The sequence below is a fragment of the Dyella sp. OK004 genome, from assembly GCF_900114495.1.
In the GTDB taxonomy this organism is placed as follows: Bacteria; Pseudomonadota; Gammaproteobacteria; order Xanthomonadales; family Rhodanobacteraceae; genus Dyella_D.
In genome coordinates this window covers 1,234,352-1,291,822 of sequence record NZ_FOZI01000001.1, presented here as the reverse complement: position 1 = coordinate 1,291,822, position 57,471 = coordinate 1,234,352, and the positions used below count along the sequence as shown (strand labels likewise).

Here is a 57,471-nt window from a genome sequence, read left to right as displayed (position 1 = left end):
ATGCTGGCGGGCGCGGCGAGGTGCAGGCTGCCGGTGTAGTGCTCCTGCACCAGCCGGTCGACCACTGCGAGATTGCCGATATACGCGTCGGCCTGCCCGCTGCTGACCAGCGACAGGCCCTCATAAACGTTGTGCGCCAGAACGAATCTTGCGCTGGGCGCCTGGGCTAGTACCAAGGGACCCAATCGGTCGGGGTCGGACAACGCAATGCGACCTTCGCCGAGATCGTGGATGTCCCGCACCGAATAGCTACCCTCACGTGTAACGATGACATCGGCCACGGTCAGGAAGGGTTTGCTGAAAATCCAGCTGTCGCTCGGAGTCGGCGTGCCCAGAGGCATACCTATTACGGCGTCGATTTCGCCCTTGCGTAACTTGTCCTTGATATCCCCCAGGTCTTTCGCTTTTACCAACTCGAACTTCGCGCCAGCATCGCGAAACCGTCGCAGATACTCCGCGGCGAGTCCGGTCGGCTCACCTTTCGGATCCGTAAACGATAAGGGTGGAAAGTTCGTTACGAAGCCAAGCTTGAGGGTGTGCTCGAGCGCGGCCGCTTCGGAAGGCGTCAGCGATGGCTGCTCGCCAGCTGTCCACGGCAGTACGGGAAGCCAGCGCTGCTTGATCGCCTGCGACTGCGCATCGGGCATGGCCGCCATAGCGGCGTCAATGGCTCCGGCTAACGGTTCCTTCGAATTCGGCACGCCATAGTGAAGTTTGGCCAGTGGTATCTCGTTCTGTTGGATCAGCCCCAATCCGTGAATGTCATGCTTACGCAGAAGGGCGTTGATGAGATACGGGTTGCCGAGATAGACATCGGCCCGTCCGCGGGACACCATGCGCAGAGCGTCGAGCGTGTTTTTGGCCTCCAGCGGAATGGCATTAGGGTAGCGCTCGCGCACTCCCTCATTGGTGTAGAAGTCGCGTTCCACGGCTACGCGCAAGCCGGTCAGATGGGCGTTGGCAGTCGGTCGTTCGTCATCAATGCGCGCAGTCAGTGCTGCGGGAGTCTGTATATAGGCCTGAGTGAAGGCCAGGCACTTCGTGCGCTCCGCCGTGATCATCAGATTCATGATGACGTCGATCTCGCCGCGGCAGGCGGCATCCAGCTCCTCGGCAAGGCTATTGTATTTGCGGGCCTCTACACGCAGACCCAGATTCGTAGCGATAGCCACGAGATAGTCGTAACTGAAACCGTCCGGTTTTCCGTTGCGGAATATTTCGAGAGGCGGCGTATCGTCGCTATACAGACCCACCCTGATTACAGGGTTCTCCCGCACCCATTGCGCCTGTTTCGGGCTGAGCGATACGTCCTTGGCCAAGGGGCTGCTCATCGCGATGAGCAGCACGAGGGCGGTAAGAAAATGACGAAAAACAGAGCGACGGGATATACGAATCGGATAGCTGAAATATCCTAAGGCCTTCCAGCCATCGTTCTTTATTCCCTTACATCTTGAGTCACTATTCATGTCTATACGTATCATTCTCGCCGACGATCATCCCGTAGTCCGCATTGGCACGCGGGCTGTCATCGAAGCCAGTGGAGTTGGGGGCATCGTGGCCGAAGCCAGCAATGTGGACGAGTTGCTCGGTCATTTGGGGCGGCATCCGTGCGACGTCCTGGTGACGGATCTATCGATGCCGGGAAGCAAGCATTCCGATGGCTATACGATGATGGAACGAATCCGACGGAGCCATCCGACTCTTCCTATTTTGATGCTCAGCGTCTCCAACAATGTCGGAATACTCCGAATGGTGTCGTCCTTGGGCGTGCTTGGCCTGATTGACAAAGGCTCTTCCATGAACGAGCTGCCTGTCGCCATTCAGACAGTGCACAAGGGCAATACCTACATCAGCACGACGCTTAAACGCCTTGCTGGGGAAGCGGGCGACGCAAACATGTCGGGCGACGGAAAAAAATCGCTTTCGCCCCGTGAAATGGAAGTGCTCAGGCTGATTGCCTCAGGTCTGAAAGTTAAGCAGATCGCTGATCAGCTCAATCGCGGTGTCACAACCATCAGCAAGCAGAAGAGCGACGCCATGCGCAAGCTCGGCATTCGCAACGACGCAGAGCTATTCGATTACTTGAGAAGGCAAGGCTTCTCCAACTGACGTCGGTCTGCATGATGTAAGGACGTTCTGATGGGTGTCGCTGGCGATGGATGGCGCCAGCGTATTGACGGATATGGGTCAGCACACTTCGACGCAGCAAGCGTCCCGGCAGTATCAGCCGGGACAGTTCATGAGGCCCGTTCGCACGGGCTGTCACAGCCGGTGCGAACGGGTTGTCACTCATCTCACATCACGGCATGTGTATGCATCTGCTCATGCGGCAACACCAGGTTGGCGTTGAGCGTGGAGGCACCTTGGGTGAGGACATCCATCCCGTCTGTCACCGCATCTTGTGTCGACATGTCGTTCACCGCAGAAGCTAAGACGTCATGCACGCTCAGCTTGGCGTTATCGCAGTGATGGTCCGCCGTGAACAGCTCGCCCTCACCCGCGCCGAGCACGTCGTTCAACGCCAAGTTGGTGGCATGATCCTGTGCGTCAGCCACGTGACCGATGGTGAGATCGAACGCGGCACTCGTTTCGCCGGTCAGATAGTTTTGCACTGTGTAGTGATGCATGCCGTCGCTCGTGGCCTGGCCGTCCGGAACACGCAGATCCCAGGTGCCCGAGGCATCCGTCAGGTAGCTGCCAAGTTTGGTGCTTCCGTCCCAGATGGTAACCAGGGTGTTAGCGGGCGCGGTGCCGTGCAAAATCAGGTACGACGGGTGATCGATGGTGCCGGGCTCGCCGGTGTAGCCATCCGGTGTCTCATAGCCGGAAATGCCAAGCACTAGTGCAGGCGGCGCATGGTTGTCGATGTTGACCACGAATGGTGCACTGATCTGGCCGTTCGCCTCGATGGTCAGGCTGTTCTGGCCTTCGCCCAACGTAATGGTTTGCTGTGACGACCAGTTGCCATGCTGATCGGCCCAGGTCGTACCGATGAGTTCACCGTTGTCGTAGATCTTCACCATGCTGCCGGCCGTTGCTGTGCCCTGCAACAGCGGATGTGTGCTGTCGGTGATATCACCCGACTCCAGATAACCGGGCTGATGGCCGTAACCGTAGACGGCGCTGATGGCCGGTACCGGCACATGCGTGTCGACGTTGAGTACGAACGGTGCACTGGTCTGGTCACCCACCGAGGCGATCAGACTGTGCATACCATCGCTCAATACGGCGACGGCATTCGGCGTGAACGTCCAGTGCCCCCCAAGGTCGCTCTGGGTTGTGCCAATGATGATGCCGTTGTCATAGATCGTCACCAGGTTGCCGGGCGCGGCCGTGCCCTGCAGCTGCGGATGGTTGTCGTCGGTAGTCGCATCCGAGGACAAGTAGCCCTGTTTGCTGCCGACATCGTCGTAGGCATAGCTGATGACCGGCGCCGGCGCATGGGTGCCGATGTTGAGCGCGAACGGTGCGCTGTTTTGCCCATCCACGTTGGCGATCAAATTATGCGGACCATCACCCAATATCACATCCAGCGTGACCGTCCAGGCACCCTGCTCATCGGCTTTTGCCATACCCACGGCAATACCGTGGTCGTAAATCGTTACCAGGCTGCCGGCTTCCGCCGTGCCATGCAATTGAGGGTGGTTGTTGGCGGTAGTCGCACCCGAGGACAAGTGATCTTGCTGGCCACCAGCATCGCCGTAGGCAAATTCGATGATCGGCGCCTCCGGCACATGGGTGTCGACATTGATCACGTACGGCGCGCTGTTCTGGCCACCCGCGCTGGCGATCAGCTGGTGAGAACCATCGATCAGTGCTGCCTGCGGCACAAACTGCCAATGCCCGTACTGATCGGCCGGCACGGTGCCAATGGGCTGACCGTTGTCGTAGATCGTGACCAGACTGCCGGCTGCTGCCATACCTTCCAATTTCGGATGGCTGTCGTCGGTAGTCGTACCCGGTTGCACATAGCCCGGATTACCCACGTCGTCGTAGACAGAGTCGATGGTCAATGCCGGTACGTCGGTATGATTGGCAACGTTGATCACGAACGATGTGCCGGACGACTGGCCGTTCACCTCGGCGCTCAGATGATGCGTGCCATCGTTCAGCGGCGTGTCCGGCGTGAACGACCATGCGCCCTGCCGGTTGGCCTGCACCGTGCCAATGGGCACGCCATTGTCATAGATCGTGACCAGACTGTAGGTCTCGGCTGTACCCTGAATGGTTGGATTCGTGTCGTCCGTGGTGGAGCCACTGGTGAGGTAGCCCTGTTCGTCGACGTCGTCGAAGACATAAGTGACTTGCGGTGCCGGAACCGACTCGATGTTGAGATCGAACGACGCACTGCTCTGGCCGTCCACCACGGCATGCAGACTATGCGGGCCATTCTCCAATGCCTGCGAAGGCGTGAATGACCAGTTGCCCCACTGGTCAGTTTGTGCCGTGCCGAGCACGGTGTCGCCATCCTTGATCGTTACAAGGCTATTGGCCTTGGCAGTGCCTTCGATAGTCGGGCGATTGTCGTGAACGACCCGGCTGTCGAAATCGTACATATAGCCGACCCGTGTACCGCCGTTTTCAAAGGCGGAGTTGATGACCAGCTGTTCCGGTTGAACGTCTGAGGTGTCGATGCTCAACGGGAAGTCGTAGTGCAGTCGATCGCTGGTGCCGGCGTCATTGGCGGCCGTGACGCTGATGTCGTGACCACCATCAGCCAATGGAGCCGTGGGCACGAATCGCCAATAGCCTTCGAAATCGGCCTGCGCCGTACCGATGGGCGTATCGCCGTCGTAAATGGTGATGAAGCTGTTGGGTGTGGCATAGCCCGAAAACTGCGGGCGCGCATCATCCGAGGAATGATAGGGCTGTACATAGCCCTGATCGTAGCCGGTCTTGTCCTGCGGACCGAGCAGGGTAAGCACGGCCGGAAGCTCGTTACCGGTGATGCTTTCTGTCATGACCTGATTAGTCATCCATGAACTCCATTCTGAAGATTGGAAAAAGTGAAACGATGCAGCCCGTTCGTTGAGGTATCGCCTTCGGGATGAAGATGGGCAACTCACCGACCAGGAGGCCCCGTTCCAGCACGATGTGCCGGAACGGGGCCGAACGCCGGGCGCATTGGCAACAACATCAGTGCGCCCGGCGTCATCGCCTGCTTACATTACGGCGTGCGTATGCGCCTGCTCATGCGGCAACACCAGGTTGGCGTTGAGCGTGGAGACGTCGTGCGTTGGCGCATTCGAGCCATTCACGGCCATGCCTTCCGTAGTGGGTTCCACGTCATGCACGCTCAGCATGGCATTGTCGTGGCCATGATCCGTCGCGAATAAATCGCCTTCGCCGGCAGCAAGCACGTCACTCAACGAATGGCCCTCGGCTTGGCTGGACGCAGACGGAGTGCTTTCGATACGGATGTCAAAATCCGTACTGCTCACCTTGCCGTTGTCTGCCTCGACGCGCAGATGGTGCTCGCCCGGCCCAAGGCTCGGTTCGATCGACCACAAACCTTGTGTGTTGACCGTGGTGGTGCCCAGCACCTTTCCGCTATCCACATCGATCAGCGTCACGACGCTGCCCTTGGGGCCTTCACCGGTGAACCTCGGTGTTGAATCCGTCGTGGATATGCCGTCGTGGTTGTAATAGCCGCCGATGTTGGAGTCGTACACTGTGATGATGTGCGGCTCCGCCGTGGCCACGGCGACATCGAATGGCTTGCTGACCGGGCCATCACCCACCTGTGCGGTGAAATGATGAAAGCCATCGGTCACCGCGGCGTCGTACGCGAACATCCAAGCGCCTGTAGGGCTGGCCTTTGCCGTGCCGATAACGTGACCATCTTCCATGATCGTCACCGTAGCGCCCGGTTCAGCGCCTTTACCAAAGAACGTAAGGCGTGTCTCGTCCGTCTTGTCGGTGTTGTACAGGAATATCTGGTCATCTCCCGCCTGGGCGCCGATAAAGAACGGTGCTTCGGCTGGCGGCGTGGTGTCCACCGTGAAATCCACCGGCGCACTGTTGGTGTGGCTGTCGGATACGGCGACAAGATGATGTGCGCCGTTGCTCAGGTCCACCTTATAGTCCGAGCTGTTGAGCACCCAATGGCCCTTGTCGTCTGCCTGAACCCGGCCAATCTCAACCAGGCCATCCCTGATCGTCACCCAGCTGTTGGGTTCGGCCGAGCCTTCGAGCCTTGGATGCCTGTCGTCCGTTTTTCCATCCGCACCAATCGCTGTTTCCACGCCACCTGTTTCGCCATAGGCGTGGTCGATTACCGGCGCCGCGATCACATGGACGTTGATATCGAACGGCGCGCTGGCGTTACCGTCGGCCGAGACGGCAACGAGGTGATGCGGGCCGTCGCCCAACGAAGCCGCATAGGTGTCGAGCGTCCAATTACCCGCCGAGTCCGCCTGGACTTTGCCTAACTCTATTTCGCCATCCTTGATGGTCACCCAGCTATTGGGAGCGGCGCCATGACCCATCACGCGCGGATGCGTATCGACCGTCGTGCCACCCTGGCCAAGGTTGTAGCCCTGAGCATCGAACACATAATCGATCTGCGGCGTCGGCTGTTGCACAGGCGTCGTAGCGACATTGAAATCGTACACTGCGCTGACGTTGCCGCTGTCCGAAACAGCCGAGAGATGATGCGTGCCATCACCCAGCGCGCTCCGATAATCGTTGTCCGTAAACATCCAGGCGCCGCCCGGGCCGGCCTTGACTTTGCCCAGTATGGTCGTGCCATCCATGATCGTCACCCAACTACTGGGGGCCGCGGTGCCAATCAATAACGGACGCGTATTGTCCGTGGTGCCATGATTAAGATCGTGGTTCGGGCCATCGACAACGTAGGTGATTTCTGGCGCCGGAATCGGCGGTGGCGTCGTATCGATATTGAAATCGTACGCCGCACTGGCGTTGCCGCTGTCCGAAACGGCGGCAAGGTGGTGCGGGCCGTCGCCCAGCGCGCTCCGATAATCGTTGTCCGTAAACATCCAGGTGCCGCCCAGGCCGGCCTTGACCTTGCCCAGTACGGTCGCGCCATCCATGATCGTCACCCAACTACCGGGGGCCGCGTTTCCGATCAATAACGGGCGCGTGTTGCCCGTGGCGCCGTCTTGACCGACATCATGGTTCGGGGCGTCGACGACGTGGGTAATGGTGGGCGCTATGTCTGGCACCTCAACGGGGACATGTGGAATTTCAGTGATATCGAAGGCATTGCTTACGGGGCTGTCCCCAAGCTGGACGGTCAAATGATGTTCGCCAAGCGACAGCGGCGATGGGAGATCGAATTCCCAGAAACCCGTGCCTTCCGTGATCCTGAATCGTCCGATTTCTACACCATCATCCAGGACCTTTACCCACAGATTGCCTGCCATGGCCGCCACCCAGGGCGAGCTCATGTCGATCGTACCGGTCAGCGTTAGATTGGGATCTTCGGTGGTCTGATGGTTGCACACCGAGCCGCCGCCGAATGCGCCTGACTCCCATAAGCCATTGATGGAAAGCGGTGGTTTATCGGCAAGCGGTGCCGCGCTTTCGCCAAACAAATCATGCATTGCGTCCCGCGACAATGGTGCAAAGTTACTTCCCGTCTTCGTCGTTTCCATGTTCATTCCTTGTTGTTGATCACTGAAGTCCTACATACATCGATGAAACGTTCTGGTTGGCGGTCCTTTGGGTGGGGTGAAACTGCTGGGATCTCATTAGCTCGAAAGTCTGTGTAAAGTCGCTGCATCACGCATGTCGAACAACGGATGTCACTGCCAAGGCATGGCTTGCACGGTGTCCCGTAACAGATGCATATGGTTTTGTGCCGGCCATCATGGCCGGCACAAAGCTCGTCTTTGCTTACATCACATGCGTATGCATCTGCTCGTGCGGCAAAACCAGGTTAGCGTTGAGTGCGGCCACATCGTGTGCGGTGACACTCGCGCCATTCGTCGCCGATGCGTTGGCGGCCACGTCGTTCATCGCCACGGCTTCGACGTCGTGAACGCTGAGCTGTGCGTTGTCGTGGTTATGGTCCATCGCGAATAGATCGCTCTCGCCAGTACCAAGCACGTCGTTCAACGACAATGTATCGGCATGATTGGGGATCCAGGAATCAAGATCGACCACCAGCGTGAACACTTGGCTGTAGTTGGAGTCGCTTGCTGCCACAGTGAAGTGGTGCGTGCCGTATTCCAGTTCGGCATTTGGCGTAAACGACCAGCGCCCGCTTCCGTCAACCTCTGCCGTACCTGCGATGCCCGTGTGGGAGCCACCGGCACTGTCCACGAATCGGTCGTAGATCGTCACGACGCTGTTGGGTGCGCCCGTGCCATGCAAGGTGGCATGGGTATCGTCGGTGGTGCCGCCGCTAGCAAGATTGCCTTGTGTGGCGCCGACATCATCATGCGCATAAGCGATCGTCGGTTGTGCAACGGAATGCTCGACCACCAACACAAACGGCGCACTGGCTTTGCCATCGGCCGAAACCACGCTGATGTTGTGCACGCCATCGCCGAGGTCGGGCAGCGTCGTCCCCCAGTGGCCGGCATTGTTCACCTTTGCCGTGCCAATCAGCGCATTGCCGTCGTAAATCGTCACGATGCTGTTGGCTAACCCTGTGCCAGCCATCAGCGGATGGCCATCAGCCGTAGTTGCGCCACTGGTCAGCTCGCCATGGTAGTTCGGAGTACCCAAATGCTCCTGCACCTGGTTGATTTCCGGTGTAGGTGTGACATAGGCCGGCTGGACGATGAACGAGAACTGCGAGCTGCTCTGACCGTCGACGGACACGGTCAGCGTATGCCCACCACTGACCAGCTCGGGCGTGTCGAACATCCAGCGACCGTTGCCGTCCACCTGCGCCGTGCCGATTGGCGTGTTGCGATCGTAGATCGTTACGATGCTGTCGGCCTTCGCCGTACCTTCCAACTTCACGTGCGAGCCGTGTGTGGTGGTCATAGCCCCGATTTCATGCGAGCCATCAGCGTCGTACAGGTGGCCGATCATTGGCGGCGGCGTGACAGGAACTTGCACGATGATCAGGAACTGTGTACTGCTCTGACCGTCGACCTTTGCTATCAACGTATGCCCGCCGTTGCCAAGCGAGGGCGTGTCGAACGTCCAGTGGCCCTGGCCATCTACCGGTGACGTACCGATTGGCGTGTAGCCGTCATAGATCGTCACGGTACTGCCGGCCTTCGCCGTACCTTCCAGTTTCACATGCGAGTCGTGGGTGGTACCCATAGACCCGATTTCATGCGAGCCATCAGCGTCGTACACATGGCCGATGATTGGCGGCGGCGTGACAGGAACTTGCACGATGATCAAGAACTGAGCACTGCTCTGACCATCGACCTCTACTATCAACGTATGCCCGCCGTTGCCGAGCGAGGGCGTGTCGAACACCCAATGACCGTTGCCGTCCACCTGCGCCGTACCGATTGGCGTATGGCCGTCATAGATCGTCACGGTGCTGCCGGCCTTCGCCGTACCTTCCAGTTTCACACGCGAGTCGTGAGTGGTACCCATAGACCCGATTTCATGCGAGCTATCGGCGCCGTCGTATACGTGGCCAATCATTGGCGGCTCTTCTACCGACCAATGGGTATCGACAAAGAGGGGAAACCAATCCGATGCACCCGCATCCGACGAAACGAAGAGAAAGTGGATGGTGCTGGGCGTTGTGTCGGCTAGCGGTTCGGTCGGCGTAAACGACCAGTTGCCATCGCCGTCGACTTGGGCCGTACCCAATGATTTACCACCATCCCAAAGTTCAACCAGGCTGTTCGGCTCGCCCGTACCTCGAAGAGTTGGGTACGCACTATGCGCCGTATCCCCTCGGCCGAGTTCTTGTGAGAGATCCGCGTCATCGTAAATATGGGTGATGGCGGGCATTTTTGCCTGTACGCCGTTCGTCACCGAGTCGTCCGTCGCCTCAACGCCGTGCGTGCTGAGCTGTGCGTTGTCGTGGGTGTGATCGGTGGCGAATAGCTCGCCTTCGCCGGTGCCGAGTACGTCGTTCAACGACAGTGATCCCACGTCGCCGTGTGCCGGCGGGTTGGGCACATAATTGATGTCAAACGACTGGCTCACCTCGTTCCCGTCTGCCGAGACAACGGTAATATGGTGTTCGCCCGGCGACAGGTCGGTATCCAGCTTGAGGACCCAGGAACCGTTGCGGTCGACCTGTGCATGGCCCAATTCATGGTCGCCATCCATTAGTGTGACCACACTGCCCGGATGGGCTTTGCCGCCGAATCCTTGGCCCGGATAAGCGATGGTGCCACCGGACTCTTGCCCGTGCTGGTTGGCCGGCGAGCCACCGAGGTTGTCGTAAACAACGACGATCGACAGCGGGATATTGACGGTGAAGTCGACCGGCGCAGTGGCTGTGCCATCGGCAAACATGGCGGACAAGCTATGGTGACCTTCACTCAGCCTCGGATCGATGATCCAGCGACCGTCGGCACCAGCCTGGACTTTGCACACCTCCGTGGCGCCATCCATGATTGTCACCCAACTGCCGGCGACGGCCGTGCCCTGAAGACTCGGATGCAGATAGCCCACCGAGTCGCCGTTGTGCAGCTCATCTCCACGCGGGTTGGTCTCGTAGCTCACCACATGCAATACCAGCTCACCTTGTTCGGTCAGCGCCGGCCCCGGCATCGTCACTGAGGCAGGTTCGACATCGATGGTGTAAGGCGCGCTCGCTGGGCTCCCACCCAGGCCATCGGGATACTTGCTGAATTCGGCGGTGAAATGATGCTCGCCCGTGCTCAATGGGAGACTGGGCTGATATTCCCAGTTACCGAAATGGTCCGCCAAGACTTGGCCCACCACGACACCATTGTCCATGATGGTGATCCAGCGATCGGCGTCATCCCAGCCGATATCGAGGATATCGGCGGTACCGACCAGGCGCGGCAGCACATTGTCGGTCGTCGTCCCGTCGGCAATGTAGCCGGGGCCAAGATCTTCTCCACCATCCGCCCTGACGATGGATACGGGTGTCCCGGGAACAGCGCTAGCTGCGGCTTCGGTGCTGTAAACATCTGACAGGCCGCTGTCGTAAATGGGCTGCGCAGGCAGCTTTGTGGGAGTGTCGCTCATGTTTCAAAAATCCTTATCAAACGGGGAAAGGGCAAATCGGTCAATCGGGTTTTTCATCAGGCAGATCTCCCAAGAACCTGGGAGGTTGTTCATCCCGACAGCATTCATTTGCTGCCGAGCCGTCGAATCAGTGGCGCGCCTGATCTCCCGCCAGCCAATCCACCAGCTTTCCTGCACCGTCATAGGCGCTGAACACCGCCTCGTACGCATCGAATCGATTACTGACTTCACCGACCATGTCGTTGTAGTGATCGGTTTCGGACGTGAGTACGTCGAGCAGGCTGCGCTTGCCCAGCTGGTACCACTGCTCGAACATCGCCTTGCGCACCTGCAAGGTTTCGTTGGAGAGATCGGCATACGCGTCGGCGCGTGCAAACGCATCGACCGCGGTCTGTGCGGCGTCGCGTACCTGGTATTCGTAGTTGCGTTTGAGCACTTCCACCTGCTGGCGATTTGCATCCGCGCGCGCAAGTGCCGCGCGATAGGCCGCGCGGTCCGAGCCGCCGCTAAACAGAGACCAGCTCAGTTGCAGCGACGTGGCCCAGGGTTGCTGCGGTCCCTGTGCATCGCGGAAAGCGGTCTTGTTGACCACCCAGTCCAGCCGCGGCCGTTTGGATGCGCGCTGCGCGTCGGCGCTCAGGTCGGCGGCATCCGCCGTGGCTTTGGCCTGCCGGATGGCGGGATGGTCCTGAAAATGGGCGAGCAGACGGTTCGCGTCAGCCGGTTGGATCGGCCATATCCCATCGGCGGGCAGGGCCACCGAATGGTCGCCGAGCAGAATGCCCATCTTGATTTCCAGCTGCCGCACCTGCGCTGCGCTGGCATCGCGGTTGGCCATGGCCTGCAGTAGCTGCGCTTTTGCCTGCACCCACTCGCTGCGCCGTCCCTGATCCGCGGCTGATATCTGCGCCAGCATGTCGACCAGGGAACGCATGCGTTTCACGTAGGCGTCGCCGATCGCCGTCATGCTGCGATAGCGGCCCAGTTCCAGCAGGGTGTTGGACACATCCAGCGCGGTACTTTCCAGCGTGGCCTGATAACCCTGCTCCGCCGCTTCCGCGAGATGCCGGGTGCTCTGTACAGCCTTGCGCCCGGTGCCCCAGTCAAACACTGGCGTAGTGACATTTACCGACACCGATGCGCCGAGACTTGGATTGCTGGCTGGCGTCGGACCACCGAAAGTCCGGGTAGGCGACTGGCCGCTGAGCTTCACCTGCGGCAGGCGTTGCCCGCGTGCGTTATTCACGTCGTAACGGGTGGCCTCCCATTGCGCCAACGCCTGCGACACATTGGGGCTGCGCTCGGCGGCGACCCGGATCGCGTCGTAAAAACGCTGCCGCAGTTGGGTTTCAGTGATACCGGGTGCGTTACGGCGCGCCGCTTCGTCGACCGGCTGGTCGTCGAGCCATTGCGAGAGCACCGCCGCTGACACGGTCTGCGATGTGGTCGCGGTCGCCGCACTCGCGGGAGACGGAGTGCGTGCAACTGCCTCTTTAGTGATGTTTGTCTCACGCGGTGCCGCTGGTGTCGGCGCGGAAGCCACCGACTCGACATTCGTGGATGGTGTGGGCGGTACCCGGCTCGCTACAGAATGTTGGGGGCTGAGGTCGGCGACAGGAGCGCTCTCTTTCGGTGAGGCTATTGTTGTGCTCACCGAAGCCATGCGCTCGTCCGTTGCGGCGGGCGAACGCGTCGTATCGTTCGGAGTCGCAGAGGTTTGGGTTTTCGTCGCCGTTGGTTGCGAAGGCGACGATGTCGCTGTTACCCGCGATGCGCCGAATCGGACAACGTCGAACTCGTCACGCCAGGAGGCGTACTTCTTTGGCGATGCGTCAGTCGCGGGTTCAGCGGCACTGATCGCGGGCAGCGCAAGACTGAGAAGCGCAAAGGCCACGGCCAGCGGTTGTCGACTGATGACCACGTTGCGGTTTGCCCATGATGTGTCGCGCGAGTTCACGTATCTATTGCTCCTCAAACCCTAGGCGTCCGTCGAACATGCGTTCAATCGACCACCCATCGAGTCTGTTTCGTTGCCTGTTTGTCGTGGTTACGCTCATCCCCTCCCGAATGATCGTTTTCGTAAAAGTCCAACTTGCGCAGCGTTGAATCTCTGCAGTGCAGCTCTCTCCATCTCCTGCGGTCGCGAGGAGGGAGTCAAGAGCTCGCATGGCCAAAATTCGACGCGGGCAGCAGCTATCGCTCGCGGAATGCTTCGCGCGCCTTGAACAGCGGTTTCAGGATGTAGTCCTGAATAGTTTTTTCGCTGGTGCGAATGTCGATGGTCGAGACCATGCCGGGGATAATCGGCAGTTGTTTGCCGCCCGCCGTCAGCGCATTGGCATTGGTGCGTACCACCACCCGGTAATAGGTGGTTTCGTCGCCTGGCTTCTTCTCGTTCTCGAGTGTGTCGGGGCTGACCCGTTCAACCTTGCCTTTCAGCGCGCCGTAGATGCCATAGTCATAGGCGGAGATCTTTATCGTGGCCATCTGGCCCGGATGGACAAAGCCCACGTCGGAAGGTTTGATTTTGCCTTCCACCAGCAACTGCTCGTCGATGGGCGAGATTTCCATAATGGTCTCGCCGGGACGCACCACACCGTCGATTGTCTTGATGCGGATGTTCTTGATGATGCCGCGCACCGGCGCAAGGATTTCGGTGCGATCGACCACATCGGCATTGCCGGCCAGCTTCTCGGTGGTCTGCGCCAGCTCCAGCTGCGCCTGTGACAACTCCGAATTGGCCGTGGCCTTGAAGCGATTACGCTGCTCCACGATCTGCATCTGAAAACTGTTGGCATCGCGGCGCATACGCAGGATCTCGACTTCCGACATCAGGCCTTTACGCATCAGTGGCTCGGACAGTGCGAGCTCCTTCATGGCCAGGTCGTAGCTTTTCTGCAGCGAGACCACGCTCTCATCCAGCGCGCGTCGACGCGCCTCGAAGGTTTGCGTTTCCTCCTTCACCACTTTGGTATCCCGCAACACATCGTCAGGAAAGCTCAGCGCCTGCCCATAGGCTTCGGCTTTCAGGCGCGCCACGGTGGCCTTCAGGCCGATGACCTTTGACTGCACTTCGCGATAGCCGGCATTGGCGCGCGTGGGATCGATCTTGAGCAGCAGCTGCCCTTTCGCCACGGTCTCGCCTTCCCGTACTGGCATCTCTTCGATGATGCCGCCGTCCAGGCTCTGGATCTGCTGTTCGCCACCGGCGGCAATCACTTTGCCTTCGGCGCGTGTGACTTCTTCGACGCGTGCAAAATGCGCCCACGTCATACCGACCACCATTACCGTGGCGATCAGATACAGCACGGCCTTGGCGCCCGGTGTGGATTGGGCGAGCATCGCTTCCTTGATATCGCCGATATAGGCAGCATCGCCCGGATGCATGAGCGTCGTGGTGCCGCGTGGCTTGGCGGGCATCTTCATGCCGCGTCCTCCTGCGCCAGGGCCCGCGCGGTCGGTACCTTTTGGGCGGCGGAAAGCTGCGCCAATACCGTGGCCTTGTCGCCATCGATCGCTACCTTGCCTTCGTCCATCACCAGCACGCGGTCAACCAGTGTCAGCAGCGAGGGACGATGCGTAACAAGCAGCAAGGTCTGCCCATGCATGACGTGTTTGAGTTGTTCGACAAAGCGCGCCTCGGTTTGGGCATCCATACCACTGGCCGGTTCGTCGAGTAGAAGCACTTTCGGACGTGCGATCAGCGCGCGTGCCAGCGCCACCAGTTGCCGCTGACCACCCGACAAACCTTCGCCGGTCTCACCGATGGGTAAATTCACGCCGAGCGGATGACGTGCGGCGATGCTCTCCAGGCCGGTCAGACGGAGCACGTCGAGAAACTCCTGCGCCGTGGCACTCGGCCGGCCGATCAGGATGTTCTGGCGTAAGGTGCCGTAGAACAATCGCGAGTGCTGGCCCACGTAACCCACCGCATGGCGCCAATCTGCCGGGTCGATCTGCGAGGCGTTCAAGCCATCAGCCAGGAGTTGGCCGTCGGTTGGCTCGTATAGACGCGCGATAACCTTGAGCAAAGTCGATTTTCCGCTACCGACCTTGCCCACGATGCCAACGCGCTCGCCCGGCGCGACCGTGAAGCTGATGCTGCTGAGCATCGGCGGGGGTGCCGGTTGCCCCATCGGTACAGGATAGGAAAAGCCGACATCCTGTAGTTGCAATTGGCCGCTGAGCTCGTGGTCGGCGAGATAGTCCTGCTCGGCGTTACGCTCAGTCGGCATCGCCATCAGCTGGTTCATGGACTTCAGCGCCACTTTGGCCTGCTGATAGCGCACCGCCAAGCCAATCACCTGATTCAGCGGCGCAATGGCGCGGCTGGCCAGCATCACTGTGGCGATTAGCGAGCCCTGGGTCAGCTCCTTGGCTTCGATCAGATACACGCCGATCACCACGATCGCTACGGTCTGGATCTGCTGAAAGAAGGTGATGAGACCAGTCGCCAAGCCAGACAGATGCCGCGACTTCATCGAGGTGGCCGCAGCCAATGCGCTGAACCGGTCCCAGCGGCGTTGCATGAAACTCTCGCCACCAACGGCCTTTAACGTCTCCAGACCTTCGATCGATTCGATCAACACGCCTTGCTTGAGCGACGTCTCACGCAAGTTCTCATTCATGATGCGCGCCAGCGGCCACTGCACCACCACGCTGACGATGATCACGATCGGAATCAGCAACAGCGGCACCCATCCGAGCGGTCCACCGACGGCAAAGATCACGCCGACAAACAACAGCACGAACGGCAGATCAGCAATGGCCGACAGCGTTGCCGAGGTGACAAAGTCGCGCACCGAATCGAACTCGCGCAACTGATTGGCGAACGTGCCAGGCGAGCTGGGTTTGTATTCCATTCGAATCGCCAGCGCCTGGCGAAACAGCATGCTACCCATCACCAGATCCGCCTTCTTGCCGGCGATATCCAGTATGTAACTGCGGATAAAACGCGAAAGACCTTCGAAGATCATGGCGGTCGCCACGCCGATCGCCAGCGACCACATCGTCACCACGGCGTAGTTCGGTACCACGCGGTCGTACACGTTCATGGTGAAAAAAATGCTGGCGAGCGACAGCACGTTGACCAGTACCGTCGCCAACGCCGCATTGCCGTAATAGCGGCGATAGCGCCACAGTGTGCTGATTAGCCAATGGCCAGCACGCTCCGGCTCCGGCGCGCCGGCACGGTGATCAACCTTGGCCTTGGGCTTGGCCAGGATCGCGAAGCCGACGTACGTCGCATCCATTTCGTCGGCGTCGATCTCCACCGCGTCATCGCCGAGTTCAGGCAGGACCACGCGATAGCGCACGCCATCGTCCGTCTTACGATGACTCAGCAGCACGCAGCCGCCGTAATCCTTTCGGAGCAAAACCACCGGCCACAAATGCGCGGAGATCTGCGCAACCTTGCGTTCCACCACCGCAGCGGACATACCCGACTGCTCGAGCGCGGCCAGTGCCAGCGATGGCTCCAGCATGCCGCCGACCGGCAGGCCGGCTTTCAGCGCCTGCGCGCTTTTATCGATTTGGTGGTGCTTGCACAGCCACATAAGGCTGGCTAGAAGCGTATCTACGACGGCCGAACGTGCCTGTAGATCAAGGCGCTTCGGTGTCGTGGAATCGGCGGCATTGGAGTTCACTCTTAGACTCTCTAAATAGAATGTGATCGCACTACAAAGGTGTGAGACCCACGAAGAAAGAGTCGATCGCAGGCTGTGACGAAGCCTGACAACAGCGCTATGCAGTGGACATAGAACAACTACGAAAGCGCGCGCCGCCGAGACTGGGCGCCGCCTTGTGTGGATACCGCCTTTAGAGACGGTTCAATTTCGTATGGGATCTACTCTTATTCAAGGGCGCACCCATAACGTCTCTTCACCAGTGGTCCACCGAAGCAACGAACTCAAAAAAGCTCGATTCCCAAGCAGAACATCCCGTAGGAGCGCACCCTGTGCGCGACCAGTTTGCGCAACAGAGTGACTTTACGTCCGCCGCATATAGGGTGAGCTCCCAAAAGGGCGCGTCCTAGTCGTGTTTGTCCTCTTAGAATCCCGACGTCATATAGATTGTCTGGCCGTCCAGATGGCTAGATGATATGACTGCTTTCGCTTGCCATGTTCGTCATGACCAAGCAAGCGGCGGGTGCCAGAAATGTTCGCCGCTATCCCAGGCGCCGTCACACTAATGCCTTCGATACATTGCAATATCCGCCGCAATGCTCAGCGCTTTTTTTCAAGCGCCTCGCGGGCTACTTCATTTTCAAGCATCGATTCGGCCAGCAGCCGCTTCAGGCGTGTGTTCTCCGCCTCCAGCTCGCGCAACCGTTTGTTGTCGGATACTTGTGCGCCGCCGAACTTATTGCGCCATAAGTAGTAGCTGGCCTCTGAGAAGCCATGCCGACGACACAGATCCTTCACTGATAAACCGCCTTCAGCCTCGCGCAGAAAGCCGAGAATCTGCGCTTCTGAGAAACGTTTCCTCACGTCCTGTCTCCTTCATTCCGTGGAAGTGGGGGCGGACTGTAACGCCTGATGCTCGTAAATTTAGAGAACGTGTTGTCTCTAAACGCACTTTAAAAGTTCTTCTATAGGAGCGCGAAATCGCGCCGCCTAGACTGGCGCCGCACTCGAGGAAGGGTGCGTTGTTGGGCGGTGTGAATACGGATTGCCACGGAGTGGCAAGGGGTTTTCAGGTGTGCCCCAAGGGATGGGGCGCCTGCTGGTTCTTCCGGTTCACGCCGTCAACATTTGTTTCTCAACAGCAAGCTCTCCGGTCGATCGACCAGACCTGCCTAGATGGCGGGACTCAATTTAAGGAATGACATTATGAAGAACTTCAAGATTGCCTCCGCCATCGCTCTGGCCATGGGTATTGCCGTTGTCGGTACGGCCAGCGCAGCTTCGAGCGCCGGCGGCACCATCAACTTCAAGGGTGCACTGACCGATACCACCTGCACCATCCAGGGTGGCGAGAACACCGACGAAGGCACCGGCAATTTCACCGTGCAGCTGACACCGACTCCGGCCTCCGACATGACCGCCGCTGGTGATGTGGCTGGCCACACCCCGTTCTCGGTGAAGTTCGGTGCACCTGGCGAAACCACCTGCCAGAACGGCAAGGTCGCCTCCCTGATGTTCGACAGCTTGGATTCGCACATCGACGCCAGCACCGGCGCGCTGAAGAACGTGCTGACCGGCGAAGCTACCAACGCCGAAATTCAGCTGACCATGGACGACAAGACGGCCATCAACCTGTCCGACGCGTCGGCCGTGGTCATGTCGCCGGCGATTGCCAACAACCAGGCGATCATCCGCATGGGTGCGCAGTACTTGGCGGTGAATGCTGCTCCGACCGCCGGTCTGGTCAGCTCGGCCGTGGTCTACAAGGTTACTTACAACTAATCCGTTGTTTGTATGAAAACGTTGGCGGCTGTGCATACGGCCGCCAACACTACGAATTCTCTTGAGGTGATGTATGTCTAACGTATTGCGCTATGCCATGTCGGGCCTGTTGCTCGCGACCGCCATGTTCGTCGGAAGCAGCCAGGCGAGCGTGGTGATCGGCGGCACGCGTGTGGTGTACCCGGCTCAGGAAAGAGAAGTCACGGTGCGTTTGACCAACGAAGGAAAAACGCCGGTGCTGGTGCAATCCTGGCTGGATAGTGGCGACGATAAATCGACGCCCGATACCGCCAAAGTACCGTTTACGATCACGCCGCCGATCAATCGCCTCGATGCAGGCAAGGGTCAGGCATTGCGCATGGTCTACACCAAAGAACCGTTGCCGACCGACAAAGAGTCGCTGTTCTGGCTTAACGTGCTCGAAGTGCCGCCAAAGGCGCAGGCGACCAATGAACGCAATCTGCTGCAGTTCGCCTTCCGCACACGCATCAAGGTGTTCTTTCGTCCAGACGGTCTATCGGGGAACGCGACTGAGGCATCTGACAAACTGACGTGGAAGCTGGTTAGCGGCAAGGATGGCAAGGGTTTTGCGCTGGAAGTGAGCAATCCCACGCCCTACTACGTCAACTTTGCCAGTCTTGGTGTCAAGGTCGGCGAGCGGAGCATTCAGGAGCAGGGGGGTGGCATGGTGGCGCCAGGTGAAAGCGCTACGTTCCCCATCAGCGCATTGGCCACGCGCCCTGGCAGCAACGCGCGCGCTCTTTTTACAGTGATCAACGATTACGGCGCGCTAGGCGAAAAAGAAGCATCGCTCTCACCCTGAGTGCGAGCCTTCCCGAAAGCCTTTTAGTTAGATCAAGTCATTTTATTCAGAAATAAATATGCCGTGCCCGTAGGGCGACGGCAGGGACAGTTGCCGCCATGTGGCAGCGCAGGAGAAGTCTGTGTCTCGAGTGGATTCCAGTAACCGTGCAACATCTTCGGTAGCGAGGAATGGCTTGCGTCTGGCGCTGTTGCCGACCTTGGTATTGGGTGCGTTGGTGCAGCCGGCCTATGCGGCAGTAGTGGATCCGATCGACCCGGCAGCTCCCGTTGATCCAGCAGCTCCCATCGATCCAGCTGCGCTCATCGATCCGGCAGCGCCGTCGCCAGCACTCAGCTTCGATCAAGAGTTCTTTCCAGCCTCGTCCGGGCAGAAGGTTGATCTGTCACGCTTCGAGAAAGATGGCATCACGGCGCCTGGTACTTACCACGGCGATGTCTATGTCAACAAAGGCTGGCGCGCGCGTACCGACATCGTTATGCGCGGCGTGGCGGGCAAGGAATCGGCCCAGCCCTGTTTCGATGCGGCCACGCTCACCAACTGGGGTGTGGACCTGCACAAGGTCGCTACGCACATGCAGCCGGAGCAGGTCCCAAGCCGGCCAGTTCCAGTCACGGGAGAGTTTTGCGGATCCATCAGCGACTATATTCCAGGTGCCTCGGCAGAGTTCGATAGCAACGAGCAGTCGCTCTCGCTTTCCGTGCCGCAGATCTACACGCTGCGCAATGCGCGTGGTTACGTCGATCCATCGCAATGGGACGCCGGCGTCAATGCGGGCGTACTCAACTACAACACCAATTTCTATCGCAGCAACCGGAATGGCCGTGCCCAGACCAGCGCCTATATTGGTATTAATGCCTCGCTAAGCCTTGGGTCATGGCATCTCGTACATCAGGGCTCGGCTTCGTGGACCGAGCATGGCGGTGCCCATTATCAGAGCAACGCCACTTACGCGCAGCACGATATTCCCGAATGGAAGGCGCAGGCCGCGGCCGGCGAAATCTACACGGCGGGCGATATCTTCGACAGCGTGCGCTTGCGCGGAGCGCGCCTTTACGCGGACCAGCGCATGCTGCCTTCATCGGAGCAGGGTTATGCGCCGATCGTCCGTGGTGTGGCGACCAGCAATGCCAGGGTGCAGGTCAAGCAGCGCGGTTATGTGATCTACGAAACAACAGTCGCGCCAGGTCCGTTCGTCATCGATGACTTGTTCCCCACCGGCTACGGTGGCGATCTGGACGTCGAGGTGCAAGAGGCCGATGGACGCATTGAGCGCTTCACCGTGCCGTACTCCGCGGTGCCGCAGCTGCTGCGCCCGGGCCAGAGCACCTGGGAAGTGGACATCGGCAAGATTGCCGAAGCGAATGCGCTCAATGCGCCCTTCATGGCGCAGGCGACATATCGGCGTGGCCTGACCAACAAGATCACCGCCTATGGTGGTGCCAACTTCGCTACGGCTTATCACGCCATCCTGGCCGGTGCCGCGCTCAATACCAATATCGGTGCGTTCTCGGCCGACCTGACCCAGGGACGCAACAAGGTACCGGGCCAGAAGGGTACGACCGGCCTTAGTCTGCGCGTGGCCTACAACAAGAACATCGCGGAAACCGGCACCAATTTTGCGGTGGCAGCGTACCGTTATTCCACCAGTGGTTTCGTTGGCCTCAATGATGCGGTGTCCATGCGTACGGCGGTGGCTCGCGGGCAGAGCGGCAACGTTGTGGCGCGTCCGCGCAGCCGTGTCGACGCCAGCATCTATCAGACGCTGGGTGGTCGTGGCGGCCAGGTGTATTTCTCTGGTTCGGCCAGTAATTACTGGAACCAGAACGGACGTCAGATCAGCTTCTCGGCGGGTTACAGCAATCAATGGAAATCGCTGAGCTACAGCTTCTCCGCACAGCGCACACGCGATACGTCGGCATACTACGTGCCGTCCTCCACTATCGGTCCCATTGACAATATTCCTGGCGCTCCCACGCCGACGGGCAGGCCACTCTTCAACACACGCCGCGATACCACCTTGTGGTTCACGGTGAGCGTGCCGCTGGGCGCGGGCGATCGCGCACCCATGTTCAATGCCATGGCCAGTCACTCGGATATTACGGGCTCCAGCGGCCAGGCGGGTATCAGCGGGTCTCTGGATAAGGACCATCGTTTCAACTACAACGCCTCCCTGTCGCACGCAGGAGGCCAAAGCAATGGCGGCCTCTATGGCCAATACAGCGGTAGCAGTGCCAACCTCTCGGCAGGTTACAGCCAGGGCAGTGGCTACCGTCAGTTCAGTGCGGGTGCCTCCGGCGCTGTGGTGGTCCACGGTGGCGGCCTGACGCTGTCGCCGTCCACGGGCGACACCATCGGCCTGGTTTACGCGCCAGACGCTGCCGGTGCAGGTGTGGGCAGCAGTCTGGGATCGAAGGTGGACTCGCGCGGTTATGCCGTGGTGCCTTACCTATCGCCTTATCAGCTCAACACCGTGTCTCTCGACCCGAAGGGCACGTCCGCGGCAGTGGAGCTGGAAGGCACCACGCAGAACGTGGCACCACGTTCTGGCTCGGTCGTGCTTCTGAAATACAAGACCAAGGCCGGTCGCGCCTTGCTGATCGACAGCAGTCTGGAAGACGGTGCGCCGATTCCGTTCGGTGCCGACGTATTCGACGAAAACGGCAATAGCGTGGGCATTGCCGGCCAGGCCAGCCGCGTATTCGTTCGCGGCCTCGAGAAGTCCGGCACCTTGACCGTGCGTTGGGGCGACGAGCCCAACGACAGCTGCCGCATCCAGGTAGCACTGCCCCCGCAGGCCAAGGGCAAACACATGGATTACGAAAAATTCCAGCTGCCGTGTACGCAGGGCGCGGGGCCGGCCGTATCCGACACCACAAGTAAATCATCCGATGCGCAAGCGGAGGCGGCCGAAAACGCTCGCAAAGGTCGCGCCATCGTCAGTGCCGTCATCGCTTCAGGTCTGGGCCTTTCCGGCGCAGCAGATCAGCTCTAACAGGAGAAAATCCATGGAACGTCGATTGAACCATTCGTGCAAGCCAGCATCGCAGCGCGCCCTGATCGGGCTACTCCTGGCCATGGGGTTGGCGGCCACGGCCGGAACCGCCGGTGCAGACACGGCAACCGTCACCATCAATGGCACCATCGATGCAGGCACTTGTTCCATTTCAGTGGGTGACGTCAACAAGAACGTGACCCTGGCTACCATCAAGACCTCCGATCTGCCGGCTTCTGGAGCAGCGGCCCTCCAGAACGTCACGCTTACCGTCGACAACTGCGATGCCGGCCTGAGCACTGCGACGTTCACTTTCACAGGTACGTCCGACGCCACCGATCTCGTGCGCTGGCAAAACACCGGAACCGCGCAAGGCGTGGCGGTGGAGCTGGAATCGAGTGCCGGAGTGCCCATCGGGGCCAATGCGACGAACAACGTGTTGACGGCGCAGATCACGGGTGGCCAGGCGGTGCTTACGTTCCAGGCGGGTTATTGGCATTTGCCGAGCGTCACTGCAACGGCCGGTTCGGTTTCGGCGGTGGCGACTGTTAATACAAGCTACAACTGATGTAATTGCATGCTTGATATTATTGCGCCGCCTCGTAATGGCGGCGATCAAGTCAATTTATGAGTGGGTTAAAATGTGCAGGCAAAAATTATTAACGACCTTTATATTATTCATGATTGCATTTGCGCTTTTGCCGAGCAAGGCAGCGGCGGGATGTATGCCTTATCTTGGTACTATAAATTACAATTTTGGACAGGTGGCAGTTTCGCCATCTCTTAAGGTTGGTGACACCATTGCCCAAATTCGGCCAGTCGGAATTGGTTCGAGTATTTATTGCCGGGGCGACACGGCAACCTTTGGTGGCTTAAAAGGGCCGTTATTTCCAACTAAGAGTGCAGTGATCCCTACAGACTCAAGTTTGAGTCATTATCAGAACCAATTGTATGAAACCAATATTCGAGGAGTTGGGATACTTGTTGCCTATTTATATGGATTGCGGAGCTTATATTGGCCGTCCGGATTTCAGACCTTTGCGGATACTAGTTCTTATTCCGTCTATTTAATTAAAACAGCAGATATTACGAGTGGAGGGGCTCTTACTTTTGGCGATATGAGCTATTTTAGCTTCGACGGAGTTAATATAATTATTCATAGAATTACTGGTGGTAATATCGTTCCGCCTGTTGTTCCAACTTGCACGATCATCGGCACTGATATCAATAAAACAGTGACCTTGCCAAAGGTGAAGAGCAGCGATTTCAATGGCAGCCCGAGTGCGGGCGATATGCCCTTTACCCTTACGGCGGGCAACTGCCAGAACGCGAGCCTGGCCACCTTTACCTTCTCCGGTACGGCCGATGCGGCCAACCCGGTGTTGTTCAAGAACACGGGAAGCGCCACAGGCGTAGGCGTTCGCATTTATCCGGGCAGCGACAGCAGCCAGACCATCGGCGCCAACGGCACCAACAACGTGCAAACGGCTCAGGTTACCGGCGGCCAGGGTGGACAAGCCGTCCTCTCGCTGGGCGCCCAGTACTACAAAACCGCAGCCACCGTTGGCGCGGGACAGGTTACTGCTATAGCAACCGTCACCATGAGCTACAACTGATGCGATTGCGTGGAACGCCACCACTAAATGTCTTGACGATGCGCAAGCTAAATAGTCGCGTTTGGCACAATTCGCCACAGTGATATTAAGTGTTTGATATGAAATTTGAATGACGGCGGTCAGTTTAAGTCTATATTTTTTATATGGCCGTAAAGCTCGCGATAGTTGAGTCTCGTCCGCAGTCGGGCGTCAATAAGCTCATGGAATTTTCAATCTTCACTGCGAGGAGAAATTGTTGTGATTAATGGTTGTCGTGGAAAAATGTGGCTGAATTTTTTACTTTTCATGGGCTTATTTTATTTTTGGCACGACAGTTTCGCCGCTAACTGCACATCTGTCACGTCGATATATAATCGAACTGAAACTCTTACTGCGAATGTGCCGAGCAATCTCGCCAACGGCCAAGTTATCGTGCGTGGTTCAGATACAATTCCGCGTACGCAGTATGGTGCATGTTCAAGTGGCCAAAGTGGGATCGCAGGAATTGGTTTTGGGCGATTGGGTTGGCAGCTCGTTCCTGGCTACACGAATGTTTACACTGCTAGCGGCATGGCGAGCGGTCTTGGAGTTAGAATCCTTGTGGATAATGCGCCTGTAGCACTGGATAGCTTAAGTGGTGTTGGTGGTTTTTTGGCAAAAACTTGGAGAATAGGTCCAGGTGGCGGAAAATTGTTTTTTCAGGGAAGTATTGCCATTGAACTTGTGAAAACGGGTGATATATCATTTATTAATTCCGGCCCTTATTGTATAACCTCAATAGTCGTAGGGCAGAACGGTAACGGCATATCCTATTGCCCCTATGTTAATGCGAGAGTAACGCCAGCTACGTGCAATGTCACTACAACGAATGTGGTTATTCCTCTTGGAAATGTGCAGGCAAGCATATTTACTGCCGTAGGTTCCACGTCTTCCTTGAGTCAAAATTATAATATCAATCTCAATTGCCAAAATTCGCCGAATGTATCCATGAGCATCAATGGCGTTGCGGTTTCGGGAAATAATAACGTTTTTGGGTTGACGGCGGATGCAAATGCTGCAAAGGGTATTGCGGTGCAGCTGGTGCGCAACAACGCCAATGCTGTGCGTGGACAAACTTACCCGATCAGTAATGCTGCTCCGGACGGCACATTGAGTATCCCGATAGCAGCGCGCTATTATCGTATCGGTGATGTCTCGTCGGGCGCTGCCAACGCCAGGATGACAGCCACGTTCACTTACAAATGAGCGGCCGTGGCGAAAAACCATCCATCAAGCCCGTTATCCCGATGGACCCCGAAAAAAGGGGGCAAGAGTCGGGCTCCTGTGACTTCAAGCTCCTGATAAACAAAGACGCTGGATAACCAGCTTCGCTGTTATGAAGCGCTTCGGCGAAAACCGGAGGCACTTCATAACAGCGAAGCTGGTTATCCAGCGTAACGAAAGGTTGTTCGTGTTCCCACAAGGAATTGGAAAGGGATTTTCATGAAGAATGAAAATTGCAGGCCGCGCATATTTAAAATTACTGTACTCGCGATACTTTTCATGGTGGCAAACGGACAGACATTCGCCACTTGCATCGCCTCATCAACGGTCGCCGTGACATTCAACATTCCGAAGATTGTTGCTTCTGTTGGCACAAAAATCGGCGATGAACTTGCCCGTCAAACCCTGCCCTACAATCCAACCAATGTCATTTGCGTAGGCAATGAAGGGGTGGCGCGCATTTATCATCGGGCGGTGACGTATACGTCCTATTCGAATCTCAATCTTGGCTCTACGCTCGGTCTGGCACTGAATACCAATGTGTCTGGCGTGGGCATGATCTTGTCGCTCAGCAGCGCCGCGGGGCAGATTGGACAGCCATTCACGGCTCCTCCCTACCCGATCGATCGCGGTTGGACGTTCTGGGGCCCAATAAACAAGCCAACCCTTTATGCAGTGAATTACACCGTTGTTTTCTATAAGACGGCGGACCCTGTCGCCAGCGGTACGGTTAACGGTGGACAAATCGGTCAAACAGGTAACCTGCTTAACTTTGGAACTTTGTCGCCTGTGGCTCTCTACCTTGGTCCCGTCGAAATAGTTGGCCCAGACCCTACGTGTTCGATTAGTGCGGGTGATGTCAACAAAACCGTGACGCTCAATTCGGCAAAAATAAGCGACTTCATCAACAGCGTGAGTGCGGCTGACAAGCCGTTCACCATCACCGTTGATAACTGCATCAACAATGCGGTGGCGGCCACTTTCACTTTCACCGGAGCCCCGGATCCGGTCAATCCGGTCATTTTCAGGAATACGGCCGGTGCCACGGGCGTAGGCGTGCGATTGTTTTCCAACGATGGCCAGACCATTGGAGCCAACGGCACCACCAATGCGCGCACGATCCCGATCGTTGGTGGCCGAGGAGTATTGCCATTGACGGCTCAGTACTACAAGACCGGAGCCTCGGTGGACGCGGGAAAAGTAAGTGCTCAAGCAACTGTCGCGATGAGCTACAACTGAGGATTGCACTACAGCCGACCGTTGCAGTTACTGTGTGCGCTATGGCGTGAGTTCCAAGCGCCATAGCGACGAACCCGCGATAAGGCGGCCACACACGTGAGGGGTAACAGATGAGGGTGGAAAAGCTTTCCTTATGGGTCGGCGCGCTGCTGTTGATGACCAGCTTCGCAGGCTTCGCTGCTTCGCCATCTACTGCAAGCGATGAGGCAGCGATACAGCAAGTGCTGACGACCACCGAAGCGGCGTGGAACCGTGGCGATATCGTCGGTTTCATGGCTACATACAAAGATGCGCCGGATACCACCTTCATCGGTGCCAGGGTGCGCAAGGGCTTCCAGCCCATCCTTGAGAGCTACAAGAAGAACTACGCCACCAAGGAGCAGATGGGCACGCTGACTTACTCCGACATCGAGGTTCGGTTATTGCCATGCGCGGACGGTCATGCCCAATACGCCACCGCGACCGGTCGTTTCCACCTCGGCCGCACGGTGCATGGTGCGGCTGCCAAGGATGACGGTGTGTTTTCGCTAGTGTGGGAGAAGACCAAGGATGGCTGGAAAGTGATCCTGGATCACAGCAGTTAATGGCTTACTTGGGGCTTTGAATCGCTTCGTGCATTCGTGAGGGGCTTGATCCCACCCCAACCTTCCTCTGCTGGACCGAAGTAGTCCCCGTGGGACACGCAGGGGGGAGTGTTTGGCTTTTTGCTCATCCACTTGTTTGCAGATAGAGATTGCAAGGGGCTCTTGAGCCGGGCTTCATTCATCTACCGGCCTACCCCGCTTCACACTAGGGCGATGGCGTGTGTGTCCGACAACTTGCTCAATCGTTGCGATAAAACACGCAATGCATCACGCAGCTCTGCCGGCTCTCGGATGTCGAAATCAAATGGCTGCCGCGCCAACTGCCGCGCCAGCCAATCGAGTTCGTCCACTTGGGCACGCAGCAGCACGCCATCTTCCACTGGTTCAAACAAGCCCATGCTGCCGCCGAGCCGTTCAAGGGCGTCCTGCAATGTGGTGCGCAACACGATCTCGGCGGTGATCGAGCGCGGCAGGGTGGCGATGCCGAACGTGAGATGTGCCACCGCGTCGAAATTGGACGGACGCACGAAGGTCGCATCGAGCATCCCTGCTTCCGTGACGCGATCCAGCCGGAACGAGCGCAGCCCCTTTCGCAGGTGGCACATGCCCACTACGTACCATTGCCCGCCGCGATGGGCGAGGCCGTAAGGGTCGAGTTCGCGCTCCGTTTCGTCGCCCTCCGCCGAGCGATAACGCATGTGTACGCGGCGATACTGCTGCGCCGCCGTGCTCAGGGTGAACAAGGTGTCGCTAGCGCCTGCGGCGGAGGAGCGCGACAGATCCAGCATCACCGTTTCCGCCACTGCGCGCGTACGGCCCTTGAGCCGCTCCGGCATCACGCGCTCCAGCTTTGCCTGCGCACTGGCCACCGCGGCGGAGGCTTCGGTGAGTCCCATGCTGCGTGCGGCGAGCAGGCCGATCGACAGCGCCAGCGCTTCGTCGTCGGTAAACATCATCGGCGGTAGCTTGAAGCCGGCGATCAGCAGATACGCGCCATGGCGCCCGCGCTCGGCGGTGATCGGTATGCCGATCTCCTCCAGCGTGGCGATGTAGCGGCGCACCGTGCGCGTATCCACCCCTAGTCGGCGCGCGATCTCCGCACCGCTGATGCGACGGTGCGTCTGCAGCAGTTCGAGTACGGCCAGGGCGCGGGTGGTGGGGTGGTACATGGCGCGGAGCATAGCCAACAAACAGGGCTAAAGCCGCCCTGATTACCTCGTAGGCTGCGGCCATACCCAATAGAGGCCCGGCGACATGATTCCTTCGGTGCAATTGAGCCTGTTCTTCCTGCTGGTGCTGGGCATCATCGTGTTGCCCGGGCTGGATATGGCGTATGTGCTGGGCAGTTCGCTAATGGGCGGGCGACGCAGCGGGCTGGCCGCAGTGGGCGGCATCATGCTCGGCGGGGTATGCCATGTGGTGATGGCGACGCTGGGGATCAGTGTGGTGCTGCAGGTTTGGCCGGCGGCGTTTGATGTGGTGTTGTGGCTCGGCGCTGCGTATGTGGTGTGGATCGGTTACGCGATCTGGCGCAGCGACACCGCTTTTCTGCCCGCCGCCGCCGAGCGGCATTCGCGTTGGGTCACGTTTCGGCGCGGCGCGGTGACGTGCCTGCTCAATCCCAAGGCCTACTTGTTCATGCTGGCGGTGTTTCCGCAGTTCATGCGGCGGGAGAACGGGGCGTTGTGGGGGCAGGCGGTGGTGCTGGGGTTGGTGATCGTGGTGACGCAGTTGGCGGTGTATGGGGGATTGGCTTGTGCGGCGGGTGGGGCGCAGGGGTGGTTGGTGGCGCGGCCGGTCTTTGCGCGGGCGGTGGGTAAAGGGGTGGGGGTGTTGTTGGTGGTGATGGGGGTGGGGGCGATGTTGGAAGGGGTGCGTCGCTTCTTTTGACTTGTTTTCTCTTCAGTGGCCCCGTGCTCGCCTTGATCCTTCTCCCTTTGGGAGAAGATGGCCCGAAGGGTCGGATGAGGGTTCGGTCTCGCGCCATTCCCTCCCACTTCGTCATCCCTGCGTAGGCAGGGATCCAGTGGCGTTGTCGTTCGGTTTTAGCGTCTGCGTGCCCTGGCTCGCCTGCGGCGGGCTTCCGAACCGCTGCCGCGGTCCGGGTCACTTTCTCTTTGCTGGCCCAAAGAGAAAGTAACCAAAGAGAAATGGCCTGAGAGCAGGCGGTGGGCTCTGTAGCTGCGCCTTTTCCAGTGTCAGGCGTGGGGATGGTTTTCTTCGGGGCCTTATTGTCCAACCCTCATCGCCGCACGGGCGTCATAGGCTCGCTGCGCATCACCTAATGCAGCATTTCTCCCTCCCCTGCTTGCAGGGGAGGGTTGGGGAGGGGTGATGGGTGCTCGAGATAGTGTTGCTACGTAGCATCTACAGACTTCAATCGCTTCTCACGGCAACTCATAGTCAAACGTATACGTATGCTTCCCCTTCTCATCGATGTGAATCACCATCGCACCGCTCAAACCCACCAGCTCCCCCGTACCCGAATCCGGCACGACCTTCACCGACCAATCCGGTACGCCGCGATGCATGGTGGCGCTATGTACAAAGATGAAGGTGCCGCGCTTGCCGTGAAGGGTGCCGCTGACCTTTTCCAGCGCCACATAAGCGCCTGAGCCTTGCGTCTCGGTCATCGTCGCCAGCATTTCGCCCTGGCTGCTGCCTTCCAGATCGCCGTGGAAGTGTTTGTCGATGGTTTGCCGGCCCACACCGGTAGCTTCAAAACCGGGTGTGGTTGGTTGTGGCCCCATCTTGACGTCAAAATCGCCGCTGGCGTGCATGATCGTGGTCTCCTTGGAAGTGGCATGTGCGGCTGCGGTCAGCGCAAGGGTCAGCATGATCGCAGCGGCCCGTATGTGTCGGCTATGCATGGCGGTGGCCCTGCCCTATGGCGCGGCGCGCCTCGCCGCCTTGGGGTGTATGACAACAGGATCGGTGGGCCGATGATTGGAAAAACGCGACAGCATCACGCGAGGCCGCAGCCATGAATAATGCCGAAGCGGGTAAGGCGCGCGGTGTACTGCGGTCAAAGCTGGAGCATGGCAGTTTTCAGCACGAACGCCGGCTGCCCTGCCCGCCGTTGGCCTGGCTGATCGAGCATTTCTGGTTTGTAGGCTGGGATCTGCGCGGCTTGCCGCCGCAAACGCAGGAGACCTTGCCGCACCCCAACGTGCATCTGGTGATCGAGCCGCCGCAGGCGCGTATCTATGGTGTGCATAGCGGCCGCTTCACCTGCGAGTTGAAAGAACAGGGGCGCACGTTTGGCATCAAGTTCAAAGCCGGCGGTTTCTATCCTTTCCTGAAATCATCGGTCGCCACACTGATGGACACATCGCTCGCCGTGCCCGACGTATTCGGTGCTGATGCCGGGTCATTTGAGGCCGACGTGCTGGCGGCGGCGGATGTCGATGCCATGATCGCCCTCGCCGAGCGTTTCCTGCTCGATCGCCTGCCGCCACACGACGCGATGGTCGAGCGCGTCAGCACCATCGTCGCCAGCATTGCCGATGATCGCGGCATCACCTCGGTCGAGCAGGTATGCGAACAAAGTGGACTGGGCACGCGTGCGTTGCAGCGGCTGTTCCAGCAATACGTTGGCATTGGCCCCAAGTGGGTGATCAACCGCTATCGCCTGCACGAAGCCATCGCGCAATTGCAGGAAGGCCGCGCCGTTGCCTGGGCCGAGCTGGCGCTGGAGCTGGGCTACTTCGACCAGGCCCATTTCATCCGCGACTTCCGCAAACTGGTGGGCCGCACCCCCGCCGAATACGCGCGAAGCGAGGCTACGCCGTAGGAGCGCACCCGGTGCGCGAAAGGCCCGCAACGCGGGCCCATGTCTGTAGATGTACGCCCTAGCAAGTCGGGTCGCGCACCGGGTGCGCTCCTACGGGGTGACGGGGTACGGCATGTCGCCGAACGTGGTGTCGTGATATCCCTTCGCACCGACGGCTAGCGCGAGCGGGCTGCGGAAATCGCGCCCCGCCGCAAGACAAGCCAGCACCTGCGCAAAGTGATACTTCGGCTGCCAGCCAAGCTCATGCCGCGCGAGTGCGTTGACGTAGACGCGGTCCACGCGCGGAAACATGCGCCAACCGCGCGCGTTGTACAGCGCCTGGAAAGAAGGGAACAAACGTTGCACCACGGCGGGCGCATCGCGGTGCAGTAGCGCGAGGTCCTCCGGGGCGAACGGCGAGGTGGCGGAGATGATGTAACGGCCGAAGCCGACGGCTGGCGCGCGTTCTACGGCAAGCAGATGCGCGCTCACCACATCCTCGATATCGGCACGGCGGTATAGCAGCTCGTTCGCTTGCGCATTGGCGATGTCATAGGCGTCGCGCGTCCCCGCGTGGTCGTCCGCCTCGGGAAAAAAGCGCGAGGTGCGCAGCACCAGTACCGACAGGCGCTGCTTGCGGTGGAACAGTTCGCACAGGTTCTCGGCAGCGAGCTTGGTGGTGCCGTAGATGTTCTTGGGAATCGGCGCCACGTGCTCGTTGATCCACGCCGCCGGCTGACCCGTGCCGGGTGTCAGTGCAGCGCCAAAGGTGCTGGTGGTGCTGGTGAACACGAACGCGCTCACCCCCGCGGCGACGGCTTCTTCCAGTAAGGCCAGCGTGCCGCTGATATTGGTGTCGATAAAGTCCTGCGCCGAATGCGTGGCCACATGCGGCTTGTGCAGCGTGGCGGTATGGATCACCGCACGCACACCGCGCATGGCAGTGCGCACAAAGGCGCGGTCCGCGATATCGCCAACGCGTTGCGTGAATGGCGAAGCTTTGCGATCGATACCGATGGCGCTGCGCGACGCGGCATGCAGGCTGCGCATCAACGCTTCGCCGAGATGGCCGGCGCTGCCTGTCACCAGGATGGTCATGGCGTGCTCTCGTGTTGCCTGTGTGCAGATCGCCAGCCTAGCAACGGTATGTCGGCGCGGCCACGCATAAATTATGCACTGGCGCGCTCAGGCCACAGCCGTGACCAATCGGCCGGCGCTGCCGTCAGCCAGCGGCACGCGTTCCCATAGCGCCATGCCGGGGCGGATCGGCAGCGAGGCATTGGTGCCGGTGGTGATTTGCAGCGAACTTTGCATGCCTTCGTACCAGCCGCGTCGTTCCAGCGTGGATTCCGCTTGCAGGATTTCCGGTGTGGCATAGACCAGCAACGACGTGCCCAGCAATTCTGATAGCGGCCTGCGCCACTCGGCCAAGCGCGAGGGTGACACCGCCAGCAATCGGTGGGTGCGGTCGCAGATCAGATGCACCTTGTGCGTGGACGACTGGACCAGTCGCTTCAATGCCGCATCCTGTGCGGGACCGGGGTGCGCCTCCAGCAGCCGTTGCACATCACGCTGCTGCGCTGGCGACATCTCCAGCTCGCCACGTTCCCAGCGAGATACCGTCGATTGTGTGACGCACATCAACTGCGCGAGATGCGCCTGTTTCATGCCGCGCAATTGGCGCAGGCGGCGCAATGAAGATCCCCATGGACTCATGACATGTTCTCCCGGCCTGTCAGCTTCCGGTCGCTTTGGTATGCCGCTTGGCTTCCACTTCCCGCTGGATCGCTCCCATGCTCTGGATCGGCTGGCCCTTGATCACCATCGAGGCATAGCGCCACGCGCGCTGGAAGGAAATGATCAAGCTGTACCAACCCCACGGTGCTGGCTGGATCGCCGCATGCATGGCACGCGCATAGTCGAGCACCAGGCCCGGTGTCCACGCCATCGCCTCGGCGCGTTTGCGCAGCTGCGCGGCCACCCATAGTTCCGGATTCAGCATGGCGCGCAGGAAAACCATCAGCCCCGCACCATCGCGAGCCAGGCTGCCTTCCAGTGCGGCTTCCAGACAATGCGCCACCGTGCTGGAACAGTTGCGACTGGTGAGGTTGTAGGTGGTGTCCTGGCGATAGCGCAGCCAGAACGCCAGCAACCGGCCACGATCGTAATCGGTGAAGCGCACCTGGGCGGTGGAGTTGCACCAGCCGGCGGACTCGATGGCGTAGGAAGGCTGGAACTTGCCCTCCACATTGTTCTCGGTGGTTGCGCGCAGCATCCGTGCGAAGTCACCGCCGGTACGGTCGATCTCCACGGCGGGGTAGTGGCTCACGTAGATATCCGGTGCGCATTCCAGCGCGGCGTGACCGGTGGAGACCACGCCCTTGCCGTCGACAGCGGCGATATAGCGGTCCACCAGCGGTTGCGGCACCACATCTTCGGCAGAACCGGAAGGCGTCCACACATGCACCACCAGTTCGCCGGCATCGCCCATCACGGCTTCGGGTTTCAACTCACGCTCGGTCGGTGGCAGGCCGCGTGCCAGCAGCAGCGAGAGCGCAGCGTTGTCTGGCAGGCGCTTCAGGCGCACGGCCTGGCGTAGCAGGCCGATGCCGGAAAGGAACAGACCCATGCCGATGCAGTAAGGCACCGTGCCCGCATAGAAGGTGGGATACGGCTCGAACATAAAGGCCGCGAACAGCACTTCCAGCACGCCGGTCATCAACGACAAATGCCAACCGTTGAAGCGCACCACCGCCGCCGCGGCGATGCGGAAACCACCGTCGATCAGAAAGCACAGCCCGAACAGCATGGCCAAAATTACGCTGGCCGCATGGTGCGCGTCGATAATCAACAGGCCCAGCACCAGGAACGCCACGCCGCGCGCCTTGCGCAGCACTGCCGTGGTACCCGGTCGCGGCGACGACACCACCAAAGTCGCCACCGCCTCAATCAGCACTAGGTAACCGAACACATGGATGGGGAAATACATCACGCCATCCAGTGCATCGATAAAGATCGCCGCACCCAGCGCCGCCCACAGCGCACCTATCGCAGCCAGCAGCGGCCAGCGTCGCTTGATGTAATTCGTGCCCAACAGAAGCAGACCGAGTCGAACCATGCTTCGCTCCTAGTCCATGGCTCAGGTCGCGCTGCGCGAGCGCGCCAGAAACACTGCGAACACCGCGCAGCCCAGCGCGATCATCCCCGGCAGGCCGAATAGCGCATTCACGCCCATCGCCACGCCTGCCAGTGCGGGGCCGGCCAGCGCACCCAGGCCCCAGGCCATGCCCATCACTGCGTACACACCCACCAGATCGCTGCCTTCGAAGCGGCTGCCCACCATCGCCAGCATCACCGTATAGATGCCCACGAACAGCCCGCCCCAAACAAACACCACGCTGAAAGCGAGCCAGGTCTGGCTCAGCGCAAACGGCCACAGCAATGCGCCGAACGCGGAAATCAGAGCCAGCACCATCACCAGCCGCTGCTTGTCCATGCGATCCGCCAGCCAGCCGATCGGCAGCTGCAGCAGGATCGCACCCAGCATCAGCGTGGAGATCAACTGCATCGCCTGGCTCTCGGTCCAACCCTGCCCGGTCGCATACAGCGCGATAAACGACAGCCCCGCCGTTTCCACGCCGGCGTTGAGCACGGTGGTCGCCATCGCCACCGGCGCCAGTCGCAGATACTTCATGGGCTGGGCTGACTCTGGCCGGCTGCGCGCGGGTGCGGTGACCCACGGCAGCGCAAGAAACACCACTGCGCCAAGCGCGATGGCGGCGCCGATCAGATACGCCTTCGCACTCACCCCCATTACCGACAGCAGCGCCGGCCCCAGCACCATGCCCAGCGACAGCGATGCGGTGTAGATCGCCATGGTGCGTCCACGCGCCTGCTGCGTGCTCAACACGTTGGTCCAGGTTTCCGACATCACGAACAGCGCCTCGGCCGCCGCGCCAAGCAGCACGCGCAACGGAAACCACCACAGGACGTTGCTGATGCCAGTGAATAGGGCGAGCGTGATGGCAGTGATCAGTAACGCGAGCATCGCCAGACTGCGAGCGCCCAGTCGCGCTGCCAGCGCCGGCATTGCCGGTGCGATCAGCAACACGCCGAGTGCATGCATCGCCGCGTTGATGCCAATAAACGTACTGGAATGGCCGCGCTGCTCGAGATTCATGGCGATCAACGGCGCGGAGAGGCTATAGCTCAGGCCGAAGATGGTGGCAGCGGCGATCACCGCGCCGGTGGAAAAGTGGCGACGCCACGGCGTCATGCCGTTGGCGCTCACGATGGGCGCTTCAGCGGCGGCGGGCCCGGCGAACGGCATCGCCAGCTCGTCCTGTCGCTGCTGTTGTTCCTGATCGAGCCGATCGCGCATGCCATTCCCTCGGAGGCGTCGCCACGCAACGGCCGAAGCTTAGCCGATAACAGCAAGCGACTTCGCGACTAACACGACAGTGCGAGCAATCGATCAAGCGTGCCAGCGCGGCGCGCGCGCTCGATCCACCAGCGCAGCGCGGCGCCATCTTCGCCGGTGCGCCAGGCGAGATAGAAGGTTTCGGCCGGCTTCGGCTCTTCCACCTCCTTCACGATCAACTCACCGCTGCGCACCGCCGCGCGCACATACGGCTCCGGCAGAAAACCGAAACCGAGCCCCGCGCGCTGGTAGTCGTACTTGCTGCGGATATCAGGCACGGTCAGCGCATCCTGGCCGAACAGCAGGCCCACGGTGCGCGATACCAGTTTGCGCGCCGTATCGCCGACAGCAATGGCGCGGTGCTGCTGCAGATCCAGCTTGCTCAACGGATGCGGCACGGCGGCGAGCGGATGACCCGGCGCCACCACAAACACAAACGGCATCACGCCCATCGGCTCGGCGATATAGCCGCCGCCGGAAGGTCCTTCGCCGGCCGCGCCGATCAACAGATCCGCGCGCCGTTCGAGCAGCGTCTCCCACGTGCCGGACAGCGCCTCCTGGCCAATGCGCAGGCGTGTGCGATCGGCCACTTGGTAAAACGCCTGCACATCCTCCTGCAGCGCGATCGGCGCCAGCAGCGAATCGATGCCGATGGCGAACTCGGTTTCCCAGCCGGAGGCGACGCGCCGCACGCGCGCCTCCAGATCCTGCGCGGCGCGCAACAGGTGCCGGCCTTCCTTCAACAGCTCCTGCCCGGCACGGGTCAGCGCCACTTTGGGGCCGCTGCGCTCGAACACTGTCACGCCAAGGTCTTCCTCCAACTTGGCCACGGTGTAGGAGATGGTGGAAGGCACCCGGTGCAACTCCTTGCCCGCCGCCGCGAACGAGCCGCGGCGATCGATGGCGTCCAGGATCTGCAGGGCGTCGAGGCTGAGTCTGAGCATTCGAAAAATTCGATGATAGGGCGGAAATATTTCCGCTTTTTGAGAGGGAATCGGGGGTTCATACTCTCCCCATCAACCATCGATGGCAAGGTTTTTCGGGGCTTCAAGGCTCCTCTGCCGGCCACATAGGCCACCATCGACCTAATCGCATATAGAACCGGAGATATCCCATGTTGCAGGTACGTAAGAGCGAAGAACGCGGTCTGGCCGAGCACGGCTGGCTGTCGTCCCGCCACACCTTTTCCTTTGCCGAGTACTACGACCCCAAGCACATGGGCTTCGGTCCGCTGCGCGTAATCAACGAAGACCGCGTGCAGGGCGGCCAGGGCTTCGGCACCCACGGCCACCAGAACATGGAGATCATTTCCTACGTGCTCGGCGGCGCGCTGGAACATAAAGACAGCCTGGGCACCGGCTCCGTGCTGCGCTACGGCGACGTGCAGCGCATGAGCGCCGGCACCGGTGTGCGCCACAGCGAGTTCAACCACGACCCCAAGGACACCGTGCACTTCCTGCAGATCTGGGTCATGCCGGAACAGCAGGGCGTGAAGCCGAGCTATGAGGAGAAGCACTTCGACGAGGCTTCCAAGCGCGGCCAGCTACGCCTGATCGTGTCGCCGGATGGCCGCGAAGGTTCGCTGCGTATGAACCAGGATGCGTATCTCTATGCGTCGATCCTCGATGGTGCCGACAAGCTCACCCATCCGCTGGCGTCGGGCCGACTCGGTTACGTGCAAGTGGCGCGCGGCAGCCTCAGCGTCAACGGCACGCGGTTGAATGCCGGCGATGCGTTGAAGATCGAAAACGAAAGCGACATCACGCTGGAAGGCGCGGAGTCGGCGGAAGTGTTGGTATTTGATTTGCCGCGTTGATGGGGATGTCATCGAGGAGCCCCAACGTTCGGCGAAGATGATTAGCTCCCTCCCCTGCTCGCAGGGGAGGGTTGGGGAGGGGTGAGTGCTTGAGAAAGCGCTACAGGAAAGGTTTTCGCAAGGGCCGACCCCCTCCCGGCCTCCCCCTGCTAGCAGGGGGAGGAGAAAAGCTGTCTATCTGGAGCGCAATATTCATCAAAGCCTAGGGTGAGTCCGTCTTCGATGCGTGCTTGGCGCCCATATCGTCCGGTCTCTCCCCAGCCAGCGGCCGCACATACTCCACCAGCGACATCAGCGTCTTCCCCGGCTCTTCATTCATCACCTCGTGCGCGGAATCCTCGAACCACACCAGCCGCTTCGACGGCGCCTGCACTTTCTCAAACCACGCCGCGCCGAGGCTCGACGAAACGTTGTGGTCGTGCCGCCCCAAAAACAGAATCAGCGGGCAGTCGAGTCGCCTGACCTTGTCCAGATCCAGCGTAACGGCAGCGCTGAGCAGCTTGTCGACCGAGTAGCCGCTGGCCTCGCCAACCAGTGCGACATCACGATCGGTGTACTCGGGCGATAGCGACATCGCAGCACTCTCGGCCTGCCCGCCTGTTCTGCGGTACACCATGCCGCCAAACTGGTTGAGCCACTTCCGCTGCACCATCAGGTCCTTGAGCAACACCGGCTTTGTCCCCTGCGCGTACGGTGCGAGGGATTGCAGCTCCTTGATGGCTTCCGTGTTTCCCGCCTTGCGCGCCTCGGTCATGGCGAACTGCCACCCTTGGCGTTCGCTCTCCGGCATGTTGGTCATCTGGCCGATGCCGACATAGGCGTACAGCCAGTCCGGATGCCGCCGCGCCACCTCGAGCCCAAGGTACGAACCCCACGAGTGGCCGAGCACAAAGATCTTCTCTTTGCCGAACTCCTTGCGCAGCCACGCCACCATTTCCTCGGCATCGCCGACCATGCGTTCCGGCGTCATCGTCGGCGCGACCGCCGCAGGATCGTTGTCCGCGTAGGTGCTGCCGGCACCGCGCTGATCCCACTGCACCACGGTGAAGTATTCCTCCCAGCCTCGCTGGTAGTACCAGCTCACCGGCATCGACACCCAGCCGGGCCCGCCATGCAGCACGAGCAGCACGGGATTCCGCTTGTTGTTGCCGCGAATGCTCACCCATTGATCAATCCCGCCGATGCGTACCTTCTCGTGCCGCTCCACACCATCGGGGGTCACGATGCGGCGCATGTCGGCAATGATCTTGATGGCCTCGGCCCGGTTGCCCGGCGATGCCGGCTCTTCAGCTCTCAGGCATGAACTGCCGGCACATAGCCCCAGCACGGCGACGAACGATAAAAATCCAATACGCATGGACACCCTCTCTCAGCGGAAGCGCTGTCGAGCAGGGACAAGGCAAGAGGCGTGCCGTCCTGCGGTGATCGTTGCATCACGCTGTTTTCGTGGATCGCCGGATACATCGTGAGCCTCCACCTACTGTCCGCGGACAAGCGTGCGGACGCCCGGGGGCAATAGAAGCCTCGTCGCCTCAACGCGTCACAAACCCACCCTCGGGCGCGTCATGCGGGATGGACCAGCCGAAATAAACTTCGGCTTCGACGATCTTGTCTCCGCGAATGGTCAGCCGTTCCGTGTTCCGAAACCGGTGGCCACGCACGTCATTTCCTTCATAGACAACAAAAACATGTTCGCCGTGAGGCACCACTTCAATGAAATCGAACGCGCTGATGTGCTCGCTGTTAGGCCAGCACCGCTCGAAGTAGGTCGCACGGTCCAGGCGGTTATCCAGCGGGCTAGTGAAGTGAAAGCCCTCGGCGATAAGGGCTTCGATAGCTGCCCGGTCATGGTTGGCATAGGCGAGATAGCTTGCCCGTGCAATGTCTGCAGTGTTTTTCAACATGGTCATCTCCTTCATGGCTTGAGATGAATACCTCCCCGGTTGGCGAGCAGCCGTCATGGAAGTCGTGCGGCTGGTTTCACGTCCAGCCTTATCCATGCGACGAGCGGGAAATGGCTGGATCGACACGGCCAGCCGACATGCGTGAACGCAGAACTGCGCGGGACGCCCCTTGGAGCGGCTTCCTTATTTGGAAGCCAGGCAGAGCGCAATCCACGGCATCAGGTTGAACAAGAGGATCCCGATTTTGTAGACGGCAAGTCCTAAGTAGTTCGCGGCGTCAAAGGTCTCCGCCGAAAGCTTGAACCAGCGGGTGTGCACCCGGTACATCCAGCCCCTGGCGAAGATAAAGACGCCGGACCAGATAAGCAGGACGGCGTAGTTCAAGACTACGCACCAGAGAAGAACATCTTTCATCAGGCTTGTTGTCATGACGTATCTCCACCGCGCGTGGTGACATGAACACTCTACCCCTTGCCGAAGCTCGTGGTGACGCCGCATCACAACGATGGGCCGGCAGTGCCAGCCCATCGTTGCAACGGTTCGTTCAGGGCCGCTGATACGCGCCGATATCGATCAGACCCGCACTACTCACGCGTGGCTGCCCCGCGTAATCCACGGTACCGATCGTTGTCGACGGCAGCAGCAGTCCCGTGCCGCGTGCCGGAGACGTTACGTTGACGTGCAGGTCGGGTGGTGTGGTGGTGATGTTCTGGAACAGCGGATCAACCAGCACCGTCGCCTGATCGCTGTGGCTGGCCGATCGGTAAGCAGCCATGCCGGTGTAGCTCTTGCCCAGCCATACCCAGTTGGCGTTGTCGGCGCCGCCATCGGCGAAATAGAGGTTGTGGTCGATGGTGCCGGGGTTGCCATAGCCGGCATTGCCCGACGTGCCCGGCCAGAAATTCACCAGTAAGCCGTTGGCATTGGCGTAGAGCAGATTGTTCTCGAACACCGTACCGCTGGCGTGGTACTGGATCTGGAACTCGCCACTGCCCGTTGCCTGGGTGTCATTGCGGAACAGCGTGTTGTTGACGATGGTGGCGTTCTGAGTTCCGCCATTGCCGCTGCTGGCGCCGCCGATCGAAATACCCGTCACGTTGGAAAACTGCACCAGATTGTTTCGCGCCGTGACATAGCTGGTGAAGCGCCCCGAGGTCTCGCACGCCAGCTCAATACCGATATCGGCCTGCTGCACCAGGTTGCGCTCGATCACGATGCGCGTACCGCCTTCCACGTAGATGCCGTCACTGGAAAAGTCCCCGGCGGGGTACGCGGCATTGCCCTGCGAACTGATCTTGTAGACCGTGTTGCCGCTGATCACGCCATCGCGGGCCTGGCTCTGGAACGTACTGCCGCTGCTGGTCACCATGGTTTCGTAGCCGAGCGCGGCGATGCCGATATTGTCGTTGTCGTGCACCTTGTTATTGGAGATCGTCCACTGCTCCACGTTGCCGGTCAGCGACAGCGACTCACTGCAGCCAAGGCGGAGGTGATCGACTTCATTGCCGCTGATGGTCAGGCCACTGATCGACGTCAGCGGGTCGTTGGCGTACACCTCGATGCCGAAGGCGTTGCCGTTCGGGCAGCGCTCCAGTTTGTTGACGATGTCGTGGATGCGGTTGTTGAGAATCTGTACCTGGCTGCCGCCGCCGGAGATATAGATGCCGATGGGTGTCGCCGTGCTGCTGTTGGCGCTGTAGTAACCCACGTCAAAGCCCTGGATCGTCACGTAGCTGACGTTGTTCAAGTTCCACAGGCCGCGCATGTTATTGGCAGGAGCTACCAGCCCGCTGCCGTTGAGCGCCGCCGTTTCACCTGGATAGCTGGCGAAAACAATCGGCCCGGCCGCCGAACCGGACTGCCGCACATCGACTGTTTCCTTATAGGTGCCGCCGCGCACATAAACCGTATCGCCCGCCAACACACCGCGCGCCGCGCGACCGATCGTGCGCCACGGCGCGTCCAGCGTGCCGGCAGCGTTGTCGTCGCCGGTGCTGGCGACGTAATACGTATGACCCGTACCTGCCCAGGCCGACTGTGCCAGGGAATACACAGCCAATGTCGCGCACAAGCCATGCGCAAGCATCCGAACCTTGCTGCTCTTCATGCCGATCTCCATCTCTGCTTCAGGGGATGTCGCCACCCTTGCGATGGCAACAGGGGAACTGCGCAACAGGCATGGAAGAAGAGGCACGCGCCAGACGTAAGGATCGCGCAAGATTTCTTGGACACGGCGACTGCGCAGGTGGCGAAGTCTGCGCGCCTGCGTGAATCGGTTTTATGACTGTGTTCTCAAGCGCGGTGTCGAGGTGAAGCGGTGTTGTGCCTGGCTGACTCCGACGCTATCGGACGCGCGTGAAGTAATGCGTCCGCATGATCGGCAAACCGTTGTCTCCGAAATACACGGCGGTCTCGACAAGAGATTTGCCGTCCGCCGCAACGGCGTAGACACGCGTCGATGCTGGAACACCTTCCCTGGCGAGCGCCATGACCAGGACATTCGGTGCGGGTGACTTCAAGGCAACGGTGTCAGCTTCCGGGCTGCCCTGGACGGGCGCGGCCGTGCCATCGAGAGCGGTGGTCCCTACAGCATGGCTCTCCCCTCCACCGGCATCGACGATATCGACATGCGTCGTCCACTTGCCCTCGCCCGCGTCAGCAAACGCTATCGTGGCGCTCTTCGGCCGCGCCTCCGGAGGCATCGGCAAACGCGAAACATCGACGGTCCAACGGCCGATCAGGGGAGACGCGGAAGACGTGCGTGCAAGAGCCGGGGCGTTATGCATCACGCCAGCGATCAGCAGGGCGGCAAAGAGCGCTTTCATAGGAACTCCCCATGGGTTGGCGAGCGGCAGGGTATGACAACGGGGGAGTGCGGCAAAAGTCCCCGGGGCCGCGGGGTGCGCTTTTCATAACCCCCGATTAGCTCCGAATCTCAGCCGCTACATGAAGCTCTACGCCCGTCATTCCGGCGAAGGCCGGAATCCAGTGAGGTCAGTTGTGCGAAGCACTCAACATAGATTTTGTGTGCTTCGCACGCATGCTTGACTGGATTCCGGCCTTCGCCGGAATGACGACAAGGTATAGCTGAACCTCGAGGCTAATGAGGCAATAGCTTCGGATCGCAAAACAAAGAAAGGGAGCGAACCATCACTGATCCGCTCCCTTCTTATTTTCCGAGCAGAGATCCCTGCGGACGGATCAGCACAGGGGGGGCTGCAAGCTGATCCGGCTTGTCCGCCGCGCGCGTCACCGCGGGCACTTGGCCGTGTTGCTTAAACCCCACGTTTAGGCAACTGCTAGTGGGAAATGACGGTCCGGTGATACGCAGTCCCTACGTGTCATGCCGTACTGCCCTCTCTGCCTTGATAGGTTGCCGATGCGTCGGTGCCACTTGAATCGGAAGATTCCTAGCGAATGCGGGAAGCTGGCATACGTACAGCTACAAGACATTCTTGAAACAAAAAAGCGAAGCGGAGGCACTAGCCATCCGCTTCGCTCGGTCGACCGTAAAACTTCCGGTTCGAGACTTACTGGGTCAAGTCGGCCGGCAGCTTGCCGCCGTTCGCCGCCAACGCCTGCATCAGCTGCTTGTGCAACCAGATGTTCATGGTGGCCGAGTCGTTGGTGTCGCCGGTGTACTTCAGTTCCCCGGCGAGCTCCTTGCGGTGGGCCAGGCTGCTGTCGATACCCAGCGCCTTCATGGTGTCCACGATCGAGGTGCGCCAGTTCAATGCCTGACCGCTTTCACTGACCAGCTGATCCATGATTACAGCAATGTCCACATCCGCCAGCGGCGCGGGTGCAGGTGCAGCAGCAGGAGTCGCCGCCTGCGTGGCCACCGGGTCGGGTGTGGGCTCGGCTGGAGCCGGCTCGCTGGGTTTCGCTTTGCCAAACAGCTTGTTGACGATGTCGCCGAAAATGCTCACTTCGCTCTCCTCTGGTGGGTCAGCGTGATAGTAAGGAGCAGGTGATGACAACTTGCCATCAGAGAATTCTGGTGCCGGTGCTTGAGGCGAACCCGGGGTCTAGATGCGCCCTCTATGACTTCGGCCCATAAGTCCGGGATAGTCATGGGCTGGCAAAGTCCGCTCAGCCCAGGCTCCAAGTCCGCACGTCACGACACGCAAGCCTCGCATGCTGTAATAAATGGACGTCTCACGCTGGAGAACCCCATGCGCACTGCGAATGCCTTGCTTGTGTTGCTACTGCCGGTGCTGCTTCTTGCAAGCGCACCGGCCCTTTCCTCGGAGCAAGAAGACGTGCGGCAGATCCTGCAGGCCGAACGCGAGATCTGCATGGCTTTCGAGCATGAAGACGCGGACTGGCTGGAACACCATCTGGACCCCACCTTCACCTTGACCAGCTCCACCGGCAAGGTCACCACGCGGGCCGATGAGGTTGCCGATTTGCGCAGCGGCACCAAGTACGACGTATTCCGCAACCGCGATTCAAAAGTGCGCCTGTACGGTGATGCCGCTGTGGTCACCGGCATCACCCGGGTGGAAGGCAAAAGCGAAGGCAAGCCTTACGCGCTGGACTTTCAATTCACCGACACCTACGTGCGTAAAGCGGGTGGCTGGGTCCTGGTAGCCAGCCATGCATCGCGGTGGCCGGGCAAAACGTAACAGCGGTGAACGCGCGCGGCCTTTGACCCGCAGAAGCTCAGTCGCGAATCGCCCCATGCCCGGCGCTACGGGCCATCTGGCGGCTCTGCATCAACGCCGCCGCGTGCAGCATCAGGAACATCGGCACAAGGAAAGCCGGAATCAACAGTAAGGGCAGTGACGCCATGGGAGCGGTGCTGATCTCCCCGGGAGCCCCCGTAGTGAGCGTGGCACCCAGGGTGCCCAGGCTGAGAGCCACCACAAGGTCGATGATGCCAAGCACATTCCAGCGAACGAACCCGGCGCTGGCGGCGAAGGCTGGCTGGCGCGCAAGAGCGACGATGATCCAGGGGGCGGTGGCGCCGATGGCCATATCACCGAGGCCGGCCGGCAGCGCAAACATGGCCGGCAGCACGTGGTACGCGTAAAGAAAGAGAAAGCCTAGGCCAGCCCATCGCCACGCTTGGATGCCAGCGATGAGACGAAGATCGAGCGAGAGCACGAAGCCGCGGAATGATTCCGAGAGCCGCAGCCACGTAAAGAAGAACGCCAGCGGCGCAACAACGCCTATCGCAATAGCAAACGGCGGGGTGCCGGCGGGGCCGACGAATGCGCCGACGGAACCGAGCGACACCACAAGCAGGAACCAGGCAATCAGTACAACCGTGACGCTCAGGGATATGCGGTTAAGCCCGCCTGTTTGAGATTCGGCAGCGCGGGGAATGACATGGGTTGCCATAACGCTCTCCTTAGTAACTTGCATTTTGCAAGTATTGACGCAACGTAGCATCATGACTTGCATACTGCAAGTAACTCGGGCTGGCCAAGGAGAACGGGATAGTGAGTACCGCGAAGCCTTTCACGCGCTCCGCCTGTGCGGTTGCCAATTCGCTGGACGTCGTGGGCGACAAGTGGTCGTTACTCGTGGTGCGCGACTTGCTGCACGGCAAACGCACCTACGGCGAACTTGCGGGTTCGATGGAGCGCATTCCGACCAACATCCTTGCCGACCGTCTCAAGCGGCTGGAGGCTGCCGGCATCGTGCAGCGCACCCCCTATCAGCAGCAGCCGGTGAGGTACGCCTACACGCTCACCCCGAAAGGTTGTGCGCTGGGCGACGTGCTGCTCGCGTTTGTGCGTTGGGGGAAAAAGTACATACCGGGGACGCTGGCGCTGAATCAGGGGCCGGCGAGCGTTACATCTGAAGAACCGAAGGCAAGTGCGCGGCGTGTGCGGGCGAAGCGTGAGTAGTCAGACGCCCAGGGGCAGAGCGCGCCTTCATGACTTCAGCTCTGGAGTTGAAGATCGTCAGCGGCTGGAGAAGTCGACTCTGACCCTGGTTTCACTGCACAGCTTCCCCCATTTCCCTTAAAGAAGTCTGTCTGCATATTGATGACTAGTGCAGCCATCGTCATGATCACATCGGCATCTACCCTCAGGCCAATGGCTTTGAAATGCACGATGCCCGATAGGTGGATGAGGTCCGGTTGGGGAAGCTGGCCCCGCCCCCCGGTTTCGCAATAGTCAAAGTTTGGCGGTGAATGACTTGGACAAGAAGTAACCCACGACCTTCCATTGGCCTTGGTCCTTTTGGAAGATCACTTTCTCTACGGCAGTAGCGTTCGTGAATTTGGTATCGAAACCAATGGCCACATACTCCCCAGGCGGAGCATTCGCCAAGTGATGTGTAAAGCCATACCCCTTAACCTTTCGGGTGATCGCCTTACCCGAGGCGCTGCGAAGTGCTTGAAGGGTAGCGGCCCATGTCAATGAAGTGCTGGTTGCCTTAAGCGCGGGCCCTGCGTTGGCCCATGTTTCTTCCATATGGTCAGCATCGAGTTCATTGAAGAAGGCTTTGGCCGCGGCCGCGGCCTCTTGTTCTTGCGCTTCTGTTCCTGCACTAACTTCATCTTGGGTGGCTGATGGCTGGCCGGATGATTGCGGTGCGGAACAAGCTCCACAGCCGGCGAGAAACAGAATGGCAAGGACATGTTTAGCGGGCAGGCGCATATAACCTTCCTCAGTCTGATCTGGCTAAGTTACGGTGACGGCCTTATTACCTTAGCCAAACCTGGGATGGAGTGCGATTCTCATCACTTCTTCTCTGGGTGTGTTCGATAGTTGGCGCACGCACATCGTGGTCGCCACGGGAGGCTTGCAGTAGAGTCTTGGCCCATGTCACGGACGCCTCGTTATCAAGCTTCCATGCACGGTGCATCCGACCCGGAAGCGCTGCGCACTGCATCAACACTCAACCATGGACACGGCCTTGTCCGCGGTTGATGCGCCCGCGGCGGCCTTTGCGCTGGAGCACGTCAGCAAGCGCTACGGCGCAGTGCGGGCGCTGCAGGATGTGAGCTTCGCGGTGGCGCCCGGCAGCACCGCGGCGTTGATCGGCAGTAGCGGCTCCGGTAAGTCGACCGTGCTGCGCCTGTTGCTGGGTCTGGATTGGCCTGATGAGGGCGAGGTCAAGACGGAGGGATGCGCGCTGGAGCGCTCGCAGGTGTTGGCTTTGCGGCAACGCGTGGGCTACGTGATCCAGGAGGGTGGCCTGTTTCCGCACCTCACCGTCTTGGGCAATCTGGCGCTACTGCCTCGCCATCTGGGATGGAGTGCGGAGCGCATTCGCCAGCGCGCGGAAGAGCTGGCTGACTTGGCCCATCTCCCACACAACGTATTGGAGCGCTACCCCGCCGAACTCTCCGGTGGCCAGCGCCAGCGCGTCGCTTTGATGCGCGGCCTGATGTTGAATCCGGATGCGTTGCTGCTTGACGAACCCTTAGGTGCGCTGGACCCCATCGTGCGCCACGAGCTGCAGGATGAGCTCAAATTGATCTTTGATCAGCTGGGCAAAACCGTGATTGTGGTGACGCACGATCTGGCCGAGGCGGCGTGGTTCGCCGAACGCCTGATACTGCTGCGCGAAGGTCGGGTGGTACAGGACGGCCGCCTCGACGATCTGCGCGATCGGCCGGTAGACGCTTTCGTCAGCCGCTTCGTGGAAGCGCAACGGCGTTTGCCGGAGCCTTCCGCATGAAGCGCCTACTGCTGATGGCGTTATGGCTGCTGCCGTCGATGCAACTCTGCGCCGCACCGGTGCGCATTGGCTCCAAGCAATTTACCGAGTCGGTGATTCTGGCCGAGATAGCCCGCCTCAATGCGCGCGACACGGGCGTGCAGGTGCAACACCAGCGCGAACTGGGCGGTACCAGCATTTTGTGGAGTGCCCTGAAGCACGGCGATATCGATGTGTATTCCGAATACACCGGCACGCTGACCCACGAACTGTTGAAAGACGTGGCACCCGATGCCGACATCGCAACGCTGCGCGCAAAGCTGAAGCCGCTCGGCATCGGTCTTACCGATTCGCTCGGCTTCAACGACACCTACGCCGTCGGCATGCGCGAGGATCGCGCCACGCAACTCGGCATCACGCGCATCTCCGATCTGGCGACGCATCCTGAATTGCGCTTTGGCTTCTCCAACGAGTTCATGGATCGCGAGGATGGCTGGCCCGGCGTACGACAGCGCTATGGCCTACCGCAGACGCAGGTGCGCGGGCTGGATCACAGCTTGTCGTATCGCGCCGTGGCGAGTCGTGCGGTCGATGCCATCGATCTGTACAGCACCGACGCCGAGATCGCGTACTACCACTTGCGTGTGCTCGACGATGACCGTCGCTACTTCCCGCGCTACGAGGCGGTGTTTCTATATCGTCTGGAACTCGAACAAAACCAGCCGGCGTTTATCGCCGCGCTGCGCAAACTCACTGGCCGCATCGATGAAGCATCGATGCGGCAAATGAATGCCGAGGCCAAACTCAAGGGCATCAAGGAGACGGAAGTCGCCGCGCGTTTTCTTGGCGTGCAGTCGGACGGCGACGATGCGAGTCTTGGTTCGCGCTTGCTCAAGCGCACCATTGAGCACGTCAAGCTGGTGATCCTATCGCTCGGTCTGGCCGTGGTGCTGGCGATTCCGCTGGGTATTCTGGCGGCGCGGCGCAAGCGGTTGGGGCAGATCGTCATCGGCCTCACCGGCATTCTGCAGACGGTGCCGTCGCTGGCGATGTTTGTTTTCATGATCCCGCTGTTCGGTATCGGCACGTGGCCGGCCATCGTGGCGCTATTTCTCTACAGCCTATTGCCCATCGTGCGTAACACTTACACGGGGCTGGTGGGCATCCCGCACGACTTGCTCGAATCCGCCGCCGCATTGGGTTTGCCGAGCAGCGTGCGCTTGCGCCGGGTGGAGCTGCCCATGGCGATGCGCTCGATCCTGGCCGGTATCAAGACTGCCGCAGTGATCAATGTTGGTACCGCCACGCTGGCTGCCTTGATTGGTGCAGGTGGTTATGGGCAACCCATTCTCACCGGCATCCGTTTGGATAACATCGGCTTGATTCTTGAGGGTGCGGTGCCGGCGGCGCTGCTCGCCCTGATCGTGCAGGGCGTGTTCGAGGGGGTTGAGCGCTGGCTGACGCCCTATGGGTTGAGGATTGAGGCGCGGCAGTAGGCCATTGGCAGATGGAGATCCCGGCGAGGTTTGATTCGCATCGAATCTAAGCTGAGCCCCACTTCCGTCATTCCGGCGAAGGCCGGAATCCAGTCCAATGAACTGTGCGTAGCACTCAACATAAAATATGTGTGCTTCGCACGCGTACTTAACTGGATTCCGGCCTTCGCCGGAATGACGACAGGTGGCGCTTCATGCTTCGGTCGAAATTCGACGCCAGTCAGGTCACCAGAAATCCGCTACCTCGACTGCACCCAGGTCGACTCAATGTCGTCCTTCACCACTGCATCGATTTCCGCGACGGGAATGTCGGTGAGTTCGGTGATGCGGCCGTGCCGCATGCCGAAAAAGATGCCATCGCGTCGATAAGTGGCCGTCCAGGTGACACGGCCATGGTTGGCATGTTCGTAATCCCCTTCGTACATAAAGCCATTGCTGGTCTTGCCGGAAACACTGGTCATGATCGATACCCTGTCCATTAAAGAGCCATGGCGAATGCCGCTAACGCTCGTCCAGCTCCGTCCTGCCATCCACGATACCCTCTCCATCCCAGTGATCTTCCCGCACCCCTTGCGGATCGATATCCAGTCGCCCGGAGGAAGTAGCTGGCGTGGATGGCCAGCGATGATGCTGCCTGCGTTCGGCGGTTCCCTTCGCAGGCTCAAAGCGAAGCCGGTGCGGATAGAAGTACAGCGCGTTGGTTGGATTGAAAACGTACATGGTCAGGCCTGGCTATGCATAGGGCTGCACCAGCATCAGCGGGTCTTCGGCCCGCCGGCCGCCAAGCTTCCACAGGTTGTTCCGCTTGTCGCACTTCGGGCAGACGAAAAACAAGCCTTTCTCGTCGATCTCGGGAGGCGCCGATGCCACGGCAAAATCCTCACCGCATTGTATGCAGATCCACCCAGGGAGATCGGTCCGGCACTGGCTCATATCGCATGACATCCGCGCACGACTCGAAGCCCACTAGATATGCGCGCAGCCACGTTACGCGGATGTAACGCGGCCCGCCAGGATGCGGTTCACGCGGCCCTCCGCATGTCATAACAGCACGCTAATGCCATACAGCGCACTCTGGCGACAAGCACCAGATGTTTCATGGATCGATCGGCAGGTTTACCACACGAGAGCGGCAAACATGAGCGCGCACCATCCATCCATGTCACGTATTCATATCTACACCCAGGCGTTGCTCGCTCGTTTGCAGGGGGCGGCCCGCCGCATGGGCCTGCAGAAACCCGTCGCCACCCCGCCGCCGCTGACGCGAAGGCAGCTGCTGTTGATGGCGCAGGACAAAAAGAAGGCAGAGGAGCGCGCGCGTCACCTCGCGCTGGCCCGCCAGCTCAAGGCGCATGGCCACTCTTGAGCGCTCAGTGCCGGCTTTCGGGCTGGGCACGTACGAGTCCATGACCACATCCTCCGGCACATGACGGGCTTCGACCCGCGTGCCAACGTCGCTTCCGTTTGCGCGGTGTCTGTCGAGGGCTGGTCTCTCACGCAGTGATGGGACGCTGATCAGGATCGCCGCGCTATCGAGCTTCGATATCCACGGAGAGCGTTCATGACCAGACTCATACAGATGGTTTCGTTAGGCATGCTGTCGTTGCTGTTGCCCTTGTCGGCGGCGGCATGCGGCAAGTCGGCCGATCCGGCCGCGGTGGTGCAGGCGCAGGTGGAGGCCTACAACGCCCACAATATCGACGCGTTCGCCGCCTGTTACGCGGACAACGTGACCATAACCGACCTCAGCGGCAAGCGTCCCGAGATCAAGGGCATCGATGCGTTGAAGAAGGCATTCGCTTTCCTGGCCACGGTGCCCAAGGCGTTTCATGTCGAAATCGTGCAGCGCGACATTACTGGTCCGACCGTGGCCGATCACGAACGCGTGATCGGTCTCCCGCCGGAGAAGGGCCAGCCCGAGTCGCTCGCCGTGTATGAAGTGCGCGACGGCAAAATCCTGAACGTGTGGTTCCCGCCACACAGTTAAGCCGCCAGCGCTTGAATTCATCCGCGCACTTCCCAACCTGCCCGGGAGTGCGCGGAAAAATCGAAGTATGCTTCCGCGCCAGCGCTGCTTACCGAAGGAGCCAACATGGCGCACGCGGTCACTACGTTCCTGATGTTCGAGGGCGTTGCCGAGCAGGCGATGCAGCTGTATGTGTCGCTTTTCGGTCGCTCCGGCATACGCTCGATCGAGCGTTATGGCCCGGACGAAACCGGTCCGGAAGGCACGGTGAAGGTGGCGAGCTTTGCGCTGTGTGGCCGGGAGTGGCGGTGTTCCGACAGCCCGATAAAACACAACTTCACGTTTACCCCGTCCATGTCCCTGTTCGTCGATTGCGAGAGCGACGCCGAGCTGGAGCACGCGTTCAAGCAGCTTTCCGAGGGTGGCATGGTGCTTATGCCGCTCGATAACTATGGTTTCAGCAAGCGCTTTGGCTGGGTCAGCGACCGCTTCGGCGTGTCATGGCAACTCAATCTGCCGGCGTGAACCGATGACCGCATTGGTATCTAGGAACCCCATGAACGATCAGGTCACCACGGCGACGCACGCCGTTTCTATTCGCGGTATCAGCAAGACATACAAGAACGGTTTTCAGGCGCTGAAGGCGGTGGACCTGGATATCCGGCGCGGCGAGATCTTCGCGCTGCTCGGGCCGAATGGCGCAGGCAAGACCACGCTGATCAGCATTGTCTGCGGTATCGTCCAGCCCAGCAGCGGCACCGTGACGGCGGATGGCCACGACGTGCTGCGCGACTACCGCGCCGCGCGCTCGCGCATCGGCCTGGTGCCGCAGGAGCTGTCGACGGATGCGTTCGAAACCGTATGGGCCGCGGTGCGCTTTAGTCGCGGCCTGTTCGGGCGGCCGCGTAACGACCAGCATATCGAGAAGGTGCTGCGCGACCTGTCGCTGTGGGAAAAGAAAGACGCCAAGATCATGACCCTGTCGGGCGGCATGAAGCGCCGCGTGCTGATCGCCAAGGCACTGGCGCACGAACCGAGCATCCTGTTCCTCGACGAACCCACCGCCGGTGTGGACGTGGAGCTGCGCCACGACATGTGGCGCATGGTGCGCGGCCTGCGCGACACCGGCGTCACCGTGATCCTCACCACGCATTACATCGACGAGGCCGAGGAAATGGCTGACCGCGTCGGCGTGATCACGCGCGGTGAACTGATTCTGGTCGAAGAGAAAGATGTGCTGATGCGCAAGCTCGGCAAGAAACAACTCTCCATCAGCCTGCAATCGCCGCTGCAAGCGCTTCCCGCCGGCCTCGACGGCTACGCGCTGGAGCTTGCCGACGACGGCGCCACCCTGACCTACACCTTCGACGCGCAGAGCGAAGACACCGGCATCGCCGCCCTGCTGCGCAAGCTCGGCGAGCGTGGCGTGGACTTCAAAGATCTGCACACGCTGGAAAGCTCACTCGAAGACATCTTCGTCACCCTGGTGCGGAGCACGCCATGAACATCCCTGCGATCCGCGCCATCTACCGTTTCGAAATGGCCCGCACCTTCCGCACCCTGACGCAGAGCATCGTGTCGCCGGTGTTGTCGACTTCGCTCTACTTCATCGTGTTCGGCACCGCCATCGGCTCGCGCATGGGCGACATTGGTGGCACCAGCTACGGCGCCTTCATCATCCCCGGACTGATCATGCTGTCGTTGCTCAACGAAAGCATTTCCAATGCATCATTCGGCATCTACCTGCCCAAATGGTCCGGCACCATCTACGAACTGCTCTCCGCGCCAGTCTCCCCGCTCGAAGCCGTACTCGGCTACGTTGGCGCGGCCACCACCAAGTCCGTGATGCTCGGCCTGCTGATCCTCGTCACCGCCCGCTTCTTCGTGCCCTACAGCGTGATGCACCCCGGTTGGATGCTCGCCTTCCTGCTACTGACCGCTGTCACCTTCAGCCTGTTCGGTTTCATCATCGGCCTATGGGCCGACGACTTCCAAAAGCTGCAAGTGATTCCCCTGATGGTAGTCACCCCACTGACCTTTCTCGGCGGCGCCTTCTACTCCATCGGCATGCTCCCCCCGTTCTGGCAGAAAGTGGCCCTGTTCAATCCCGTGGTCTACCTCATCAGCGGCTTCCGCTGGAGCTTCTATGGCCAATCCGACGTCAACGTCATGGTCAGCGCCGGCATGACCCTGGCCTTCCTGTTGGTGTGCGCCTTCATCGTGGGATGGATCTTCCGTACCGGGTACAAGCTGCGGGCATAGCATCCATTGCTTCCGCGACATGGGTTGGATGAAAAGGTCCCGAAGAAAACCACCCCGCCGCCTGACACTGGAAAAGGCGCAGCTACAAAGCCCGCCGTCTGCTCTTCAGGCCATTTCTCTTTGGTTACTTTCTCTTTGGGCCAGCAAAGAGAAAGTGACTCGGACCGCGGCAGCGGTTCGAAAGCCCGCGGCAGGCGAGCCAGGTCGCGATAGCGCGAACATCGAACACTTCACTACTGGATCCCTGCCTGCGCAGGGATGACGAAGTAGGAGGGGGCGGCTCAAGGCCCGAACCCTCACCCCAACCCCTCTCCCGAGGGGAGAGGGGTTAGGCCACACCCTGATCAAACGCATCCAAACACCGCCCAAACAACTGCATAGCCTCCCTCAACTCCACCGTAGAAAGCGCGCAATACCCAAGAATCAACCCCGGCTGTGCCGGCCGCTTGAAGTAATGTGGCTCCATCGGATGCAGCCCCAGTCCATGCTCATGCGCATAATCGATCAACGCCTCCGCACGCGCGTAGTCATAGCCGCGTAGCCACGCCACCATATGCATCCCCGCCTGCGAGTTGGCGATCTCCACACGATCACCGGCATGACGATGCAGCCCCTCGATCAACGCATCGCGCCGCGACTTCAGCTCCTTCGTCGCGTGGCGAAGATGCCGCTCAAAACCACCACTCTCCATAAAATGCGCCAGCGCCGCCTGCTCAATCACCGGACAGAAGAAATCGCTGAGGTACTTGGCGGTAACGAAATCGTCGCGCAGCGCCGCCGGCACCACCATGTAGGCCAATCGCAGCGAGCCGAACATCACTTTGGAGAAGGTGCCGACATAGATCACACGATCGCTGTGGTCGAGCGAGCGCATCGCATGGAGCGGGTGGGAGTCGTAGCGAAACTCGCTGTCGTAGTCATCCTCGATCACCCAGCAACGATGCTCGGCGGCGTAGCGCAGTAACTCCAGGCGACGCTGCAAGGACAGCACCGTGCCGCTGGGGAACTGGTGCGAAGGCGTCACATAGATCAGGCGTGGCGCATTTCGCGGCAACGCAGAGCAGACCAGGCCGTCGGCATCGGTGCGCACAGGTACCAGCTTGGCGCCGTGGGCGCCGAAAGCCTGTCGCGCGCCGAAATAGGTCGGGTCCTCCATCACCACGCGATCGCCTTCGTCCAACAGCACGCGCGCGGTCAGCGTAAACGCCTGCTGCGTGCCGCTGATGATCAGCACATCCTCCGGCCGCGTCTGCACACCGCGACGGCGTGCGAGATAGTCGCAGACCTGCTCGCGCAAGGAGAGCAGCCCTTGAGCGCGTGAACCGCCTTGTGGCGTATACGCCGCGGCGCGGGCGAGTTCGCGCGCCCACAGGTCGTTCAAGGCCGGATGGGTCTGCGGATTGCCGTACTGCAGGTTGTAACGCAAGCCGTGATGGCGCACCCCGATGGTGCGGTCCGCCACTGCGCGGGCGCGGCGCGCATAGCGCGAAGGCGCGGCAATGGTCCGTTCGGAAGGCGGCGGCGCGGGCTTGGTCTCGATCGCTGCGACATAGCTGCCCGAGCCCACGTGCCCTTCGATAAACCCCTCCGCGCGCAACTGTTCGTAGGCGGCCAACGCGGTGATGCGGGACATCTCCAGGTCGCGCGCCAACGCGCGCGTGGGTGGCAGGCGCGTGCCCGCACCGAGGCGTCCATCGAGGATGGCCGCCTTGAGCGCCCGCGTAAGTTGGGCATAACGGGGGCCTTGGCCGTCGAGTTCCAGAAACACCGCTACACCCTCCTGGGCATTGGCTCTACAGGACGCCGGAAAATTGGATATGGATGAAAGCCATTCGGGTGCCTAGCCTGCACTCGGCGACCGGGTCGCACAAGCGGCGCCGCATGCATCCGGGATGTGTGTGGGCTCCCTTGCCGTAAGCCGCTTATCCCCCGCGGACGGGCCTCTCCCCCGGCCCTCATCCCCCACCCGAAAGTCCGCGGGGGAGTTCTTTTTTTATCGGAGACGTTGCATGAGCACAGTGTTGTCGATGAAGGCTGGCCCGGCACCGAGGTCGGCCGCAATTTTGCTTGGCACCGGTTTGTTGGTGGCGACGGTGGACGCGATCTTCGCGTGCACGTACTGGCATATGGCGGCCGGGTTGCCGGCGGCGCGCATTTTTCAGGGCATTGCGGCCGGCCTGCTGGGCAAGGCGGCGTTCCAGGGCGGTGCGGCGACGGTATGGCTTGGCGCGGCGCTGCATTACGGTATGGCGATAGTGATGGTGCTGGCTTATTACCTTGCCAGCCGGTGGATGCCGGTGTTGGCGCGCAGGCCATGGGTGTATGGGCCGCTGTATGGGTTGGTGGTTTATGCGGTGATGAATGGGGTGGTGTTGCCGTTGTCGGCGGTGGGGAAGCAGCCGCATGCGGTGGCTTGGGTGGTTTGTAGTGTGGTGGTGCATGTGTTGGTGGTGGGGGTGCCTAGTGCGTTGGCGACGCGGGCGGCGCGCGGCGGCTGAGCACGCTTTGCTCTCTCTCCCTCCGGGAGAGGGTTCGGCTCTTGCGACATCCTTCCCTACTTCGTCATTCCGGCGTAGGCCGGAATCCAGTGGCGTTGTCGTTCGGTTGTCGCGTTGTCGCGACCGGGCTCGCCTGCCGCGGGCTTCCGAACCGCTGCCGCGGTCCGGGTCACTTTCTCTTTGCTGGCCCAAAGAGAAAGTAACCAAAGAGAAATGGCCTGAAGGGCAGGCGGTGCGCTTCGTAGCCGCGCCTTTTCCAGTGTCAGGCGTCGAGATGGTTGTCTTCGGGCCTGATTGTCTATTCCTTATCGAAGCGCAACATCTCCCTCTCCCCTCCGGGGAGAGGGTTGGGGTGAGGGGTGGGTGCTCGAGATAACGTGACTACGCAGCGCTCAATCGCGACAGCGCATCACTCCTGCAAATCCATCGGCACCAACAACCCCCGCTTCAACGTTCCCAACGCCACCCGCGTCTGAAAACGCCGCACATTGCCGTTCTCCGCCACCAGCCTTTGCATCAGCGCGTCGTAATCCTCGACATCCCTGGCGGTGACGATGAGTACGTAGTCGCCTTCGCCGGTGACGTACCAGGCTTCCTGGATGGCGGGTTCGGTGGCGATCCATTGTTTGAGGCTCGCCATCAGTTCGGGGCGTTCGCGTTCGACTTCGATGTCGACGATAAGGGTGAGGGGGCGGCCGGTGCGTTTGGGGTCGACCACGGCGACTTCGGTGGTGATGATGGACTCGTCGCGCAGGCGAGCGATGCGGCGTTGAACGGCGGAGGCGGAGAGGCCGATGTCGGTGCCGATCAGTTCGGCGGAGCGGCGCGCATCGGTTTGCAGGATGGCGAGGATGCGGCGGTCGAATTTGTCGAGTTCGGTAGGCATGGCCGCGCGCTGCTCGCATTAAACGGGGAAAGAACCCACATCACGGGGTTGATACGCGGCTGCACCGCGCGGCGGAACCCTAGCATGGTTCGCCATCGCTTCCGCAACGGTGCTTTGCATGCCGCCCATCGCCGATATCGCCAACATCCTGGCCGCTGGTTCGCAGATCGATCCAGTGTTCCTCGACTCGCCACTGGTCAGCGACGAGGGGCTGGATGCGGCGCTGGGTTGCCAGCTGTTGGCGAAGAATGAAACAGCCAATCCGATTGGTTCTTTCAAAGGACGCGGGGCGGAATTGTTCGCGGCCACGGCCTTGCGTTCTGGTGAGGTGGTGGTCTGCGCGTCCGCTGGCAATTTCGGCCAGGGGCTCGCCTACGCGGCGACGCGGCGAGGGCACGCATGCATTGTGTTCGCCGCGAAGACTGCAAACCCTGTGAAGATCGCGGCGATGCGCCGTCTGGGTGCGGAGGTGCGTCTGGAAGGCGCGGATTTCGACGCCGCCAAACAGGCCGCACGCATTTACGCTGCCGCCAACAGCCTGCGTTTTGTGGAAGACGGGGCCGAGCCGGCGATTGCCGAAGGCGCGGGAACCATCGCGCTGGAACTGCATCGCACGGAGAAGTTCGACGCGATGCTGGTGCCACTGGGTAACGGCGCGTTGCTGGAAGGCATCGGCACCGTCCTGCGCCAGCTCGCACCGGCCACCGAAATCATTGCCGTCGTCGCCCAAAACGCACCGGCGATGAAGCGCTCGCTCGAAGCCAGTGCCGTCATCGAAACCGCCAGCGCCGACACCATCGCCGATGGCATCGCCGTACGCGTCCCCATCGCTTCGCGCCTGGACTACTTGCGCCGCTGTTGCGACAGCGTGGTGGCGGTGTCGGAAGCGCAGATCTTCGAAGCGATGCGGCTGACCCATCGACACCTGCAGCTGACGGTAGAGCCCGCCGGTGTGGTGGGCATCGCCGCTGTACTCACCGATCCGTGGCGCTTCGCCGGCCGCCGCATCGCCACCGTGCTATGCGGCGGCAACCTCTCCGACCAAGTACGCCGGCGCCTGCTGGCGCTTGCCTGATTTTCTTCTTCCACAAAGCCACCTCATGAAACTCCTGTACCAGACCCACTCCCCTTACGCTCGAAAAGTGCTCGTCGCCGCTCACGAAATGGGCCTGCAAGACAAGCTGGAAGTGATCCATCACGAAACCAGCCCCACTCGCCGCAACGATGAAGTCTTCGCGCTCAATCCATTGGGCAAAGTGCCCGTACTGATCCTCGACGACGGCTTCGCGCTGTTCGATTCGAATGTGATCTGCGAATACCTGGACGGTCTGCATCAAGGCCGCAAACTGATTCCCGCGGATGGCGATGCACGCTATCGCGTCCTGCGCATGCAGGCCTTGGCGCAGGGTATGGCGGATGCGGGAATTGATGTCCGCTGGGAGGCTGAACGTCGCCCCGAATCGTTGCGTTGGCCTGCACTGCACGACGGGCATCTGCAGAAAGTCGTCGCCGCCTGCGATTTCGCGGAACGGGAAATCGATGTAGAGGCACCGATCGATCTGGGCGCGATTGCGCTGGCGACGGCACTGAGCTGGATCGCCTTTCGCGACGTGCACGACTTTCGTGCCCGCCGTCCACGCCTTGCTGCCTGGTATGAGCGCCTCGCCGAACGACCATCGATGCGCGCTACCGCCTTGAGTGGCGCAACCCACGATTGACGAACACCCTTCGGAGATTTTTATGCCCTCGCTCTGGACATCGTTGTTGTTCCTGCATGGCTACGTGGCCGACCATCAACTCGCCCTGCGGCT

52 protein-coding genes and 1 pseudogene (2 of these 53 only partly in view) are annotated in these 57,471 nt (G+C 60.3%); 27 read left to right on the top strand and 26 right to left on the bottom strand.

Going from position 1 to position 57,471, the window contains the following annotated elements; translation table 11 throughout:
- Positions 1-1,331: the 5' end (the start) of an ATP-binding protein gene (locus BM338_RS05705; protein WP_177229237.1), read on the bottom strand. 2,227 nt of this gene lie to the left of the window's left edge; the window shows 1,331 of its 3,558 coding nt (coding positions 1-1,331); its start codon is at positions 1,329-1,331; its stop codon lies beyond the left edge, outside the window.
- Between the two features lie 133 nt (positions 1,332-1,464).
- Here BM338_RS05705 and BM338_RS05700 point away from each other — a divergent pair, with 133 nt between their 5' ends.
- Positions 1,465-2,109: a response regulator gene (locus BM338_RS05700; RefSeq protein WP_090450133.1), complete on the top strand. Its 645-nt coding sequence runs from the start codon at positions 1,465-1,467 to the stop codon at positions 2,107-2,109.
- A gap of 185 nt (positions 2,110-2,294) precedes the next feature.
- Here the strand turns inward: BM338_RS05700 and BM338_RS05695 are convergent, their stop codons facing one another.
- From BM338_RS05695 to BM338_RS05680, 4 genes are all read right to left on the bottom strand, one after another.
- The gene (locus BM338_RS05695) at positions 2,295-4,976 is read right to left on the bottom strand and encodes an Ig-like domain-containing protein (protein ID WP_090449821.1); all 2,682 of its coding nucleotides are present in this window, start codon (positions 4,974-4,976) and stop codon (positions 2,295-2,297) included.
- 186 nt (positions 4,977-5,162) lie between these two features.
- Positions 5,163-7,625 (bottom strand): Ig-like domain-containing protein, encoded by a 2,463-nt coding sequence (locus tag BM338_RS05690; RefSeq protein WP_143109259.1) that lies wholly within the window; start codon positions 7,623-7,625, stop codon positions 5,163-5,165.
- Between the two features lie 235 nt (positions 7,626-7,860).
- Entirely contained in the window at positions 7,861-11,112 is a 3,252-nt protein-coding gene (locus BM338_RS05685; RefSeq protein ID WP_090449819.1) for an Ig-like domain-containing protein, read from the bottom strand.
- A 127-nt stretch (positions 11,113-11,239) separates the two neighbouring features.
- Positions 11,240-12,544 carry a TolC family protein gene (locus tag BM338_RS05680; RefSeq protein ID WP_177229236.1) on the bottom strand — a complete coding sequence of 435 codons (1,305 nt, stop codon included), beginning with the start codon at positions 12,542-12,544 and terminating at the stop codon, positions 11,240-11,242.
- Positions 12,545-12,587: 43 nt separating this feature from the next.
- Between BM338_RS05680 and BM338_RS05675 the strand changes: the two genes are divergently transcribed.
- A complete protein-coding gene (locus BM338_RS05675) occupies positions 12,588-13,094 on the top strand; it encodes a hypothetical protein (RefSeq protein ID WP_177229235.1) in 507 nt (168 codons plus the stop codon).
- Between the two features lie 211 nt (positions 13,095-13,305).
- Here the strand turns inward: BM338_RS05675 and BM338_RS05670 are convergent, their stop codons facing one another.
- The 3 genes and pseudogenes from BM338_RS05670 to BM338_RS05660 form a co-directional block, all read right to left on the bottom strand.
- Positions 13,306-14,538 (bottom strand): HlyD family type I secretion periplasmic adaptor subunit, encoded by a 1,233-nt coding sequence (locus BM338_RS05670; protein WP_090449816.1) that lies wholly within the window; start codon positions 14,536-14,538, stop codon positions 13,306-13,308.
- Positions 14,535-16,757: a type I secretion system permease/ATPase gene (locus BM338_RS05665; RefSeq protein ID WP_218156300.1), complete on the bottom strand. Its 2,223-nt coding sequence runs from the start codon at positions 16,755-16,757 to the stop codon at positions 14,535-14,537. Before BM338_RS05665 ends, BM338_RS05670 begins: the two co-directional genes overlap by 4 nt.
- 588 nt (positions 16,758-17,345) lie before the next feature.
- Positions 17,346-17,600, bottom strand: a pseudogene (locus BM338_RS05660) (transposase); the annotation flags it as partial.
- A 342-nt stretch (positions 17,601-17,942) separates the two neighbouring features.
- Between BM338_RS05660 and BM338_RS05655 the strand changes: the two are divergent.
- From BM338_RS05655 to BM338_RS05620, 8 genes are all read left to right on the top strand, one after another.
- Complete coding sequence (locus BM338_RS05655; RefSeq protein WP_177229234.1) at positions 17,943-18,518, top strand: fimbrial protein; 576 nt, start codon at positions 17,943-17,945, stop codon at positions 18,516-18,518.
- Between the two features lie 73 nt (positions 18,519-18,591).
- Positions 18,592-19,341 carry a fimbria/pilus periplasmic chaperone gene (locus BM338_RS05650; RefSeq protein WP_090449814.1) on the top strand — a complete coding sequence of 250 codons (750 nt, stop codon included), beginning with the start codon at positions 18,592-18,594 and terminating at the stop codon, positions 19,339-19,341.
- 175 nt (positions 19,342-19,516) lie between these two features.
- Entirely contained in the window at positions 19,517-22,336 is a 2,820-nt protein-coding gene (locus BM338_RS05645; RefSeq protein WP_143109258.1) for a fimbria/pilus outer membrane usher protein, read from the top strand.
- Between the two features lie 13 nt (positions 22,337-22,349).
- The gene (locus BM338_RS05640) at positions 22,350-22,904 is read left to right on the top strand and encodes a fimbrial protein (protein ID WP_177229233.1); all 555 of its coding nucleotides are present in this window, start codon (positions 22,350-22,352) and stop codon (positions 22,902-22,904) included.
- 37 nt (positions 22,905-22,941) lie between these two features.
- On the top strand, positions 22,942-23,952 hold the full coding sequence (locus tag BM338_RS05635) for a fimbrial protein (RefSeq protein ID WP_090449811.1): 1,011 nt from the start codon (positions 22,942-22,944) through the stop codon (positions 23,950-23,952).
- 237 nt (positions 23,953-24,189) lie between these two features.
- Entirely contained in the window at positions 24,190-25,176 is a 987-nt protein-coding gene (locus BM338_RS21325; RefSeq protein ID WP_143109257.1) for a fimbrial protein, read from the top strand.
- A gap of 237 nt (positions 25,177-25,413) precedes the next feature.
- Entirely contained in the window at positions 25,414-26,433 is a 1,020-nt protein-coding gene (locus BM338_RS05625) for a fimbrial protein (RefSeq protein WP_090449809.1), read from the top strand.
- A gap of 110 nt (positions 26,434-26,543) precedes the next feature.
- Complete coding sequence (locus tag BM338_RS05620) at positions 26,544-27,017, top strand: YybH family protein (protein WP_255367195.1); 474 nt, start codon at positions 26,544-26,546, stop codon at positions 27,015-27,017.
- Between the two features lie 200 nt (positions 27,018-27,217).
- On the opposite strand, the gene BM338_RS05615 is transcribed toward BM338_RS05620, so the two are convergent.
- Positions 27,218-28,186 carry a helix-turn-helix transcriptional regulator gene (locus BM338_RS05615; protein ID WP_090450130.1) on the bottom strand — a complete coding sequence of 323 codons (969 nt, stop codon included), beginning with the start codon at positions 28,184-28,186 and terminating at the stop codon, positions 27,218-27,220.
- A gap of 85 nt (positions 28,187-28,271) precedes the next feature.
- Between BM338_RS05615 and BM338_RS05610 the strand changes: the two genes are divergently transcribed.
- Positions 28,272-28,907 carry a LysE family translocator gene (locus BM338_RS05610; protein ID WP_090449808.1) on the top strand — a complete coding sequence of 212 codons (636 nt, stop codon included), beginning with the start codon at positions 28,272-28,274 and terminating at the stop codon, positions 28,905-28,907.
- A 497-nt stretch (positions 28,908-29,404) separates the two neighbouring features.
- Here the strand turns inward: BM338_RS05610 and BM338_RS05605 are convergent, their stop codons facing one another.
- The gene (locus BM338_RS05605; RefSeq protein WP_255367194.1) at positions 29,405-29,887 is read right to left on the bottom strand and encodes a DUF3224 domain-containing protein; all 483 of its coding nucleotides are present in this window, start codon (positions 29,885-29,887) and stop codon (positions 29,405-29,407) included.
- A 113-nt stretch (positions 29,888-30,000) separates the two neighbouring features.
- On the opposite strand from BM338_RS05605, the gene BM338_RS05600 reads away from it, so the two are divergent.
- Positions 30,001-30,810 (top strand): helix-turn-helix transcriptional regulator, encoded by an 810-nt coding sequence (locus BM338_RS05600; protein ID WP_090449807.1) that lies wholly within the window; start codon positions 30,001-30,003, stop codon positions 30,808-30,810.
- A gap of 90 nt (positions 30,811-30,900) precedes the next feature.
- On the opposite strand, the gene BM338_RS05595 is transcribed toward BM338_RS05600, so the two are convergent.
- From BM338_RS05595 to BM338_RS05575, 5 genes are all read right to left on the bottom strand, one after another.
- The gene (locus tag BM338_RS05595) at positions 30,901-31,887 is read right to left on the bottom strand and encodes an NAD-dependent epimerase/dehydratase family protein (protein WP_090449806.1); all 987 of its coding nucleotides are present in this window, start codon (positions 31,885-31,887) and stop codon (positions 30,901-30,903) included.
- A gap of 87 nt (positions 31,888-31,974) precedes the next feature.
- The gene (locus BM338_RS05590) at positions 31,975-32,505 is read right to left on the bottom strand and encodes a helix-turn-helix domain-containing protein (RefSeq protein WP_090449805.1); all 531 of its coding nucleotides are present in this window, start codon (positions 32,503-32,505) and stop codon (positions 31,975-31,977) included.
- A 19-nt stretch (positions 32,506-32,524) separates the two neighbouring features.
- Positions 32,525-33,907 carry an HdeD family acid-resistance protein gene (locus BM338_RS05585; RefSeq protein WP_090449804.1) on the bottom strand — a complete coding sequence of 461 codons (1,383 nt, stop codon included), beginning with the start codon at positions 33,905-33,907 and terminating at the stop codon, positions 32,525-32,527.
- Between the two features lie 21 nt (positions 33,908-33,928).
- A complete protein-coding gene (locus BM338_RS05580; RefSeq protein WP_218156299.1) occupies positions 33,929-35,170 on the bottom strand; it encodes an MFS transporter in 1,242 nt (413 codons plus the stop codon).
- A 68-nt stretch (positions 35,171-35,238) separates the two neighbouring features.
- Entirely contained in the window at positions 35,239-36,153 is a 915-nt protein-coding gene (locus BM338_RS05575) for a LysR substrate-binding domain-containing protein (RefSeq protein ID WP_090449803.1), read from the bottom strand.
- 170 nt (positions 36,154-36,323) lie between these two features.
- Between BM338_RS05575 and BM338_RS05570 the strand changes: the two genes are divergently transcribed.
- Entirely contained in the window at positions 36,324-37,025 is a 702-nt protein-coding gene (locus tag BM338_RS05570) for a pirin family protein (protein WP_090449802.1), read from the top strand.
- Between the two features lie 202 nt (positions 37,026-37,227).
- On the opposite strand, the gene BM338_RS05565 is transcribed toward BM338_RS05570, so the two are convergent.
- The 6 genes from BM338_RS05565 to BM338_RS05540 all read right to left on the bottom strand — a co-directional run bounded on the left by BM338_RS05565 (position 37,228) and on the right by BM338_RS05540 (position 42,858).
- Positions 37,228-38,382, bottom strand: a complete 1,155-nt coding sequence (locus tag BM338_RS05565; RefSeq protein WP_090449801.1) for an alpha/beta hydrolase — start codon at positions 38,380-38,382, stop codon at positions 37,228-37,230.
- Positions 38,383-38,557: 175 nt separating this feature from the next.
- A complete protein-coding gene (locus BM338_RS05560) occupies positions 38,558-38,929 on the bottom strand; it encodes a nuclear transport factor 2 family protein (protein ID WP_090449800.1) in 372 nt (123 codons plus the stop codon).
- A 183-nt stretch (positions 38,930-39,112) separates the two neighbouring features.
- The gene (locus tag BM338_RS05555; RefSeq protein WP_090449799.1) at positions 39,113-39,358 is read right to left on the bottom strand and encodes a DUF6868 family protein; all 246 of its coding nucleotides are present in this window, start codon (positions 39,356-39,358) and stop codon (positions 39,113-39,115) included.
- Between the two features lie 115 nt (positions 39,359-39,473).
- The gene (locus BM338_RS05550; RefSeq protein ID WP_143109256.1) at positions 39,474-41,036 is read right to left on the bottom strand and encodes a right-handed parallel beta-helix repeat-containing protein; all 1,563 of its coding nucleotides are present in this window, start codon (positions 41,034-41,036) and stop codon (positions 39,474-39,476) included.
- A 235-nt stretch (positions 41,037-41,271) separates the two neighbouring features.
- Entirely contained in the window at positions 41,272-41,754 is a 483-nt protein-coding gene (locus BM338_RS05545; protein WP_090449797.1) for a hypothetical protein, read from the bottom strand.
- 705 nt (positions 41,755-42,459) lie between these two features.
- Positions 42,460-42,858 carry a DUF3597 domain-containing protein gene (locus BM338_RS05540; protein ID WP_090449796.1) on the bottom strand — a complete coding sequence of 133 codons (399 nt, stop codon included), beginning with the start codon at positions 42,856-42,858 and terminating at the stop codon, positions 42,460-42,462.
- A gap of 246 nt (positions 42,859-43,104) precedes the next feature.
- Here BM338_RS05540 and BM338_RS05535 point away from each other — a divergent pair, with 246 nt between their 5' ends.
- Positions 43,105-43,557 (top strand): nuclear transport factor 2 family protein, encoded by a 453-nt coding sequence (locus tag BM338_RS05535; RefSeq protein ID WP_177229232.1) that lies wholly within the window; start codon positions 43,105-43,107, stop codon positions 43,555-43,557.
- 37 nt (positions 43,558-43,594) lie between these two features.
- Here BM338_RS05535 and BM338_RS05530 read toward each other — a convergent pair whose 3' ends face one another.
- The gene (locus BM338_RS05530) at positions 43,595-44,275 is read right to left on the bottom strand and encodes a hypothetical protein (protein WP_218156298.1); all 681 of its coding nucleotides are present in this window, start codon (positions 44,273-44,275) and stop codon (positions 43,595-43,597) included.
- A 101-nt stretch (positions 44,276-44,376) separates the two neighbouring features.
- Here BM338_RS05530 and BM338_RS05525 point away from each other — a divergent pair, with 101 nt between their 5' ends.
- A complete protein-coding gene (locus BM338_RS05525; protein WP_218156297.1) occupies positions 44,377-44,787 on the top strand; it encodes a winged helix-turn-helix transcriptional regulator in 411 nt (136 codons plus the stop codon).
- Positions 44,788-45,060: 273 nt separating this feature from the next.
- Here the strand turns inward: BM338_RS05525 and BM338_RS05520 are convergent, their stop codons facing one another.
- Positions 45,061-45,546, bottom strand: a complete 486-nt coding sequence (locus tag BM338_RS05520) for a DUF4019 domain-containing protein (protein WP_090449793.1) — start codon at positions 45,544-45,546, stop codon at positions 45,061-45,063.
- A 259-nt stretch (positions 45,547-45,805) separates the two neighbouring features.
- Between BM338_RS05520 and BM338_RS05515 the strand changes: the two genes are divergently transcribed.
- A complete protein-coding gene (locus tag BM338_RS05515) occupies positions 45,806-46,573 on the top strand; it encodes an ATP-binding cassette domain-containing protein (protein ID WP_255367193.1) in 768 nt (255 codons plus the stop codon).
- The gene (locus BM338_RS05510; RefSeq protein WP_090449791.1) at positions 46,570-48,048 is read left to right on the top strand and encodes an ABC transporter permease/substrate-binding protein; all 1,479 of its coding nucleotides are present in this window, start codon (positions 46,570-46,572) and stop codon (positions 48,046-48,048) included. Before BM338_RS05515 ends, BM338_RS05510 begins: the two co-directional genes overlap by 4 nt.
- Positions 48,049-48,287: 239 nt before the next feature.
- Here BM338_RS05510 and BM338_RS05505 read toward each other — a convergent pair whose 3' ends face one another.
- Positions 48,288-48,509 carry a TonB-dependent receptor gene (locus BM338_RS05505; protein WP_090450126.1) on the bottom strand — a complete coding sequence of 74 codons (222 nt, stop codon included), beginning with the start codon at positions 48,507-48,509 and terminating at the stop codon, positions 48,288-48,290.
- Here BM338_RS05505 and BM338_RS21580 point away from each other — a divergent pair.
- The 6 genes from BM338_RS21580 (at position 48,508) to BM338_RS05480 (ending at position 52,276) form a co-directional block, all read left to right on the top strand.
- Entirely contained in the window at positions 48,508-48,990 is a 483-nt protein-coding gene (locus tag BM338_RS21580; protein WP_177229231.1) for a hypothetical protein, read from the top strand. The genes BM338_RS05505 and BM338_RS21580 overlap by 2 nt on opposite strands.
- A gap of 217 nt (positions 48,991-49,207) precedes the next feature.
- Entirely contained in the window at positions 49,208-49,414 is a 207-nt protein-coding gene (locus BM338_RS05500) for a hypothetical protein (protein WP_090449790.1), read from the top strand.
- A 195-nt stretch (positions 49,415-49,609) separates the two neighbouring features.
- Entirely contained in the window at positions 49,610-50,035 is a 426-nt protein-coding gene (locus BM338_RS05495; protein WP_090449789.1) for a nuclear transport factor 2 family protein, read from the top strand.
- A 105-nt stretch (positions 50,036-50,140) separates the two neighbouring features.
- Positions 50,141-50,539 carry a VOC family protein gene (locus tag BM338_RS05490; protein WP_090449788.1) on the top strand — a complete coding sequence of 133 codons (399 nt, stop codon included), beginning with the start codon at positions 50,141-50,143 and terminating at the stop codon, positions 50,537-50,539.
- A gap of 31 nt (positions 50,540-50,570) precedes the next feature.
- Complete coding sequence (locus BM338_RS05485) at positions 50,571-51,518, top strand: ABC transporter ATP-binding protein (protein WP_255367192.1); 948 nt, start codon at positions 50,571-50,573, stop codon at positions 51,516-51,518.
- Entirely contained in the window at positions 51,515-52,276 is a 762-nt protein-coding gene (locus BM338_RS05480; protein ID WP_090449786.1) for an ABC transporter permease, read from the top strand. Before BM338_RS05485 ends, BM338_RS05480 begins: the two co-directional genes overlap by 4 nt.
- Positions 52,277-52,604: 328 nt before the next feature.
- Here the strand turns inward: BM338_RS05480 and BM338_RS05475 are convergent, their stop codons facing one another.
- Positions 52,605-54,044, bottom strand: a complete 1,440-nt coding sequence (locus tag BM338_RS05475; RefSeq protein ID WP_090449785.1) for a MocR-like pyridoxine biosynthesis transcription factor PdxR — start codon at positions 54,042-54,044, stop codon at positions 52,605-52,607.
- A 241-nt stretch (positions 54,045-54,285) separates the two neighbouring features.
- Between BM338_RS05475 and BM338_RS05470 the strand changes: the two genes are divergently transcribed.
- Entirely contained in the window at positions 54,286-54,774 is a 489-nt protein-coding gene (locus BM338_RS05470) for a hypothetical protein (RefSeq protein WP_090449784.1), read from the top strand.
- Positions 54,775-55,183: 409 nt separating this feature from the next.
- On the opposite strand, the gene BM338_RS05465 is transcribed toward BM338_RS05470, so the two are convergent.
- Positions 55,184-55,660, bottom strand: a complete 477-nt coding sequence (locus BM338_RS05465) for an Lrp/AsnC family transcriptional regulator (protein ID WP_090449783.1) — start codon at positions 55,658-55,660, stop codon at positions 55,184-55,186.
- A 118-nt stretch (positions 55,661-55,778) separates the two neighbouring features.
- On the opposite strand from BM338_RS05465, the gene BM338_RS05460 reads away from it, so the two are divergent.
- The 3 genes in view from BM338_RS05460 to BM338_RS05450 are tightly spaced (at most 25 nt apart) and all read left to right on the top strand, a layout consistent with a single transcriptional unit that may run on beyond the window.
- Entirely contained in the window at positions 55,779-56,735 is a 957-nt protein-coding gene (locus tag BM338_RS05460) for a threonine ammonia-lyase (protein ID WP_090449782.1), read from the top strand.
- Positions 56,736-56,760: 25 nt separating this feature from the next.
- Positions 56,761-57,378 (top strand): glutathione S-transferase family protein, encoded by a 618-nt coding sequence (locus BM338_RS05455; protein ID WP_090449781.1) that lies wholly within the window; start codon positions 56,761-56,763, stop codon positions 57,376-57,378.
- A gap of 22 nt (positions 57,379-57,400) precedes the next feature.
- Positions 57,401-57,471 carry the start of a hypothetical protein gene (locus BM338_RS05450; RefSeq protein ID WP_090449780.1) on the top strand. It continues 157 nt past the right edge of the window, so the window shows 71 of its 228 coding nt (coding positions 1-71); it begins with the start codon at positions 57,401-57,403; its stop codon lies beyond the right edge, outside the window.

What these genes read in the sequence shown, in the direction of transcription:
- BM338_RS05585 (WP_090449804.1), bottom strand. Translation starts at nt 33,907, where the DNA reads ATGGTTCGACTCGGTCTGCTTCTGTTGGGCACGAATTACATCAAGCGA.
- BM338_RS05545 (WP_090449797.1), bottom strand. Translation starts at nt 41,754, where the DNA reads ATGAAAGCGCTCTTTGCCGCCCTGCTGATCGCTGGCGTGATGCATAAC.
- BM338_RS05605 (WP_255367194.1), bottom strand. Translation starts at nt 29,887, where the DNA reads ATGCATAGCCGACACATACGGGCCGCTGCGATCATGCTGACCCTTGCG.
- BM338_RS05470 (WP_090449784.1), top strand. Translation starts at nt 54,286, where the DNA reads ATGAGCACAGTGTTGTCGATGAAGGCTGGCCCGGCACCGAGGTCGGCC.
- BM338_RS05465 (WP_090449783.1), bottom strand. Translation starts at nt 55,660, where the DNA reads ATGCCTACCGAACTCGACAAATTCGACCGCCGCATCCTCGCCATCCTG.
- BM338_RS05560 (WP_090449800.1), bottom strand. Translation starts at nt 38,929, where the DNA reads ATGTTGAAAAACACTGCAGACATTGCACGGGCAAGCTATCTCGCCTAT.
- BM338_RS05555 (WP_090449799.1), bottom strand. Translation starts at nt 39,358, where the DNA reads ATGACAACAAGCCTGATGAAAGATGTTCTTCTCTGGTGCGTAGTCTTG.
- BM338_RS05690 (WP_143109259.1), bottom strand. Translation starts at nt 7,625, where the DNA reads ATGAACATGGAAACGACGAAGACGGGAAGTAACTTTGCACCATTGTCG.
- BM338_RS05495 (WP_090449789.1), top strand. Translation starts at nt 49,610, where the DNA reads ATGACCAGACTCATACAGATGGTTTCGTTAGGCATGCTGTCGTTGCTG.
- BM338_RS05490 (WP_090449788.1), top strand. Translation starts at nt 50,141, where the DNA reads ATGGCGCACGCGGTCACTACGTTCCTGATGTTCGAGGGCGTTGCCGAG.
- BM338_RS05695 (WP_090449821.1), bottom strand. Translation starts at nt 4,976, where the DNA reads ATGACTAATCAGGTCATGACAGAAAGCATCACCGGTAACGAGCTTCCG.
- BM338_RS05460 (WP_090449782.1), top strand. Translation starts at nt 55,779, where the DNA reads ATGCCGCCCATCGCCGATATCGCCAACATCCTGGCCGCTGGTTCGCAG.
- BM338_RS05625 (WP_090449809.1), top strand. Translation starts at nt 25,414, where the DNA reads ATGAAGAATGAAAATTGCAGGCCGCGCATATTTAAAATTACTGTACTC.
- BM338_RS05520 (WP_090449793.1), bottom strand. Translation starts at nt 45,546, where the DNA reads ATGCGCCTGCCCGCTAAACATGTCCTTGCCATTCTGTTTCTCGCCGGC.
- BM338_RS05485 (WP_255367192.1), top strand. Translation starts at nt 50,571, where the DNA reads ATGAACGATCAGGTCACCACGGCGACGCACGCCGTTTCTATTCGCGGT.
- BM338_RS05590 (WP_090449805.1), bottom strand. Translation starts at nt 32,505, where the DNA reads ATGAGTCCATGGGGATCTTCATTGCGCCGCCTGCGCCAATTGCGCGGC.
- BM338_RS05600 (WP_090449807.1), top strand. Translation starts at nt 30,001, where the DNA reads ATGAATAATGCCGAAGCGGGTAAGGCGCGCGGTGTACTGCGGTCAAAG.
- BM338_RS05650 (WP_090449814.1), top strand. Translation starts at nt 18,592, where the DNA reads ATGTCTAACGTATTGCGCTATGCCATGTCGGGCCTGTTGCTCGCGACC.
- BM338_RS05535 (WP_177229232.1), top strand. Translation starts at nt 43,105, where the DNA reads ATGCGCACTGCGAATGCCTTGCTTGTGTTGCTACTGCCGGTGCTGCTT.
- BM338_RS05700 (WP_090450133.1), top strand. Translation starts at nt 1,465, where the DNA reads ATGTCTATACGTATCATTCTCGCCGACGATCATCCCGTAGTCCGCATT.
- BM338_RS05635 (WP_090449811.1), top strand. Translation starts at nt 22,942, where the DNA reads ATGGCGGCGATCAAGTCAATTTATGAGTGGGTTAAAATGTGCAGGCAA.
- BM338_RS05510 (WP_090449791.1), top strand. Translation starts at nt 46,570, where the DNA reads ATGAAGCGCCTACTGCTGATGGCGTTATGGCTGCTGCCGTCGATGCAA.
- BM338_RS05685 (WP_090449819.1), bottom strand. Translation starts at nt 11,112, where the DNA reads ATGAGCGACACTCCCACAAAGCTGCCTGCGCAGCCCATTTACGACAGC.
- BM338_RS21580 (WP_177229231.1), top strand. Translation starts at nt 48,508, where the DNA reads ATGATCGATACCCTGTCCATTAAAGAGCCATGGCGAATGCCGCTAACG.
- BM338_RS05655 (WP_177229234.1), top strand. Translation starts at nt 17,943, where the DNA reads ATGAAGAACTTCAAGATTGCCTCCGCCATCGCTCTGGCCATGGGTATT.
- BM338_RS05530 (WP_218156298.1), bottom strand. Translation starts at nt 44,275, where the DNA reads ATGGCAACCCATGTCATTCCCCGCGCTGCCGAATCTCAAACAGGCGGG.
- BM338_RS05550 (WP_143109256.1), bottom strand. Translation starts at nt 41,036, where the DNA reads ATGAAGAGCAGCAAGGTTCGGATGCTTGCGCATGGCTTGTGCGCGACA.
- BM338_RS05575 (WP_090449803.1), bottom strand. Translation starts at nt 36,153, where the DNA reads ATGCTCAGACTCAGCCTCGACGCCCTGCAGATCCTGGACGCCATCGAT.
- BM338_RS05615 (WP_090450130.1), bottom strand. Translation starts at nt 28,186, where the DNA reads ATGTACCACCCCACCACCCGCGCCCTGGCCGTACTCGAACTGCTGCAG.
- BM338_RS05505 (WP_090450126.1), bottom strand. Translation starts at nt 48,509, where the DNA reads ATGACCAGTGTTTCCGGCAAGACCAGCAATGGCTTTATGTACGAAGGG.
- BM338_RS05670 (WP_090449816.1), bottom strand. Translation starts at nt 14,538, where the DNA reads ATGAAGATGCCCGCCAAGCCACGCGGCACCACGACGCTCATGCATCCG.
- BM338_RS05455 (WP_090449781.1), top strand. Translation starts at nt 56,761, where the DNA reads ATGAAACTCCTGTACCAGACCCACTCCCCTTACGCTCGAAAAGTGCTC.
- BM338_RS05620 (WP_255367195.1), top strand. Translation starts at nt 26,544, where the DNA reads ATGAGGGTGGAAAAGCTTTCCTTATGGGTCGGCGCGCTGCTGTTGATG.
- BM338_RS05570 (WP_090449802.1), top strand. Translation starts at nt 36,324, where the DNA reads ATGTTGCAGGTACGTAAGAGCGAAGAACGCGGTCTGGCCGAGCACGGC.
- BM338_RS05480 (WP_090449786.1), top strand. Translation starts at nt 51,515, where the DNA reads ATGAACATCCCTGCGATCCGCGCCATCTACCGTTTCGAAATGGCCCGC.
- BM338_RS05500 (WP_090449790.1), top strand. Translation starts at nt 49,208, where the DNA reads ATGTCACGTATTCATATCTACACCCAGGCGTTGCTCGCTCGTTTGCAG.
- BM338_RS05610 (WP_090449808.1), top strand. Translation starts at nt 28,272, where the DNA reads ATGATTCCTTCGGTGCAATTGAGCCTGTTCTTCCTGCTGGTGCTGGGC.
- BM338_RS05595 (WP_090449806.1), bottom strand. Translation starts at nt 31,887, where the DNA reads ATGACCATCCTGGTGACAGGCAGCGCCGGCCATCTCGGCGAAGCGTTG.
- BM338_RS05640 (WP_177229233.1), top strand. Translation starts at nt 22,350, where the DNA reads ATGGAACGTCGATTGAACCATTCGTGCAAGCCAGCATCGCAGCGCGCC.
- BM338_RS05565 (WP_090449801.1), bottom strand. Translation starts at nt 38,382, where the DNA reads ATGCGTATTGGATTTTTATCGTTCGTCGCCGTGCTGGGGCTATGTGCC.
- BM338_RS05580 (WP_218156299.1), bottom strand. Translation starts at nt 35,170, where the DNA reads ATGCGCGATCGGCTCGATCAGGAACAACAGCAGCGACAGGACGAGCTG.